At 57.8% G+C, this 54817-nt stretch carries 57 protein-coding genes and 2 pseudogenes (2 of these 59 only partly in view); 27 read left to right on the top strand and 32 right to left on the bottom strand.

The window, feature by feature from the left end; translation table 11 throughout:
• Both AC1DWM_RS10185 and AC1DWM_RS10180 read right to left on the bottom strand, forming a co-directional pair.
• On the bottom strand, positions 1-269 hold the 5' end (the start) of the coding sequence (locus AC1DWM_RS10185; RefSeq protein WP_223519170.1) for a 3-deoxy-7-phosphoheptulonate synthase. It extends 808 nt beyond the left edge of the window; 269 of the gene's 1077 nt are visible here — the first part of the coding sequence; the start codon lies at positions 267-269; its stop codon lies off the left edge, out of view.
• A gap of 118 nt (positions 270-387) precedes the next feature.
• Complete coding sequence (locus AC1DWM_RS10180; RefSeq protein ID WP_223519172.1) at positions 388-831, bottom strand: PilZ domain-containing protein; 444 nt, start codon at positions 829-831, stop codon at positions 388-390.
• On the opposite strand from AC1DWM_RS10180, the gene AC1DWM_RS10175 reads away from it, so the two are divergent.
• The 5 genes from AC1DWM_RS10175 (at position 830) to cysB (ending at position 4787) form a co-directional block, all read left to right on the top strand.
• Positions 830-1216: a thioredoxin family protein gene (locus tag AC1DWM_RS10175; protein WP_223519174.1), complete on the top strand. Its 387-nt coding sequence runs from the start codon at positions 830-832 to the stop codon at positions 1214-1216. The two genes, AC1DWM_RS10180 and AC1DWM_RS10175, sit on opposite strands and share 2 nt — an antisense overlap.
• Entirely contained in the window at positions 1213-2169 is a 957-nt protein-coding gene (locus tag AC1DWM_RS10170) for a putative 2-dehydropantoate 2-reductase (RefSeq protein ID WP_477795128.1), read from the top strand. Before AC1DWM_RS10175 ends, AC1DWM_RS10170 begins: the two co-directional genes overlap by 4 nt.
• A 25-nt stretch (positions 2170-2194) precedes the next feature.
• The gene (locus tag AC1DWM_RS10165; protein ID WP_477795127.1) at positions 2195-3100 is read left to right on the top strand and encodes a 5'-nucleotidase; all 906 of its coding nucleotides are present in this window, start codon (positions 2195-2197) and stop codon (positions 3098-3100) included.
• A 95-nt stretch (positions 3101-3195) separates the two neighbouring features.
• The gene (locus tag AC1DWM_RS10160) at positions 3196-3699 is read left to right on the top strand and encodes a universal stress protein (RefSeq protein WP_223519180.1); all 504 of its coding nucleotides are present in this window, start codon (positions 3196-3198) and stop codon (positions 3697-3699) included.
• A 113-nt stretch (positions 3700-3812) separates the two neighbouring features.
• Positions 3813-4787 (top strand): HTH-type transcriptional regulator CysB, encoded by a 975-nt coding sequence (gene cysB / locus AC1DWM_RS10155; RefSeq protein ID WP_007943628.1) that lies wholly within the window; start codon positions 3813-3815, stop codon positions 4785-4787.
• Between the two features lie 15 nt (positions 4788-4802).
• Here cysB and AC1DWM_RS10150 read toward each other — a convergent pair whose 3' ends face one another.
• Both AC1DWM_RS10150 and AC1DWM_RS10145 read right to left on the bottom strand, forming a co-directional pair.
• The gene (locus AC1DWM_RS10150; protein WP_223519182.1) at positions 4803-5285 is read right to left on the bottom strand and encodes a GreA/GreB family elongation factor; all 483 of its coding nucleotides are present in this window, start codon (positions 5283-5285) and stop codon (positions 4803-4805) included.
• Positions 5286-5287: 2 nt separating this feature from the next.
• Positions 5288-5701 (bottom strand): hypothetical protein, encoded by a 414-nt coding sequence (locus tag AC1DWM_RS10145; RefSeq protein ID WP_223519184.1) that lies wholly within the window; start codon positions 5699-5701, stop codon positions 5288-5290.
• 124 nt (positions 5702-5825) lie between these two features.
• Here AC1DWM_RS10145 and earP point away from each other — a divergent pair, with 124 nt between their 5' ends.
• Both earP and AC1DWM_RS10135 read left to right on the top strand, forming a co-directional pair.
• Positions 5826-6968: an elongation factor P maturation arginine rhamnosyltransferase EarP gene (earP, locus tag AC1DWM_RS10140; RefSeq protein WP_477795126.1), complete on the top strand. Its 1143-nt coding sequence runs from the start codon at positions 5826-5828 to the stop codon at positions 6966-6968.
• A gap of 48 nt (positions 6969-7016) precedes the next feature.
• On the top strand, positions 7017-7586 hold the full coding sequence (locus tag AC1DWM_RS10135) for an elongation factor P (RefSeq protein ID WP_007943632.1): 570 nt from the start codon (positions 7017-7019) through the stop codon (positions 7584-7586).
• A 193-nt stretch (positions 7587-7779) separates the two neighbouring features.
• Here AC1DWM_RS10135 and AC1DWM_RS10130 read toward each other — a convergent pair whose 3' ends face one another.
• From AC1DWM_RS10130 to AC1DWM_RS10120, 3 genes and pseudogenes are all read right to left on the bottom strand, one after another.
• On the bottom strand, positions 7780-8199 hold the full coding sequence (locus tag AC1DWM_RS10130) for an organic hydroperoxide resistance protein (protein ID WP_223519188.1): 420 nt from the start codon (positions 8197-8199) through the stop codon (positions 7780-7782).
• Positions 8200-8549: 350 nt separating this feature from the next.
• On the bottom strand, positions 8550-9011 hold the full coding sequence (locus AC1DWM_RS10125) for a MarR family winged helix-turn-helix transcriptional regulator (protein ID WP_223519190.1): 462 nt from the start codon (positions 9009-9011) through the stop codon (positions 8550-8552).
• Positions 9012-9080: 69 nt separating this feature from the next.
• Positions 9081-9530, bottom strand: a pseudogene (locus AC1DWM_RS10120) (LysR substrate-binding domain-containing protein); the annotation flags it as partial.
• Between the two features lie 61 nt (positions 9531-9591).
• Between AC1DWM_RS10120 and AC1DWM_RS10115 the strand changes: the two are divergent.
• Complete coding sequence (locus AC1DWM_RS10115; RefSeq protein WP_223519192.1) at positions 9592-10341, top strand: sulfite exporter TauE/SafE family protein; 750 nt, start codon at positions 9592-9594, stop codon at positions 10339-10341.
• Here the strand turns inward: AC1DWM_RS10115 and AC1DWM_RS10110 are convergent.
• Positions 10331-11185, bottom strand: a complete 855-nt coding sequence (locus tag AC1DWM_RS10110) for a LysR substrate-binding domain-containing protein (protein ID WP_223519194.1) — start codon at positions 11183-11185, stop codon at positions 10331-10333. The genes AC1DWM_RS10115 and AC1DWM_RS10110 overlap by 11 nt on opposite strands.
• Before the next feature lie 96 nt (positions 11186-11281).
• Here AC1DWM_RS10110 and AC1DWM_RS10105 point away from each other — a divergent pair, with 96 nt between their 5' ends.
• The gene (locus tag AC1DWM_RS10105; protein WP_223519196.1) at positions 11282-11497 is read left to right on the top strand and encodes a DUF1127 domain-containing protein; all 216 of its coding nucleotides are present in this window, start codon (positions 11282-11284) and stop codon (positions 11495-11497) included.
• Between the two features lie 64 nt (positions 11498-11561).
• Positions 11562-12790, top strand: a pseudogene (locus AC1DWM_RS10100) (winged helix-turn-helix domain-containing protein).
• A 106-nt stretch (positions 12791-12896) separates the two neighbouring features.
• Here AC1DWM_RS10100 and AC1DWM_RS10095 read toward each other — a convergent pair.
• Positions 12897-14243 carry a class II 3-deoxy-7-phosphoheptulonate synthase gene (locus AC1DWM_RS10095; protein WP_223519200.1) on the bottom strand — a complete coding sequence of 449 codons (1347 nt, stop codon included), beginning with the start codon at positions 14241-14243 and terminating at the stop codon, positions 12897-12899.
• 166 nt (positions 14244-14409) lie between these two features.
• On the opposite strand from AC1DWM_RS10095, the gene AC1DWM_RS10090 reads away from it, so the two are divergent.
• Complete coding sequence (locus AC1DWM_RS10090; RefSeq protein WP_477795125.1) at positions 14410-15165, top strand: spermidine synthase; 756 nt, start codon at positions 14410-14412, stop codon at positions 15163-15165.
• Positions 15166-15276: 111 nt separating this feature from the next.
• On the opposite strand, the gene AC1DWM_RS10085 is transcribed toward AC1DWM_RS10090, so the two are convergent.
• Positions 15277-16068, bottom strand: coding sequence for a crotonase/enoyl-CoA hydratase family protein (locus tag AC1DWM_RS10085; RefSeq protein ID WP_452625516.1), 792 nt, complete (start codon positions 16066-16068; stop codon positions 15277-15279).
• Between the two features lie 421 nt (positions 16069-16489).
• Here AC1DWM_RS10085 and AC1DWM_RS10080 point away from each other — a divergent pair, with 421 nt between their 5' ends.
• Positions 16490-18163 carry a DEAD/DEAH box helicase gene (locus AC1DWM_RS10080; protein ID WP_223519206.1) on the top strand — a complete coding sequence of 558 codons (1674 nt, stop codon included), beginning with the start codon at positions 16490-16492 and terminating at the stop codon, positions 18161-18163.
• A 187-nt stretch (positions 18164-18350) separates the two neighbouring features.
• Here the strand turns inward: AC1DWM_RS10080 and AC1DWM_RS10075 are convergent, their stop codons facing one another.
• The gene (locus tag AC1DWM_RS10075) at positions 18351-19118 is read right to left on the bottom strand and encodes a DODA-type extradiol aromatic ring-opening family dioxygenase (protein ID WP_223519208.1); all 768 of its coding nucleotides are present in this window, start codon (positions 19116-19118) and stop codon (positions 18351-18353) included.
• Positions 19119-19221: 103 nt separating this feature from the next.
• Between AC1DWM_RS10075 and AC1DWM_RS10070 the strand changes: the two genes are divergently transcribed.
• Positions 19222-19878 carry a thiopurine S-methyltransferase gene (locus AC1DWM_RS10070; protein ID WP_223519210.1) on the top strand — a complete coding sequence of 219 codons (657 nt, stop codon included), beginning with the start codon at positions 19222-19224 and terminating at the stop codon, positions 19876-19878.
• Positions 19879-20062: 184 nt separating this feature from the next.
• Here AC1DWM_RS10070 and htpX read toward each other — a convergent pair whose 3' ends face one another.
• Both htpX and AC1DWM_RS10060 read right to left on the bottom strand, forming a co-directional pair.
• Positions 20063-20953, bottom strand: coding sequence for a protease HtpX (htpX, locus tag AC1DWM_RS10065; RefSeq protein ID WP_027925729.1), 891 nt, complete (start codon positions 20951-20953; stop codon positions 20063-20065).
• 318 nt (positions 20954-21271) lie between these two features.
• Complete coding sequence (locus AC1DWM_RS10060) at positions 21272-22483, bottom strand: pyridoxal phosphate-dependent aminotransferase (protein ID WP_007943708.1); 1212 nt, start codon at positions 22481-22483, stop codon at positions 21272-21274.
• A gap of 226 nt (positions 22484-22709) precedes the next feature.
• On the opposite strand from AC1DWM_RS10060, the gene msrB reads away from it, so the two are divergent.
• The 3 genes from msrB (at position 22710) to AC1DWM_RS10045 (ending at position 24228) form a co-directional block, all read left to right on the top strand.
• The gene (msrB, locus tag AC1DWM_RS10055) at positions 22710-23105 is read left to right on the top strand and encodes a peptide-methionine (R)-S-oxide reductase MsrB (protein ID WP_223519212.1); all 396 of its coding nucleotides are present in this window, start codon (positions 22710-22712) and stop codon (positions 23103-23105) included.
• Positions 23106-23284: 179 nt separating this feature from the next.
• Positions 23285-23770: a glutathione peroxidase gene (locus AC1DWM_RS10050; protein ID WP_223519214.1), complete on the top strand. Its 486-nt coding sequence runs from the start codon at positions 23285-23287 to the stop codon at positions 23768-23770.
• On the top strand, positions 23767-24228 hold the full coding sequence (locus AC1DWM_RS10045; protein ID WP_223519217.1) for a MarR family winged helix-turn-helix transcriptional regulator: 462 nt from the start codon (positions 23767-23769) through the stop codon (positions 24226-24228). Before AC1DWM_RS10050 ends, AC1DWM_RS10045 begins: the two co-directional genes overlap by 4 nt.
• Here AC1DWM_RS10045 and AC1DWM_RS10040 read toward each other — a convergent pair.
• Positions 24212-26533 (bottom strand): hybrid sensor histidine kinase/response regulator, encoded by a 2322-nt coding sequence (locus tag AC1DWM_RS10040; RefSeq protein ID WP_477795124.1) that lies wholly within the window; start codon positions 26531-26533, stop codon positions 24212-24214. The genes AC1DWM_RS10045 and AC1DWM_RS10040 overlap by 17 nt on opposite strands.
• A gap of 166 nt (positions 26534-26699) precedes the next feature.
• Between AC1DWM_RS10040 and AC1DWM_RS10035 the strand changes: the two genes are divergently transcribed.
• Positions 26700-27590, top strand: a complete 891-nt coding sequence (locus AC1DWM_RS10035; RefSeq protein ID WP_223519359.1) for an ATP-binding protein — start codon at positions 26700-26702, stop codon at positions 27588-27590.
• Positions 27587-28069: a GAF domain-containing protein gene (locus AC1DWM_RS10030; RefSeq protein WP_477795123.1), complete on the top strand. Its 483-nt coding sequence runs from the start codon at positions 27587-27589 to the stop codon at positions 28067-28069. The genes AC1DWM_RS10035 and AC1DWM_RS10030 overlap by 4 nt, the downstream gene beginning before the upstream one ends.
• Here the strand turns inward: AC1DWM_RS10030 and AC1DWM_RS10025 are convergent, their stop codons facing one another.
• From AC1DWM_RS10025 to AC1DWM_RS09990, 8 genes are all read right to left on the bottom strand, one after another.
• Positions 28070-31018, bottom strand: a complete 2949-nt coding sequence (locus AC1DWM_RS10025) for an HD-GYP domain-containing protein (RefSeq protein ID WP_477795122.1) — start codon at positions 31016-31018, stop codon at positions 28070-28072.
• A gap of 49 nt (positions 31019-31067) precedes the next feature.
• A complete protein-coding gene (locus AC1DWM_RS10020; RefSeq protein WP_477795121.1) occupies positions 31068-34712 on the bottom strand; it encodes a transporter substrate-binding domain-containing protein in 3645 nt (1214 codons plus the stop codon).
• Between the two features lie 8 nt (positions 34713-34720).
• A complete protein-coding gene (locus AC1DWM_RS10015) occupies positions 34721-35347 on the bottom strand; it encodes a response regulator transcription factor (RefSeq protein ID WP_027925739.1) in 627 nt (208 codons plus the stop codon).
• A 245-nt stretch (positions 35348-35592) separates the two neighbouring features.
• Positions 35593-35997, bottom strand: coding sequence for a response regulator (locus tag AC1DWM_RS10010; RefSeq protein ID WP_223519228.1), 405 nt, complete (start codon positions 35995-35997; stop codon positions 35593-35595).
• A 161-nt stretch (positions 35998-36158) separates the two neighbouring features.
• On the bottom strand, positions 36159-37490 hold the full coding sequence (locus tag AC1DWM_RS10005) for a deoxyguanosinetriphosphate triphosphohydrolase (protein WP_477795120.1): 1332 nt from the start codon (positions 37488-37490) through the stop codon (positions 36159-36161).
• Between the two features lie 221 nt (positions 37491-37711).
• Complete coding sequence (locus AC1DWM_RS10000) at positions 37712-38053, bottom strand: hypothetical protein (RefSeq protein ID WP_223519231.1); 342 nt, start codon at positions 38051-38053, stop codon at positions 37712-37714.
• Complete coding sequence (locus tag AC1DWM_RS09995; protein WP_223519233.1) at positions 38050-38439, bottom strand: phage holin family protein; 390 nt, start codon at positions 38437-38439, stop codon at positions 38050-38052. The genes AC1DWM_RS10000 and AC1DWM_RS09995 overlap by 4 nt, the downstream gene beginning before the upstream one ends.
• 1 nt (position 38440) lies before the next feature.
• Entirely contained in the window at positions 38441-38755 is a 315-nt protein-coding gene (locus tag AC1DWM_RS09990) for an ElaB/YgaM/YqjD family protein (RefSeq protein WP_140670943.1), read from the bottom strand.
• A 303-nt stretch (positions 38756-39058) separates the two neighbouring features.
• Between AC1DWM_RS09990 and AC1DWM_RS09985 the strand changes: the two genes are divergently transcribed.
• The gene (locus AC1DWM_RS09985) at positions 39059-40267 is read left to right on the top strand and encodes an ammonium transporter (protein WP_477795119.1); all 1209 of its coding nucleotides are present in this window, start codon (positions 39059-39061) and stop codon (positions 40265-40267) included.
• Position 40268: 1 nt separating this feature from the next.
• Here AC1DWM_RS09985 and AC1DWM_RS09980 read toward each other — a convergent pair whose 3' ends face one another.
• Positions 40269-41981, bottom strand: a complete 1713-nt coding sequence (locus tag AC1DWM_RS09980; protein WP_477795118.1) for a cation:proton antiporter — start codon at positions 41979-41981, stop codon at positions 40269-40271.
• A gap of 208 nt (positions 41982-42189) precedes the next feature.
• Between AC1DWM_RS09980 and AC1DWM_RS09975 the strand changes: the two genes are divergently transcribed.
• From AC1DWM_RS09975 to AC1DWM_RS09965, 3 genes are all read left to right on the top strand, one after another.
• A complete protein-coding gene (locus tag AC1DWM_RS09975) occupies positions 42190-42426 on the top strand; it encodes a glutaredoxin family protein (RefSeq protein WP_452625530.1) in 237 nt (78 codons plus the stop codon).
• 169 nt (positions 42427-42595) lie between these two features.
• Positions 42596-42913, top strand: coding sequence for a transcriptional regulator (locus AC1DWM_RS09970; protein ID WP_223519241.1), 318 nt, complete (start codon positions 42596-42598; stop codon positions 42911-42913).
• A gap of 71 nt (positions 42914-42984) precedes the next feature.
• Positions 42985-43875 carry a pseudouridine synthase gene (locus AC1DWM_RS09965; protein WP_477795117.1) on the top strand — a complete coding sequence of 297 codons (891 nt, stop codon included), beginning with the start codon at positions 42985-42987 and terminating at the stop codon, positions 43873-43875.
• Between the two features lie 66 nt (positions 43876-43941).
• On the opposite strand, the gene AC1DWM_RS09960 is transcribed toward AC1DWM_RS09965, so the two are convergent.
• Both AC1DWM_RS09960 and mobA read right to left on the bottom strand, forming a co-directional pair.
• Positions 43942-44163, bottom strand: coding sequence for a YgdI/YgdR family lipoprotein (locus AC1DWM_RS09960; protein ID WP_223519245.1), 222 nt, complete (start codon positions 44161-44163; stop codon positions 43942-43944).
• Between the two features lie 71 nt (positions 44164-44234).
• Positions 44235-44840, bottom strand: coding sequence for a molybdenum cofactor guanylyltransferase MobA (gene mobA, locus AC1DWM_RS09955; protein ID WP_223519247.1), 606 nt, complete (start codon positions 44838-44840; stop codon positions 44235-44237).
• A gap of 81 nt (positions 44841-44921) precedes the next feature.
• Between mobA and moaB the strand changes: the two genes are divergently transcribed.
• On the top strand, positions 44922-45461 hold the full coding sequence (gene moaB, locus AC1DWM_RS09950; protein ID WP_223519249.1) for a molybdenum cofactor biosynthesis protein B: 540 nt from the start codon (positions 44922-44924) through the stop codon (positions 45459-45461).
• Positions 45445-46671, top strand: coding sequence for a molybdopterin molybdotransferase MoeA (locus AC1DWM_RS09945; protein ID WP_477795116.1), 1227 nt, complete (start codon positions 45445-45447; stop codon positions 46669-46671). Before moaB ends, AC1DWM_RS09945 begins: the two co-directional genes overlap by 17 nt.
• Before the next feature lie 63 nt (positions 46672-46734).
• On the opposite strand, the gene AC1DWM_RS09940 is transcribed toward AC1DWM_RS09945, so the two are convergent.
• Positions 46735-47043 carry a hypothetical protein gene (locus tag AC1DWM_RS09940; protein WP_223519253.1) on the bottom strand — a complete coding sequence of 103 codons (309 nt, stop codon included), beginning with the start codon at positions 47041-47043 and terminating at the stop codon, positions 46735-46737.
• Between the two features lie 322 nt (positions 47044-47365).
• On the opposite strand from AC1DWM_RS09940, the gene yegS reads away from it, so the two are divergent.
• Complete coding sequence (gene yegS / locus AC1DWM_RS09935) at positions 47366-48283, top strand: lipid kinase YegS (protein WP_223519255.1); 918 nt, start codon at positions 47366-47368, stop codon at positions 48281-48283.
• Here the strand turns inward: yegS and AC1DWM_RS09930 are convergent.
• The 3 genes from AC1DWM_RS09930 to AC1DWM_RS09920 all read right to left on the bottom strand — a co-directional run bounded on the left by AC1DWM_RS09930 (position 48267) and on the right by AC1DWM_RS09920 (position 50698).
• Positions 48267-48926: a response regulator gene (locus AC1DWM_RS09930; RefSeq protein WP_223519257.1), complete on the bottom strand. Its 660-nt coding sequence runs from the start codon at positions 48924-48926 to the stop codon at positions 48267-48269. The genes yegS and AC1DWM_RS09930 overlap by 17 nt on opposite strands.
• The gene (locus AC1DWM_RS09925) at positions 48923-49816 is read right to left on the bottom strand and encodes a sensor histidine kinase (RefSeq protein ID WP_477795141.1); all 894 of its coding nucleotides are present in this window, start codon (positions 49814-49816) and stop codon (positions 48923-48925) included. Before AC1DWM_RS09925 ends, AC1DWM_RS09930 begins: the two co-directional genes overlap by 4 nt.
• A gap of 411 nt (positions 49817-50227) precedes the next feature.
• On the bottom strand, positions 50228-50698 hold the full coding sequence (locus AC1DWM_RS09920) for a hypothetical protein (protein ID WP_223519259.1): 471 nt from the start codon (positions 50696-50698) through the stop codon (positions 50228-50230).
• A 463-nt stretch (positions 50699-51161) separates the two neighbouring features.
• On the opposite strand from AC1DWM_RS09920, the gene AC1DWM_RS09915 reads away from it, so the two are divergent.
• On the top strand, positions 51162-52097 hold the full coding sequence (locus tag AC1DWM_RS09915) for a chemotaxis protein CheV (protein WP_223519261.1): 936 nt from the start codon (positions 51162-51164) through the stop codon (positions 52095-52097).
• A 92-nt stretch (positions 52098-52189) separates the two neighbouring features.
• A complete protein-coding gene (locus AC1DWM_RS09910; protein ID WP_477795115.1) occupies positions 52190-52996 on the top strand; it encodes an MOSC domain-containing protein in 807 nt (268 codons plus the stop codon).
• Positions 52997-53065: 69 nt separating this feature from the next.
• Here AC1DWM_RS09910 and ppnP read toward each other — a convergent pair whose 3' ends face one another.
• The 3 genes from ppnP to AC1DWM_RS09895 form a co-directional block, all read right to left on the bottom strand.
• Positions 53066-53350, bottom strand: a complete 285-nt coding sequence (gene ppnP, locus AC1DWM_RS09905; protein WP_007940055.1) for a pyrimidine/purine nucleoside phosphorylase — start codon at positions 53348-53350, stop codon at positions 53066-53068.
• A gap of 68 nt (positions 53351-53418) precedes the next feature.
• On the bottom strand, positions 53419-53961 hold the full coding sequence (locus tag AC1DWM_RS09900; protein ID WP_223519264.1) for a 3'-5' exonuclease: 543 nt from the start codon (positions 53959-53961) through the stop codon (positions 53419-53421).
• Positions 53962-54032: 71 nt separating this feature from the next.
• Positions 54033-54817 carry the 3' end of an acetyl/propionyl/methylcrotonyl-CoA carboxylase subunit alpha gene (locus AC1DWM_RS09895; RefSeq protein WP_477795114.1) on the bottom strand. It continues 1177 nt past the right edge of the window, so only the last 785 of its 1962 coding nucleotides appear in the window; the start codon falls outside the window, past its right edge — the gene reads right to left on this strand; it ends in the stop codon at positions 54033-54035.

The raw sequence follows: 54817 nt of genomic DNA, 5'->3' as shown, positions 1-54817 counted from the left end.
AGATACAGGGTATCGGACACTTCGGCGGCGAGTGCCTTCAGGCGATCGGCGTATTCGTGGGCAGCCTTGATGTCGTGGATCGAGCAAGGCCCGATGACGACGAACAGGCGGTGGTCGGTGCCATCCAGGATATTGCGAATGACTTCGCGGCCTTTGGTGACGGTGCGCAGGGCGGCGTCGCTCAGAGGGATATCACGCTTGAGCTGATCAGGAGTGATCAGTGTCTCGTTGGAGGCGACGTTTAGGTCGTTGATCGGTAAATCAGCCATCGTTTACTCGTCAGGTCACGGGTGCCGGCCGCCAGCGAACCCGCGCGGCGGAGCACAGCAAATTAAGCGCGTCGGGGAGCCGAACCTTAGCGCGTTATCCGCCTGCTCGACAATGGGTTTAATCCAGCACCGGCTGTGCAAATGCCTTATGAACGGTGTCGTGAGAGAACTCGTCGGCATGCTCTTGTACCCATTCGAGGGCCAGTGCCTGAATATCCTGCAAGTCTTCGTGCGCGTCATGCAGGCGACAGTAGCGTTCGATCTGGCACACCTGCTCGCCCATCCGGGCACTGAACAGCATCTGCTCGTCCACAAAGGCAATGCCCACCAGATAGCCGCGTTTGCGCCGCAAGCACCAGGCCACATAGCCCAGATAACGCATGTCGGGGTTCAAGGTCGGCATGCGCACTTCCAGCGCCGTACCATGGCGCCAGGCCCGGTGATAATTGCAAGCCATGCCCCCGAGGCTGATAGTGTGCAAGCGCTGGCGCGAAATGCACTCATGTTTGAGTAACGTCATTTCGACGGGCACATCATCAGGATGAGGAATAAAACGTCCCATGAACACGTACTCCCTGTGTCGGCCATCTGACATTGTTTCCCGAAGTATAGTGGTCGAATTGGAACTGACCGACTTCGATGCCGACCAACGGCTACTGGCAATGAGCGGCGTATCCCTGGTGATTTTCACCAGTGTCGGCTGTGCCAGTTGCCGATTTGCCCGTGAACAGTTGCCCAGGCTCGATCTGACGGTTGATCGACTGTGCTGGATCGATGCCGGGAGCAATGGCGGGGTGGTCGAGCGATATCAGGTTTTTCATTTGCCGGCGCTGTTTGTGGTGCGCGACGGTGAGTTTTTCGGGGTACTACAATCGCGTCTGACCGGCACCGAACTCAATGATGCGGTCGGTCGGGCGCTGATGAGAACAGCAGAGGAGTTGCCATGATGGGGGCAGTCACCAAGCCGACAATCGGTGTAATTGGAACCGGCGCTATCGGCGGGTTCTACGGGATGATGCTGGCGCGTGCCGGCTTCGATGTGCACTTCTTGCTGCGCAGTGAGTTTTCAGCGGTGGCCGAGCGCGGGTTGCAACTCGACAGCGCGGTGCATGGTGCGCTGACGTTGAATCCGGTTCAGGCCTATTCGTCGGCCGAAGACATGCCGCCCTGCGACTGGTTGTTGGTGGGCGCTAAAACCACCAGTAACGCGGATCTGGCGCCCGCCATCATTCAGGCGGCCGCACCGAATGCCAAGGTGCTGGTACTGCAAAATGGCCTGGACGTTGAAGACAGTCTGCGCGAGTTGCTCCCCGGCTCGCTGCATCTGCTGGGCGGGCTGTGTTTTATTTGCGTCCATCGCACCGGTCCCGGGGAAATTACCCATCAGGCGCTCGGTGCAGTCAACATCGGCTACCACAGTGGCCCCGCTGCTGATGAGCAGGCGCGCATGGCAATTGTCGAGGAGGGCGCCGGGTTATTTCACAGCGCCGGTATCGATTCGCAGGCCATGCCGGATCTGCATCAGGCGCGCTGGCAAAAACTGGTCTGGAATATTCCTTACAACGGCCTGTCGGTTCTGCTGGGAGCAAGCACCACGCCATTGATGGCCGATGCCGACAGTCGGGAACTGATCAAGGCCTTGATGGCCGAAGTGGTTCAGGGGGCGACCGCCTGTGGTCACGACATACCGGCCGGTTATGCCGATCATCTGTTCATGGTGACCGAAAGAATGCCGGACTACTGGCCGAGCATGTATCACGATTTCCTGCACAAGCGACCGCTGGAACTGGCCGCGATTTATGCGCGGCCCTTGGCGGCGGCCAAAGCGGCGGGGTGCGAATTGCCGCTGATTGAAGCGTTGTATCGCAGTTTGGGGTTCATCGATCGACGCAACAGGTGAGCCGATCTACCTGAGGGGGAAGGGCATGGCAAAGACTATCGACGACAAACTGGTGCTGGCGATTTCTTCGCGAGCACTGTTCGACCTGAGCGAAAGCCACAAGGTTTATCTGTCGAGCGGCGTCGAAGCCTACCGGCAATATCAGATCGAGCACGAAGACGAAATCCTCGAACCCGGTGACGCTTTCCCTCTGGTGGAGAAACTCCTGAACCTCAACACCCGCCTCGGTCGAGCGCGGGTCGAGGTGATCCTGGTGTCGCGCAACAGCGCCGACACCGGCCTGCGGGTGTTTAACTCGATTCACCACTATGGGCTGGCGATTTCCCGCGCGGCGTTTGTCGGCGGACGCAGCCCCTATCCGTATCTCAAGGCCTTTGGCTGTGACCTGTTTCTGTCGACGCATGCCGAAGATGTGCGCAGTGCACTGGACGCCGGTTTCGCGGCGGCGACCATTTTGTCGGGCGGTGCGAGCCGCGCAGCCAGTGATGAATTGCGGATTGCCTTCGACGGTGATGCGGTGCTGTTTTCCGACGAATCGGAGCGGGTCTACCAGTCCGGTGGCCTGGAAGCGTTTCAGGCCAGCGAGCGTGAGTCCGCCCGCGAACCGCTGCGCGGAGGGCCGTTCAAGGGCTTCCTGGCCGCCCTCAACCTGTTGCAGCGTGAATTTCCCGACGACGACTGCCCTATCCGCACGGCGTTGGTGACGGCGCGTTCAGCACCGGCTCATGAGCGAGTGATTCGTACGTTGCGCGAATGGGATATTCGTCTGGACGAATCGCTGTTTCTCGGTGGCCTGACCAAATCCGCATTTCTCGAAGCGTTTGCCGCCGACGTGTTTTTCGACGATCAGGCCGGCCATTGCGAGTTGACCCGCGAAGTCGTCGCCACCGGCCACGTACCGCACGGCATAAGCAACGAGCAAAAGGTTTAAGCCAGCGGTTCAATACGTTACGCAAAGCGTCGTACTCGCCAAGGCACTGCTAAGCTGAATCAAATCTCCGCCATGTTGGCTTGCGAGGAGATCCTATGATTCAGTCGATGCTGTATGCCACTGACCTTGGCCTATATGCACCGTTGGTGATGCAGCACGCCTTGGCCCTGGCGCGGACATTCAATGCAGACTTGTATGTGGTGCACGCGGTTGAGCCCATGGGGTTGTTTGCCGAATCGGTGCTTCAGAGCTACCTGGATGAGCAGGCGTTGAACGAGTTTCACAGTCAGGGCCTGAGTACTGTGATTGCCAATATCGAGCAGCGGGTGCTCGACAGCTTTCGTGAAGAGTTGGGGGATGAAGGGGAGCAGGACTTGGCGCGGATTCAAGCGGTGAGGGTGCTTCAGGGCGATCCGTCGCAGGTGATTCTCGACCAGGCGGAGAAACTCTCTGTCGATTTGCTGATCGTAGGGAGTCATAGCCACGGTGCCGGCGCGGAAACGCCTCTGGGCAGGACCGCAGCACGCGTGTTGCAGCTGTCTCGGGTGCCGGTCTATCTGGTGCCGCTGGTGGAGCGGCGCCGGCAGGGTGATCGCTAGAAAACGAATACTGGCAATTCGACAAAAAAGTTCTAGATTTATTCTTCAAACCATTAATATAGTTATATACCGTCGCTGATGCCCGTGGCGTCTACCTGCTTTGAGGGATTCATATGAAGCTTCAACAATTGCGCTACATCTGGGAAGTGGCGCACCACGACCTCAACGTTTCCGCTACTGCACAAAGCCTTTACACCTCGCAACCGGGTATCAGTAAGCAGATCCGTCTGCTGGAAGACGAATTGGGGGTCGAGGTTTTCGCCCGCAGCGGCAAGCACCTGACCCGCGTCACCCCGGCCGGCGAGCGCATCATCACCACCGCCGGCGAGATTCTGCGCAAGGTTGAAAGCATCAAGCAGATCGCCCAGGAATTCTCCAACGAGAAAAAGGGCACCCTGTCGATCGCCACCACTCACACTCAGGCGCGTTATGCGTTGCCACCGGTGATCAGCAATTTCATCAAGCAATATCCGGACGTTGCCCTGCACATGCACCAAGGCTCGCCGATGCAGATCGCTGAAATGGCCGCTGACGGCACCGTGGATTTCGCCATTGCCACTGAAGCGCTGGAGTTGTTCGGCGACCTGGTGATGATGCCGTGCTACCGCTGGAACCGCTGCGTAGTCGTGCCTCAAGGCCACCCGCTGACCAAACTGTCGACGCTGACCCTCGAAGCCCTGGCCGAATACCCGATCGTGACTTATGTGTTCGGTTTCACCGGCCGTTCGAAGCTCGACGAAGCGTTCAGCCATCGCGGTCTGACGCCCAAAGTGGTGTTCACCGCCGCCGACGCCGACGTGATCAAAACCTACGTTCGTCTGGGCCTGGGCGTGGGCATCGTGGCGAAAATGGCGGTCGACGCCAAACTCGATAGCGATCTGGTGGTGCTCGATGCCAGCGAGCTGTTCGAGTCCAGCATTACCAAAATCGGTTTCCGTCGCGGCACCTTCCTGCGTGGTTTCATGTGCGACTTCATCGAGAAGTTTGCCCCGCACCTGACCCGCGAAGTCATGGCCAAAGCCATTCAGTGCCACAACAAGCAGGAACTGGAAGAGCTGTTCGACGGCGTCGAACTGCCGGTCCATTAATCAGGTGTCCTTGTTCTAGACCACCTCGGTAACAGAAAACTGTTGCCGAGCGCCCGCCACCAGAATCTCCACTTCATCCCCTTCGAACTTGCCCAGCAGGCTTTTGCCCAGCGGCGAGCGGGGGGTGATGACAGTAATCCATTGCCCCACCAGATCGACCTTCAGGCCGGCCGCATCGGGGGCCAGAAACAGCCATTGCTCGCGGCCCTTTTCGTCTTCCAGGCCGAGCAATGCACCGACTTCAATGCCGCGCTGATCGTCATAAGGACGCAAAGTCAGATTCTGGCACAGCGTCAGTGACTGCCTGATCTCTTCCACTCGCCTGGCCTGTCCGGCCGCCAGATAGGAGGCCTCCAGCCCCAGGGTGTCGTACTTGTTTTCGGCGATGTTCTCTTCGTGGGTCGCGGTTTCGTAAGCGGTTTGCGCGGCACGCTCGGCGATGTCGAGATCGACCCGCAGCTTGTCGAGAATCAGTTGGTGGACCGTCTGTTTGTTCATGATCAATCGCAGAATTGCAGGACATTGGCGCGGCTTTTTTCGCTCGGTGCCGTTTGGTCCTGCTGCAACCAGAACTGRCATTTTGGATTGGACAGATTGCGGCTGCTGCTACGGGCTTGATCCATTCGTACCTGCTGCTCGTTCTTGCGCAGGTTCTCTTCGTACTGTCCGAATATCGGGCTCTGCGCTGGAATATCCGGCTGCGGCTGTTCAACCACCACCGGCGGCTTGGCCAGTTGCTCCACGGCAGCCGCCAGCGGTGCCAATTGCTCTTTGAAAAGCAGCGCAGAGGCGAGCCAGCAGGTCAGCGCGATAACGAGAAATCCCAGCCATAAACCGAGGGCAATGCTGCCGGTCAGTTGCAGGGCATTGAGCTGGATCGGCAACGAGCGGCGCGGCTTGGGACGGTAGGGCATGGCTGCCTCCTGGCGGATGGTCACGGGTGAATGGCGATTGTCGCACGAAGATTAATCGCCGTCGGCTCTTCTGCACGAGGTAATTTATGCGGACAATCGGCGCCTTTGCCAACGGGAACCTGGAATGCCTGAACTGAAAACCCGCTGGGATATTTTTTGCACCGTGGTCGACAACTTTGGCGACATCGGCGTGACCTGGCGCCTGGCTCGACAACTGGTGGCCGAGCACCCCATCGACGTACGTTTGTGGGTCGATGACCTGCGCGCCTTCGAGCGTCTGTGTCCCGAGATCGATATCCATGCCGCGCAGCAATGGCATGCCGGTGTTGAAGTGCGCCAATGGCCAGCCGAGTGGTTGGCTACCGACGCGGCGGATGTGGTCATTGCCGCGTTCGCCTGTCAGTTGCCGAGTGCCTACATGGACGCCATGGCCGGGCGGGTAAAGCCGCCGCTGTGGATGAACCTCGATTACCTGAGCGCCGAAGACTGGGTAATCGGTTGCCACGGTTTGCCGTCGGTCAAATACAAAACGGTGCAGAAGTATTTCTTCTTCCCGGGATTCCAGCCGGGCACCGGAGGTCTGATGCGTGAAAGTGGACTGCTTGAACGCCGTCGGCAGTTTCAGCAAAGTCCCGAGGTACAACGAGCGTTCCTTCAAGGATTGGGCATTGATCGTGCCGCGAATGCGCAATTGATCTCGCTGTTTGCCTATGAGAATGCCGGGTTGTCGAGTTGGCTGGATGTGCTGGCCGCCGATTCAACGCCTACGCATTTACTGGTGCCCGAAGGGCGGATTCTCGGCGATGTCGAACGCTGGCTCGGCGTTGAAGGATTAGCCGGGGGGGCGCTGCATGTCTGTGACGGCTTGACCGTCCAGGTGCTGCCGTTCGTCAGACAGGATCAATACGATCAGTTGCTCTGGTGCTGCGATTTCAACGCCGTGCGCGGTGAAGATTCATTTGTTCGTGCCCAATGGGCGGGCCGGCCAATGCTCTGGCACATCTATCAGCAGGAGGAAGACATCCATCTGGACAAGCTCGATGCGTTCCTCGCGCTGTACACAAAAGGCCTGTCCGAGCCTGCCAGCCAGGCGATCAACGGTCTTTGGCGCGCGTGGAATGCGGGTCATGATATGTCTGACCACTGGCGCACGGCCCGCAAACACTGGCCAGAGCTGCAAAAACACGCCGAGGCGTGGTGTCTGGAACAAGCCTTGCAGGCCGATCTTGCCGCGGCGCTGGTACAGTTTTATGTAAATTGGATATGATACGCGGCCTAGATTTTTGTAAATCCCATCCAAATTCGGATATTCGCAATGAAAACTGGTAAAGAACTGAAACCCGGTACCGTGATCCGTCTCGAAAACGATCCTTGGCTGGTTCAGAAAGCTGAATTCACCAAGTCGGGTCGTAACAGCGCGATCATGAAGACCAAGCTGAAAAACCTGCTGACCGGTTACAAGACCGAGATCGTTTACAGCGCCGACGACAAACTGGACGACGTAATCCTCGACCGCAAAGAAGCGACCCTGTCCTTCATCAGCGGCGACACCTACACGTTCATGGACACCACTGACTACACCATGTACGAGCTGAACGCTGAAGACATCGAAGCTGTTCTGCCTTTCGTTGAAGAAGGCATGACCGATGTTTGCGAAGCGATCTTCTTCGAAGAGCGTCTGGTATCCGTAGAACTGCCGACCACCATCGTGCGTCAGGTTGACTACACCGAAGGTTCCGCTCGCGGCGACACTTCCGGCAAGGTGATGAAGCCTGCCAAACTGAAGAACGGTACCGAACTGTCGGTAGCTGACTTCATCGAAATCGGCGACATGATCGAGATCGATACCCGCGAAGGCGGTTCCTACAAAGGCCGTGCTAAATAAGCACCGCCTGAGTAATGAAAAAGCCCGACCATTGAGTCGGGCTTTTTTGTGCCTGCAAAAAATCTACACGAACTCTGTAGGAGCACGGCTTGCCGGCGATGGCGTATCCGAGGCCGCTATCGCCGGCAAGCCGTGCTCCTACAGTGGGCGGTGTTACTTCAGGTGTTGCTTGAGCTCTTTGCACCGCTGGCCGTCAGACTGTGACGTGCAGGCGCACATCGACGTTGCCACGGGTGGCGTTGGAGTACGGGCAGACCTGGTGGGCGGCGTCGACCAGGGTTTGCGCATCGGCTTGTTCAAGGCCTGGCAGGCTGATGTGCAGGTCGATGTCCAGACCAAAACCGCCAGGGATTTGGCCGATGCCGACATGAGCAGTGATCGAGGCGTCGTTGGGAATGGTGCGTTTGGTCTGGCTGGCGACGAATTTCAGGGCGCCGATGAAGCAGGCAGAGTAGCCGGCTGCGAACAGCTGCTCAGGGTTGGTCGCTGCACCGCCCGCACCACCGAGTTCTTTCGGGGTGGCGAGTTTGACGTCGAGGATGTTGTCACTGGAAACAGCACGACCATCACGGCCGCCAGTGGAGGTTGCGATTGCGGTGTAGAGAGTTTGCATGGTGTGAGCCTCGTTCGGGTTTTGGTTTTTTGCGCTAAATGTTTGCGCGCTAAGTAAGTGCGAGATGAATGTATCGTGCAAGTATTTAGCTCGCAAGATAAATTTTTGAAAAATTTTGCCTCGAATTGTGGTGAGCGAGGTGAAGGGCTGAGCTAGAGCTGTCGAGGCGGGATTTTCAATAGTGAAAATTTTTCGCGGGAGGGGCGAACGAGGCTGGAAGGGGCAGCACAAAACCAATGTGGGAGTGAGCCTGCTCGCGATAGCGGTGTGTCAGTCAACCATTTTTCAGACTGTCACAACGCTATCGCGAGCAGGCTCGCTCCCACAGGTGATCTAGGTTGATTTGAAGATCAGAGACTATCTTGCAGATTGCTACGCAGCACTTGCAGTTCCGCTTGCAGTTTGTTCAATCGCTCCACCGTCATCCCGCTGGCACCGAGGATGCACTGCGGAATGTTGCGGGCCTTGTCCCGCAAGGCGCGGCCCTGTTCGGTGAGTTCGACGATCACCACTCGTTCGTCTTCGCGGCTGCGGGTGCGGCTGAGCAGACCTTCGACTTCCAGGCGTTTGAGCAGCGGGGTCAGTGAGCCGGGATCGGTCAGCAGTCGCGTGCTGATTTCACCGACGGTCAGACCATCGCGCTCCCACAGCACCATCATCGCCAGGTATTGCGGATAGGTCAGGCCCAGCGCTTGCAGCAGCGGTTTATAGACCTTGGTCATCAGCAGCGAAGTCGAGTGCAGGGCGAAGCAGGCCTGATTATCCAGCAGCAGGTGTTCGCAGTTATCCAGGGTGTCGCGTTCGGTGGTCATTTCAAAAGCCTTGATCGGTAATCCTCAGAATCTAGCGGGCGAATCTTTAATGCGCCAGATAATTCTGGACTAGTGGCGATCCAGGGTGTTTTGCAGCGCCAGATCCCACGGCGGGACAGGGCTGAAGCGTGTCTTCAGGTATTCCAGCAACAAGCGGCTGCGCGAGTTGGGCTGTTGCGCCAGTCGCAAGGCATAGATGCCGGCGGTTTCCGGTGTTGGCAGGCCGTTTTCGCAAAACAGCGGCAGCAGTTCTCCTCGCAGAAGGTATTCGCTCGCCAGCCAGGTCGGCAGGTGGGCGATACCCAGCCCGGCCAAAGCGCCACAAACCAGCGCTTCGGCATTGTTGGCGCTCATGYGGATCCGCGCCGGGCGGTGCAAATGCATCTGGCCATCGCGTTCGAAGCGCCAGGCGAAGGGCGGGGCCAGGCCATCCCAATCGAGGCCGTCGTGATCGACTAGCTGCGCCGGCTCGGTCGGTACGCCGCGGCGTTGCAAATAGTCCGGGATGGCGCAGGCAAGTGCGTTTCCGCGCCATCGCCGCCTGCGTAGGATGAACACCCTGACAAAAGGGAAATCGCCTGTGATCGAGTTCGTGATGTACCTGGTATTTGGCGTGGCTCTGGGCACCCTGGGCGGGTTGTTCGGCATCGGCGGCGGCTTGATCGCGATTCCACTGCTGGGCGTACTGTTCGGGCTCGATCAGCAAATCGCCCAAGGTACGGCGCTGGTTATGGTGGTGCCTAACGTTATGCTGGCGCTGTGGCGCTATCACCAGCGCAATCGCATTGAGTTGCGCCACGCGTTGCCCTTGGCGTCGATGGGCTTCTGCTTTGCCTGGATCGGATCGATCTGGGCGGTCGGCATCGACGCGCAAACCATGCGAATCGGCTTTGTCGCGTTTCTGGTGGCCCTGTCGGCCTACAACCTGGTGCGCATGTTTATCGCCAACACACCGGCCTCTGCGCAGATGCATTACGCATGGCCATGGCTGGGTGTGCTCGGAGCGGCCTCCGGGACCATGGGCGGTTTGTTTGGTGTGGGCGGGGCCGTGGTGGCGACACCGGTGTTGACCAGTGTGTTTGGCACCAGCCAAGTGGTGGCCCAAGGGTTGTCGCTGGCGCTGGCGTTACCCAGCACGGGCGTCACCCTGGTGACTTACGCGGTGCACCATCAGGTGGACTGGCTGATTGGAGTGCCATTGGCCATTGGCGGATTGATGAGCATCAGTTGGGGGGTGAAGATCGCCCACGCCCTGCCGGAGCGACTGCTGCGCGGGTTGTTCTGCGGCTTTCTGGTGTTCTGCGCGGTGATGCTCGCGTTTAAAGCTTGAAGCCTTCGACGATGTGCTCGGCCAGGCACTCGGTGATCGGTGACGGGTTGTGCAGGTTGCGCACGAGCATGATGCAGGCTTCCGGCAACTGCGGCAGGCCTTCGGCGTCACCGAGGATGCGCATGTCCGGGGTGATCAGGCTTTCCAGTTGCGCGGTCACCGCCAACCCGGCGCTGACCACGGCCATCAACGCCGACAGGCTCGAACTGTTGTAGGCAATGCGGTAGTCGCGGCCCAGCGCATCCAGCGCATTGCACGCCCACAACCGGCAGAAACAATCACTGTTGAACATCGCCAGAGGCAACGGCGTCTGCTCATGGGCGCTGTAGCATTGCGCCTCGGCCCAGACAAAACGTTCCTTGCGCAGCAACTGGCCAATCTCGGTGCCGGGCTCGCGGGTGACGATGGACAGGTCGAGATCCTGACGTTGCAGCAATTGTTTTGATGATTCGCAGTGAACTTCGATCTGGATCAGTGGATAGCTCTTGGCGAAGCGCGACAAAATCCCCGGCAGAAAACGCATCACGTAATCGTCCGGCGTACCGATGCGCACGGTGCCGACCATGTGCGGCTCACGCAGCGTGTTGAAAACTTCGCTGTGGAGTTTGAGGATGCGCCGCGCATACCCCAGCAAAACCTGGCCTTCGGCGGTCAGTTTGACCTGTCGCCCATCGCGTTCGAACAACTGGCGCTGCAACACGTCCTCTTCCAGACGTTTCATCTGCATGCTCACCGCCGACTGCGTGCGATTGACCAATTCACCGGCACGGGTAAAACCGCCCTGGTCGGCGATGGCGACAAAGGTACGCAGCACATCCGTATCGATACTGGGGAAAGCCGACATCCATCAATCTCCGAGATGGTTACCATCAGAAACATTCGTTGGATTGATCTTATCGCTGGGGCGAGACTTGGGCCATCCCCAACGGAGGACAACAAGATGAAAGGTCATAACGAGCATGTAACGGAACAAAAATTTTCAACCCACGTGGTATCTGATCTGCTGCACAAGTTTAGTCGCTGGTACGAACTTCATCGTGAGCGCGAGCTGCTGGCGAGTTTGAGCGATGAAGCACTGAAGGACATCGGCATGAGTCGCGCCGATGTTGAACATGAATCGGTCAGACCGTTCTGGGATGATCCGATGCATAAATGATGAGGCCATTGCTACACAAACCCCTCTTTGGTGAGGTAGGTTGCGAGCAGACACGGAGGTATTCATGCCCGCAACGTTGTCCTTTTCCAATAAACAGGCTCGACGTCTGGCACTGGCTGCCCAAGGGTTCAACGGGCGCCAGTCGCCAGCGGCGATCAAACCGGTTCAACTCAACCGGCTGATCGAACGGCTGGGCATTTTGCAGATCGATTCGGTCAATGCGTTGGTGCGTTCGCACTACCTTCCCTTGTTTTCCCGCCTCGGTAACTACTCCTCTGATTTGCTCGACCAGGCCGCCTGGAGTCAGGGCCGGCGTCGCACTCTGTTTGAATATTGGGGCACGAAGCGTCGTTGCTGCCGTTGTCGATGTATCCCCTGATGCGCTGGCGCATGCAGCGCGCGAGTCGCGGCGAAGACATCTATCAGCAACTGGCGCGTTTCGGACGCGAACAGCAGGACACGATTCGCCGGGTGCTGGCGTCGGTCGAAGAACTCGGCGCGCTGGGTGCCGGGAGTCTATCGACCCGTGAGGAGCGGGCCGGGCCGTGGTGGGACTGGAGCGCGGAAAAGCATGCTTTGGAATGGTTGTTTGCCGCCGGTGAAGTGACGGTGGCGGGGCGCAGGGGGTTCGAACGACTTTATGATTTGCCGGAGCGGGTAATTCCTTCGGCCATTTTGCAGCAACCCTTGCTCAGTGAGGCCGAGGCACAACGCGGGTTGTTATTGCACGCGGCGATGGCGTTGGGTGTCGGCACGGAAAAGGATTTGCGGGACTATTTTCGCTTGAGCCCGGCAGACAGTCGTCCGCGTCTGGCTGAACTGGTCGAGGCGGGGGAGTTGCTGACCTGCGAAGTGCAATGCTGGCGGCAACCGGCGTATTGCCTGCCCGAGCCGAAAGTACCGCGCAAGGTCGAGGCCAGTGCGTTGCTTTCACCGTTTGATTCGCTGGTGTGGGAACGCAGTCGTACCGAGCGCCTGTTCGATTTCCGCTATCGGCTGGAGATTTACACACCGCAGGACAAGCGGGTTTTCGGCTATTACGTGTTGCCGTTTTTGCACAACGAACGGATTGCCGCGCGGGTGGATCTGCGGGCGGAAAGAGCGTTGGGGCGGTTGGCGGTGCACGCGGTACATGAGGAAGAGCCGGGGCTGGATGACGAAGGGATGCAGGCTTTGGCGGTCAATTTGCGGCGGATGGCGGATTGGTTGGGGCTTGAGCAGGTGCAGTTGAATTGCCCGAGAGCGAGTGCGGCGAGATTGCGGGTGGCGTTGGTGCAGTTCAGTGGTGTTTAAGATGACGCCATCGCGAGCAAGCTTTGCTCCTACGGATTGAGGTCGTTCAGGCGAACAACACACAACCTGTAGGAGCAAGGCTTGCCCGCGATGGGCTCAACGCGATTTAGCGCCGAACCTGCTTCAGGGTTTCAGCAATCAAAAACGCCAATTCCAGCGACTGATCAGCATTCATCCGCGGATCGCAATGGGTGTGATACCGGTCCGACAATCCGTCTTCAGTAATCGGCCGCGCCCCACCAATGCATTCGGTCACATTCTGCCCGGTCATCTCGATATGGATACCGCCGGCATAACTGCCTTCCGCCTGGTGAACCTGGAAGAACTGCTTCACCTCGCCAAGGATCTGCGCGAAGTCGCGGGTCTTGTAGCCGCTGCTGGCCTTGATGGTGTTGCCGTGCATCGGGTCGGAACTCCAGAGCACTTGCTTGCCTTCGCTTTGTACGGCGCGAATCAATGCCGGCAGGTGATCGCCGACCTTGTTGGCGCCCATGCGCGCAATCAGGTTCAGGCGACCCGGATCGTTGTCCGGGTTCAGCACGTCGATCAGACGAATCAGGTCTTCAGGGTTCATGCTCGGACCGACCTTGACCCCGATCGGGTTATTCACCCCGCGCAGGAATTCGACGTGTGCGCCATCGAGTTGACGGGTGCGGTCGCCGATCCACAGCATGTGCGCCGAGCAATCGTAGTAATCGTTGGTCAGGCTGTCGCGCCGCACGAAGGCTTCTTCGTAGTTCAGCAGCAGTGCTTCGTGGGCGGTGAAGAAGCTGGTCTCGCGCAGTTGCGGTGAGCTGTCCATGCCGCAGGCGCGCATGAACGCCAGGGTTTCATCGATGCGGTTGGCCAAGTGGCTGTATTTTTCTGCCAGTGCCGAGTTGGCGATGAAGTCCAGGTTCCACTTGTGCACCTGATGCAGGTCGGCAAACCCGCCTTGAGCGAATGCGCGCAGTAAGTTCAGGGTCGCGGTGGACTGGTGGTAGGACTGCAGCAGGCGTTCCGGGTCCGGCACGCGGCTTTTTTCGTCGAAACCGATGCCGTTGACGATGTCGCCACGGTAGGCGGGCAGGGTCACGCCGTCGATGGTTTCGTCATTGGCTGAGCGCGGTTTGGCGAACTGACCGGCCATGCGCCCGACCTTGACCACCGGGCAACCGGCGGCGAATGTCATGACGATGGCCATTTGCAGCAGGACTTTAAACGTGTCACGAATTTTCGCGGCGGAGAACTCGGCAAAGCTCTCGGCGCAATCGCCACCTTGCAACAGAAACGCGCGCCCTTGGGTCACTTCGGCAAACTGACGGCGCAACTCCCGGGCCTCACCGGCAAACACCAACGGCGGATAACTGGCCAGGGTTTGCTCGACCTGCTGCAAATGCGCGGCGTCGGGGTAGTGGGGTTGTTGCTGGATCGGCAGGGCGCGCCAGCTGTCAGGGCTCCAGGGTTGGCTCATCACGTTCTCTAGTGTTTTACGCTCGGACGGTTATGTTATCAGCAATTAGTGCGTGACCTGTTCCCGTCGCTTCGCGGACAATCGCGCCTTTGCCGCGCCCGCTCGCGGTTTTATTGCGCTGCTGTTTATTTATCACATGCCGGCGCGGCAACGATCAGGAGACGAAATGACTGAGGAGCGCGTCGAGCATCTGCTCGCCGAGGTACAGGATGAGTTCGGCGTGATACGCGTGCTGGAAGTGGCCGATTACCGTTTTCTGGAGTTCGGCGATGCAATCGAGCAAAGCTGCGTCTTTACCGCTGATCCGAGCTGGCTCGAGTACGACTATACCCGGGCGATGCTGATCGGTGCGCTGTGTCACGAGCAGCCGGAAAGCGCGCTGTTTCTGGGGCTTGGCGCGGGCACGCTGACCCAGGCGTGTCTCAAGTTTTTGCCGCTTGAAGACGTCGAGGCGATTGAATTGCGCCCCGACGTGCCACGTCTGGCCATCGAATACCTCGGGCTGGATGACGATCCCCGGCTGTACATCCGCGTCGGTGATGCGCTGGAGCTACTCGATACCGCTGAGCCGGCGGACCTGATCTTCGTCGACCTTTATACCGATGTCGGGCCGGGTGTCGGGCATCTGGCCTGGAGCTTTCTGGAAAACTGTCAGAAACGCCTGAATCCGGGTGGCTGGCTGGTGATCAACCAATGGGCCACCGATGATGGCAAACCATTGGGTGCCGCGTTGTTGCGTGGGCTTTATCACCGGCATTACTGGGAGTTGCCGGTGAAGGAGGGCAATGTGATTCTGATCGTGCCGTCGGGGCTGGATCAGGAACTGGATATGGACGGGCTTGTTGCTCGGGCTGAAGGGCTGGCACCGCAATTGGGGTATTCGTTGCAGTCGTTGATCAAGGCGATTCGCCCGGCGACTTGATGTGTTGTCTTTAATGGCCTCTTCGCGGGCAAGCCTTGCTCCTACAAGGGTTACGCACAACCTGTAGGAGCAAGGCTTGCCCGCGAAGAGGTCCTCAAAGCCAACACAAAACTAAAGCCCTTTGAAGATGCCCGGCCGTTTTTCGACCATCGACCGCACCCCCTCCTTGGCATCCTCACTCGCCATCAACTTCTTCACCAGTGGCGGCAACGCCTGCGCCGCTGCGGTTTCCCCTTCATAACGTGCCTGACGCGCAGACATCAGCGTCGCCTGCACGCCAAGCGGCGCCTGGCTGGCAATCCGTTCGGCCAATTCAATTGCCCGTGGCAGCAGATCCTCGCTGGCCATGACTTCCTGCACCAATCCCAGATGCAACGCATCATGCGCATCGAACTCGTCACCGGTCAGCAGCCAACGCATCGCATTGCCCCAGCCAGCCACCTGGTGCAGACGCAATGTCGCGCCGCCGAACGGGAAAATACCGCGCTGCACTTCTTTCTGGGCGAATCGGGTATTGCTGGCGCACAGGTTGATGTCGGCGGCCAGCATCAATTCGATGCCGATGGTCAGGCAGTAGCCCTGCGCGGCCACAATCACCGGTTTGCTGACTCGGGGGCCGGCAAAAACACCCCACGGATCGCAGCCCCCCGGCGGTGCTTGCCAGCCTTCGGCCAATGCCGCGCTGGCGCTGACCAGGTCGAGCCCAGCGGTGAAATGTTCGCCATGGCCGAACACCACTGCGACCCGCGCGTCGATGTCAGCCTCGAACTCGCCATAGGCCAGACTCAGTTCGTTGAGCAGCTCAAGGTCGAAGGCATTGCGCTTGGCCACCCGGTCTAGGCCGATCATCAGGACATGACCGTGTCGTTCGCGGGTGACACGACTGCAAGCGGGCTGATTCATGGAGCAAATCCTCGGGCGGGAAGGGGGTGTCAGACCGCAGGACTACCTGATAACGATGAACCGTTTTAGCGCCATCGCCAGCAGGGCCGGGCCTTTGAAAAATAGACCGTTGCACGATTATCCGCAAAGCCTGTGACACAACGGTGTATCCGTCAGTTTTCCGACAAATAATGCTCCCTTTTTGGGCGAATTCCGGTATAGTGCGCGCCGGCCTTTAACCGGGCCGCGTTTAGGTAGCGCAATTCCCCGAAGTCAGCTTCGGCTGCACGTCCGCACAGCGGACTCTCCCTTGACGAATCTTTTTCATTCATTCGTTTTCGCAAATCCCCGCCGACAAAGCAGCCAGGGCGACTCTTGAGTCTTACACGGCATGCGCAGCTTTGGAGCATGGGTCTTTGCGGATGCACTTAGAGGCAGACCCATGACCCAGGAAACCGGCGGCTTCGCCGCTTTTAATCTTAATCCGAATATTCTTGCAGCCGTCATTGCGACTGGCTACGAAGAGCCTTCGGCTATTCAGCAGCAATCGATCCCGATCATCATGGCCGGCCAAGACATGATTGGCCAGGCGCAAACCGGTACCGGTAAAACCGCCGCGTTCGCCTTGCCTATCCTGCATTGCATCGATCCTGCCAAGCGCGAGCCGCAAGCCCTGATCCTGGCGCCAACCCGTGAGTTGGCGCTGCAAGTAGCAACCGCTTTCGAAACCTACGCCAAGCAAATGCCGGGCGTTACCGTTGTGGCCGTTTACGGCGGCGCCCCTATGGGTCCACAACTGAAAGCAATCCGTAATGGCGCACAGATCGTTGTCGCCACTCCGGGCCGTCTGTGCGACCACCTGCGTCGTGACGAAAAAGTCCTGTCGACCGTGAACCACCTGGTTCTCGACGAAGCGGACGAAATGCTCAAACTGGGTTTCATGGACGACCTCGAAGTTATCTTCAAGGCCTTGCCTGCAACCCGTCAGACCGTATTGTTCTCGGCCACCCTGCCGCAGTCGATCCGTGCCATTGCCGAACGCCATCTGCGCGATCCGCAACACGTGAAGATCCAGACCAAGACTCAGACCGTTACCGCGATCGAACAGGCTCACCTGTTGGTTCACGCTGACCAGAAGACCTCGGCTGTATTGAGCCTGCTGGAAGTGGAAGATTTCGACGCCCTGATCATGTTCGTGCGCACCAAGCAAGCGACCCTGGACCTGGCCAGTGCCCTGGAAGCCAAAGGCTACAAAGCTGCTGCGCTGAACGGTGACATTGCTCAGAACCAGCGTGAGCGCGTTATCGACTCCCTCAAGGATGGCCGTCTGGACATCGTTGTGGCGACCGACGTTGCCGCTCGTGGTCTGGACGTTCCGCGCATCACTCACGTGTTCAACGTTGACATGCCGTACGATCCGGAATCCTACGTTCACCGTATCGGCCGTACCGGCCGTGCCGGTCGCGAAGGTCGTGCATTGCTGCTGGTGACTCCGCGTGAGCGCCGCATGCTGCAAGTGATCGAGCGTGTAACGGGTCAAAAAGTTGCCGAAGTTCGCCTGCCGGACGCTCAGGCTGTTCTCGATGCCCGCATCAAGAAACTGACCAACAGCTTGTCGCCGCTGGTTGCCGATGCCGAATCGACTCACGGTGATCTGCTGGATCGTCTGACTGCCGATATCGGTTGCACCCCGCGTGCACTGGCCGCTGCTCTGCTGCGCAAGGCAACCAACGCTCAGGCGCTGACCCTGGCCGCGATCGAGAAAGAACGTCCATTGGTGCCGAACAACGCACCGCGTGGCGATCGTCCAGAGCGTACCGGTGATCGTCCGGACCGTGGTGATCGTGAGCGTCGTGCTCCGGTTCCATTGGCCGAAGGTCGTGCTCGTTGCCGTACCGCGCTGGGTGCGCGTGATGGTATCGCTGCCAAGAACCTGCTGGGCGCCATCCTGAACGAAGGTGGTCTGGCTCGTGAAGCCATCGGTCGCATCCAGGTGCGCGACAGCTTCAGCCTCGTCGAGTTGCCGGAAGATGGTCTGGAGAAGCTCCTGACCAAACTGAAGGACACTCGCGTTGCCGGTAAGCAGTTGAAGCTGCGTCGCTATCGCGAAGATTAATCCGCTCTTGAGCTGATTGATTGCGCATAAAAAATCCCCGACTGGTTCGGGGATTTTTTTTGCCTGCTTATTGGTGCTGGGCTTTCGAGCGGAGTCGCGCCCATCGCGAGCAGGCTCGCTCCCACCTTGAAGTGCGTTTCCCTGTGGGAGCGAGCCTGCTCGCGAAGGGGGCAACTCGGTCTACCGGTCAGCCAAAGCGATAAATGTCCATACCCAGCGCACCCATGGTGAAACCCTGGTGGGCAATGCTGAACTCACCCCCAGCCCCGCGAGCAAAGTACAACGGCAACAAATGCTCATCACTTGGGTGATTGCGCACGGCATTCGGCGCTTGCTGACGATAATCGTGCAGCGCCGCTCCGTCGTTGGCCGCGAGTTTCTCGATCATCCAGTCGCGGAAAGATTTGGCCCACGGCTCGACGCTTTCCGGGCCCGCGTGCCAATCCAGTTCACGCAGGTTGTGCGTGATGCTGCCAGAGCCGATCAACAGCACGCCGTGCTCACGCAGGCTGGCCAAGGCATGGCCGACGCGGGTTTGCAGGGCAGGGCCGCCACGCGTGGGCAGCGAGACTTGCACAACGGGGATATCGGCTTGCGGATACATCAACGTCAAAGGCACCCAGACACCGTGGTCGAACGGGCGCTTGGCATCGATGCGTGCTGGCAGATCGGCGGCCTTCAGTAATTCGACAACCTCCGCCGCCAATTGGGGATTGCCGGGTGCCGGGTATTGAACGTCGAACAGCGCCTGTGGAAAGCCACCGAAGTCGTGCCAGGTTTCCGGCTGGGGATTGCCGCTGACCAGCAGCTCATTGCTTTCCCAATGCGCAGATACAATCACGATGGCTTTTGGTTTCGGCAGTTCGGCGGCCAATCGAGCGAGAGCCGGCCCGCTGGCCCCCGGTTCCAGTGCCAGCATGGGGGAGCCATGGGATATGTACAGGCTGGGGAACATGAAAGAGCTCCTGAGGGGTAAGATGGCGTCATCTTCAGTCAGATCATTGATCTAAATCTAATATAAGTTTTAGGGTCTTTTGATCGAATTTTCGGGATTAATTATGCAGCCGGAGTTTTGGCACAAACGATGGGCGTCGAATCAGATCGGCTTTCATCTGCCGGAGGTGAATCCTCATCTGCAGCGTTTCTGGCCACAATTGGGTCTGGAAGACGGCGCGCGCGTACTGGTGCCGCTGTGTGGAAAGAGTCTGGATTTGTTGTGGCTTGCACGCGAAGGCCATGAGGTATTGGGCGTTGAGCTCTCGGAAAAGGCCATTGAGGATTTCTTCAATGAGCATCAGTTTGATCCTGACGTCAGTGAGCAAGGGCCTTTCAAGGTTTACCGCGCGGGTTCTATCGAGTTGTGGTGTGGTGATTTTTTCGAATTGACGGCCGGTGATGTCGCCGACTGCAGCGCACTGTACGACCGCGCCGCGTTGATTGCCTTGCCACCGAAAATGCGTGAGCAGTACGCCGCGCACCTGACGCGGATTTTGCCGAAGGAGTCGCTGGGGTTGTTGATTACCCTGGACTACGACCAGACGCAAATGGACGGCCCGCCGTTTGCTGTGCTGGATGACGAAGTAAAGCGGTTGTTCGGTGGATCGTGGGCACTGAAGATCCTGGAAGATCAGGATGTTCTGAGTGCGAGCGGGAAATTCCTGGAGGCGGGTGTCACTCGGCTTGAGGAGCGGGTGTATCGGGTTTCCAGCAGTTAAATTTCGCTGAGTTTGCTGGCCCCTTCGCGAGCAGGCTCGCTCCCACATTGGAATGCATTCCCCTGTGGGAGCGAGCCGGCTCCGGGCGGCGTTCCGACGATGAGGGCCGGAAGAACACTGAATCAATGCAGTAAATAAAAAAAGGCCCGCATCACTGCGGGCCTTCTTTTTTATTGCTGAACAATCAGCGCTGAAGTCGATGCAGCGCGTTGATACGCTCTTCCAGCGGTGGGTGGCTCATGAACATCCGGGCGAACCCTTGCTTGATGCCACCGTTGATGCCAAAGGCGTTCAGGGTGTCCGGCATGTGCACCGGTAGGCCCTGTTCGGCACGCAGGCGTTGCAATGCGCCGATCATCGCGGCAGTACCGGCCAGGCGTGCACCGGCTTCGTCGGCACGGAATTCACGCTTGCGCGAGAACCACATGACGATGGAGCTGGCCAGAATGCCCAGGACCAGTTCGGCGAAGATGGTTGCCACGTAGTAGGCAATACCCTGGCCTTCTTCGTTCTTGAAGATCACCTTGTCGACAAAGTTGCCGATGATCCGTGCGAAGAACATCACAAAGGTGTTCACCACGCCTTGAATCAACGCCAGGGTGACCATGTCGCCATTGGCCACGTGGCCAATTTCGTGAGCCAAAACGGCTTTCACTTCATCTGGCGAGAAACGCTCCAACAAGCCTTGGCTGACCGCGACCAGTGCGTCGTTCTTGTTCCAGCCTGTGGCGAACGCGTTCGCCTCGTAGGCCGGGAAGATCCCGACTTCAGGCATCTTGATCCCTGCTTCCCGGGACAATTGCTCGACGGTTTGCAGCAGCCATTGCTCGTGACGGGTACGCGGCTGGGTGATGATCTGGGTGCTGGTGCTCATCTTCGCCATCCACTTGGAGATGAACAGCGAGAACAGCGAACCGGCAAAACCAAAGACCGCACAGAAAATCAGCAGCTGATTGAGGTTCAGATCAACCCCGTTGGCCGCCATGAACCCGTTGAAGCCGAAAAGGCTCAAGGTGATGCTGGCAATCAGCACGACCGCCAGGTTAGTGGCCAAAAACAGCAGGATGCGCATCATGGTTGTAGAAATCTCCTTTTGCTAAAGATGTAGCGTACTGCGGGGTATATAAGGTGATGTATCGGGCTATTCAACCGGGTGACTATTTCAAACTGTTTCCTACGGCAACAGTGTAGTCGCTTGCAGGGCATTTCCGACGCTGGCATGGGACGGGTTTGACAGGCACAGCGCTGGGCAAGCCCCTGTGGTTGTTAGGCGCGAGCACCCAACAAGTGATCAGGCATGGCGTGAAACAAGGGTGTACGGCAGGGCGCAAAGATATGTTGCTGAATTAATCGCCGTGCGACTTTTTCAAAAAGTCGCACGGTGAGATACCCCTTACTGGCGGTAGGACTTGAGGAAGTTGCCGATCCGGCCAACGGCCATTTCCAGATCATCCACGCGCGGCAGGGTCACCACGCGGAAGTGGTCCGGCCAAGGCCAGTTGAAGGCGGTGCCCTGAACAACCAGCAGCTTCTCGGAGAGCAGCAGGTCGAGCACGAACTTTTCATCGTTGTGGATCGGGCAGACTTTCGGGTCGATTCGCGGGAACGCATACAGTGCGCCCATCGGCTTGACGCAGCTCACGCCCGGAATGTCGTTGAGCAGTTCCCAGGTGCGATTGCGCTGTTCCAGCAAGCGACCTTGGGGCAGGACCAGGTCATTGATGCTCTGATAGCCGCCCAGTGCGGTCTGGATCGCGTGCTGGCTCGGCACGTTGGCACACAGGCGCATGTTGGCCAGCATGTCGATGCCTTCGATGTAGCTCTGCGCGTGATGTTTCGGGCCGGAGATGGCGATCCAGCCAGAACGGAAGCCCGCCACGCGATAGGACTTGGACAGACCGTTGAAGGTCAGGCACAGCAGGTCCGGGGCCAGGGAAGCGGTGCAGATGTGCACGGCGTCGTCGTACAGGATCTTGTCGTAGATCTCGTCGGAGAACACCACCAGGTTGTGCTGACGGGCCAGTTCCAGCATTCCCAGCAACACTTCCTTTGAATACACCGCGCCGGTCGGGTTGTTCGGGTTGATGATCACCAGGGCCTTGGTGTTCGGGGTGATCTTGGCCTTGATGTCGGCCAGGTCCGGCCACCAGTTGGCTTGCTCATCGCACAGGTAATGCACCGGGTTGCCGCCCGACAGGCTGACTGCGGCCGTCCACAGCGGATAGTCCGGGGCCGGCACCAGCACTTCGTCGCCATTGTTGAGCAGGGCCTGCATCGACATCACGATCAGCTCGGAAACGCCGTTACCCAGGTAGATGTCTTCGATGCCGACGCCTTCAACCTGCTTCTGCTGGTAGTACTGCATCACGGCCTTGCGCGCGCTGAACAGGCCTTTGGAATCGCTATAGCCCTGGGCGGTCGGCAAATTGCGGATCACGTCCTGGAGGATTTCGTCCGGCGCTTCGAAACCAAAAGGCGCCGGGTTGCCGATGTTCAGCTTGAGGATGCGATGGCCTTCCTCTTCCAGGCGTTTGGCGTGCTTGAGCACTGGGCCGCGAATGTCGTAGCAGACGTTGGCGAGCTTGTTCGATTTGCTGACCTGCATGGCGATGTGATCCCGAAAATGAACGATCCAGGCGGTGTATGAACTACCGTACTGGGAATCCTGCGTATTCACACAGGCCTGACGCCTTGAAATGCAGCACCCATAAATCCGTTTGAATGCGCGTGGTCTGGCTGCCAGACTGGCGTTTGACGAGGCGCAATCATACGTGCCGCCCGATCCGTGGAAAAGGTACAGATCGGGCTTTTTCAGCTGCTGAGGTGTGATGATGGAAAAGTTGGAAAAAACCCTGGAAGAATGGAAGGCGATGCTCGACCCGGAGCAGTACAACGTGTGCCGCCTCAAAGGCACCGAGCGACCGTTTTCCGGTAAATACAACGGCACCAAGACTGACGGTGTTTACCATTGCATCTGCTGCAACGAACCGCTATTCGATTCAAAAACCAAATTTGACTCCGGCTGCGGCTGGCCGAGCTTCTACGCACCGATCGGCGACAGTGCGATGGTCGAGATCCGTGACGTCAGCCACGGCATGATCCGCACTGAAGTGGTCTGCGCCAAATGTGATGCACACCTTGGGCACGTGTTCCCGGATGGCCCGCCACCCACCGGTCTGCGTTATTGCATCAACTCGGTGTGTCTGGACCTGGTGCCGCGCGAATAATGTGAGCCCTGTAGGAGCACGGCTTGCCGGCGATGTCGATCTCAAGGACGCCATCGCCGGCAAGCCGTGCTCCTACAGGGATTGTCGTGCCCCCAATCAGTCAGATTGATTTATTAAATTGCACACAATTCAATTGCTCGCTATGTTTGGCCTATCTCCTTTCATTAAGAGTCCAAGTCATGAGCGACAACCTGCTGAGCATCCCGTGCACCACCATCAAGGGTGAACAAAAGACCCTGGCTGATTTCGCCGGCAAAGCCGTGCTGGTGGTCAATACCGCGAGCGAGTGCGGCTTCACCCCGCAATACAAGGGTCTGGAAGAGTTGTGGCAAACCTACAAGGACCAAGGGCTGGTGGTCCTCGGCTTTCCGTGCAATCAGTTCGGCAAACAGGAACCCGGCAACGAAGACGCCATTTCCGAATTCTGCGAATTGAACTTCGGTGTCAGCTTCCCGCTGTTCAAGAAGATCGAAGTCAACGGTGCCGACGCCCATCCATTGTTCGTTCAGTTGAAAAAACGTGCACCGGGTGTACTGGGTTCGCAGGGCATCAAGTGGAACTTCACCAAGTTCCTGATTGGCAAGGACGGTCAGTTGGTCAAGCGCTTCGCCCCGGCGACCAAGCCTCAGGACCTGAGCCGCGAGATCGAAGCCCTGCTCAAATGAACACCATGTCCGTCGATTCCCTGAAGCTTGACAGTCAGCTCTGCTTCAAGCTGTACGCCGCTTCCCGGGCAGTGATTCGTGCCTACAAACCGATGCTCGACCAACTCGGCCTGACCTACCCGCAATACCTGGCCATGCTGGTGTTGTGGGAATGGCAGGAGGCGGCCCCCGAGCAGCCAACGGTCAAGGCGTTGGGCGAACGCCTGGCGCTGGATTCCGGCACCTTGACGCCATTGCTCAAGCGACTTGAGCAATTGCAGTTGGTGCAGCGTCAGCGTTCGGCTCGCGATGAGCGTGAAGTGCACCTTAGCCTGTCACCGTCCGGTAAGGCGTTGCGTGATCAGGTCGGCCCGCTCAAGACTCGCCTGTTGTGCGACAGCGGGGTGGATCTGGATCGTCTGAATGATCTGCGTGATGGCCTTGATCAGTTGTTAGGGCAGATCAAAGCGCTGTCGTAGTCGCAACCCACACGTCAAGCAAGGCGGCCAGTTCTTCGCGGCGCAAGGGCTTGACCAAGTAGTCGTTCATGCCCGCCGCGCGGCAGCGTTCGCGTTCCTCGGACATCGCGTTGGCGGTCAGCGCGACGATGGGTAGCTGCGGCCAGCGCCCGCTGCGACGAATTTGCCGACTCGCTTCGTAGCCGTCCATGACGGGCATGTTGCAGTCCATCAACACCAGATCGAAGTCAGTGTGCTCAAGCTGATCCAGCGCTTCGGCACCGTGGGCGGCGACGATGACTTCACAGCCGAGTTTTCCCAGCATGCCCTTGGCCACCATTTGATTGACCGGGTTGTCCTCGACCAGCAATACGCGGCCACGCCGCTGGTGAGGCACGACTTCGACCCGCGCTCCGTTGATCATTGTGGTTTCCGGCTGCAAGACTCGCCGCAAGTTCTGGTATAGCGCATTGCGCGCCAGCGGTCGTGCCTGTTGCTGCAAGGGCGCGAGGGCGCTCGCCTGTTCGCTGGGCATGAAGTTGCCATAAGCGGTTACCAGCAGAATCGGTGCAGCGAGGGTGGGGCGCAGACCAAACAGGCATTCGGGGCAGTCGGTGATCAAGACATCAGGCTCAAGGCCAATCAACGAGTCATCCATGGAGCGCTGTTGATAGTCGAGCCCCCACGCGGGTAACAGGGTTTTCAACAGTTCTGCAAGCCCGCTACTGGCGGCGGTAATCGCAACGACCTTGCCGGACAGCGGTGCCGGGGACATGGCGCTGGTGTGGGCGGGCAGCGGCAGGTCGGCGCAGAACTGGCTGCCGAAACCGGCTTGCGAGCTGATCGTCAGACGTCCCTGCATGGCTTCGCAGAGGTTATAGGTGAGGGCCAGGCCCAGCCCCGTACCGCCAAACTGCCGGGTAATACCGGCACCGGCCTGGGTAAACGGCTGGAAGATCTTGACCTGGGCATCCTGGGCGATCCCGATACCGGTATCGCAGACCTCGATTCTGACGCCCTCTGCGAACGTAGACAGACGTAAGTCGACCCGACCGAAGCGGGTGAATTTGAGCGCATTGGACAACAGATTACTGACGATCTGCCGCACTCGGGTCGGGTCCCCCAGCACCTGCGCCGGAAATTGCGGATCGATCAGGCACGTCAGCTCCACGCTCGGCGCCGCATTCTGGGACAACAGGTTGGCGGTGTCTTCGACCAACGAGCCAAGGTCGAAGGGAATGTGCTCGAGTTCAAGCTGACCGGCATCGAATTTCGACAGGTCGAGAATATCGTTGAGCAGTTCGACCAGCACTTTGCCTGAGTCATGAGCGATCGACAGCTGTTGCTGCTGCTCGGCAGTGAGCGGGCCGTCCAGTGACAGCGCGATCATCCCTAACAGGCCGTTGAGGGGCGTGCGTATTTCATGGCTCATGTTGGCCACAAACACTGAGCGTGCTTCGGCCATATCGATGGCGGTGGTGCGTGCGATTTCCAGCTCCCGATTGGATTGGCTGAGCCTGGCATTGGTTGCCTTGAGCTCAGCGGTACGCGTCGAAACGATGCTTTCCAGTTGACTGAGGTAGTCGGTCAGGCGGTTTTCGGCGTTGCGTCGTTGATGGATTTCGGTGGCGGTGTTTTCGAATTGTTCGTTGGCGGCTTTGACCAGCACGCCGATTTCATCGTTTTCATGCCCCGGCGGGCATTCAACTCTGGGTGGCTCCACGCTACGCGGATCGCGGCCACTGAGTTCGCGAATGACCTGCACCAAGGGTTTGGTCAGCATCACGTAGAACAGCGCGAGCAGAATGCCTGTCAGGATCAGGCTTCGAGCGAAGCCGTTGAGCAGCGTCACTTCGGCCCGGCGCAGGAAGCGGCTACCGAAGGCGTAGGTATCGACTTCCAGTTGCAAGGTCCCGAGGGATTCGTTTGGCAGGTGATCGAGAAAGAGGCGGTCTTCGAAGTGCCGATGGGCGCCGAACAGGAAGTCGCTGATCACTCGATAACCGCTTTGCGTACCTGAACGCTTGACGCTGGCCAGCACGGTATTACGGTTATCGGTCAGTTTAGCGCTGATGATCGCCGGTGAGCGCAGCAGGCCCAGGGTCAGTTCCTGGGCGAGTTCGGCGTCGATGTTGTAGGCGATGCGCGAGGCGGGATTATGGCTGATTTCCAGCAAAGACCGTATTTCGCGGTTGATGGAGGCGTCTTCGCTGGCATAATCGATGCTTATTTGCAGCAGGCTGAGCAGCGTGCCCAGAATGAAACCGACCAGCACAGTCAGCTTGGCTTGCTTGTATGACAGCCGGTGGGTGAATTTGATATCCATGGGGTGTTGAACCACTTCCGTTTTTTTTCGCTGCTCAAGCATAGTCGATCATGCAGGGATACCGATGTTCTCGCGAACCCTTGAGCAAGGGTTGAGCCGGGCACCGAACGCTGTGTATTCGTCGCTGTATCGCCATCATCACTGTGAACGTGCCCGAGGAGAAGACGTGGACGCTCGATTGAATGCTTTTCTTGAACGCGCCGATGCTGTTTTGGCCCGTATCGAGCCGCTGCTGCCCGCACCTCGACAAACCATCGACTGGAACCAATGCCTGGCCGCGCGCTGGCAGCGCGAGGGGCGCAGCGGTTTTCTGTTGCCCCTGCACGTCAGCCTCGACATGCGTCTGTCCGACCTGATCGGTGTCGACCGGCAACTGGAGCAGTTGGGGCGCAATACCCAACAGTTCATCGACGGCATGCCGGCCAACCACGCTTTGCTCTGGGGCTCGCGCGGTACCGGTAAATCGTCGCTGGTGCGTGCCTTGCTCGCCGAACATGCCCACGCCGGTTTGCGCCTGATTGAGATCGAGCGCGATCACCTGGCGGACCTGCCGCGAGTGGTCGAGCAAATCGGCAAGTTGCCGCAGCGCTTCGTGTTGTTCTGCGATGACCTGTCGTTCGAGTCGGGCGAGGGCGATTATCGCGTACTTAAGAGCGTACTCGATGGCTCCCTTGAACAGGCACCGGATAACGTTCTGCTTTACGCCACCTCCAACCGTCGTCACCTGGTGCCGGAAAAGGAAAGCGATAACGAAAACTGGAAAAGAGTCGACGGCGAACTGCACCCCAGCGAGGCGGTGGAAGACAAGATCGCGCTGTCGGACCGCTTCGGTTTGTGGCTGTCGTTTTATCCGTTTACTCAGGAACATTTCCTCAACGTAGTCGAACACTGGATCGGTCAACTGGCCGATAAAGCCGGGCTTGAGTGGCAGCGTAACGAAGAGTTGGACATCCTCGCGGTGCGTTGGGCCACGGGCCGAGGCAATCGCAATGGCCGTTGCGCCTATCAATTTGCCCGCTATTGGGTCGGGCTCAAGCTGTTGGAGCACAAAGCATGATTGATTTACAGAAGAGCGGCCAAGGCCTGGATGGTTACGGCATGTTGTGGGCGCAGCTGGAATCGTTGCTGGCGGATGAGCGTGATTTTATCGCCAATGCTGCACAGTTCTCGGCATTCCTGTTCAACCAGCTCGATGACCTGAACTGGGCCGGTTTCTACCTCAATCGTAACGAAGAACTGGTGCTCGGTCCTTTCCAGGGGCAAATCGCCTGCGTGCGGATTCCATTTGGTCGCGGCGTGTGCGGGACGGCTGCGTCGACCTTGCAGACTCAATTGGTTGAAGACGTGCATGCATTTCCCGGGCATATCGCCTGCGACAGCGCATCGAACAGCGAACTGGTTGTTCCGTTGGTCAAGGACGGTCGATTGGTCGGTGTGCTGGACCTCGACAGCCCAAGACTGGCGCGTTTTAGCGCTGAAGATCAGGCCGGTATCGAGCAGCTGGCGGTGATTTTTCTGCGCCTGACCGATTGCTGATCATGCACTCAAGCCTGCCCTGACCAACAGGCTTGACCGGTCAACAACGTCAATCTGCTGAGGATCGAGGAATCGTTCTGCGTACTGCAAATATATGTGTGCGTTGATGAACAGCCCGAACAACTCCGGGTCGATGTGGGCGTCACGGCACATGTTGGCCATGATGCCCAAGGCCTCGCTCAAGGTTTTGGCCTTCTTGTAGGGGCGATCGGCAGCGGTCAGCGCTTCGAAAATATCGGCAATCGCCATCATGCGTGCCGGCAGGCTCATTTCTTCACGCTTCAACTGTTTGGGATAACCGGTGCCGTCCATTTTCTCGTGATGGCCGCCGGCGATTTCCGCGACGTTGTTGAGGTGCTCGGGAAAGGGCAGGCGGCTGAGCATCAGGATCGTCTGCACCATGTGGTGATTGATGATGTAACGCTCTTCGCGAGTCAGCGTGCCTCGGGTAATGCTCAGGTTGTAGAGTTCGCCACGGTTGTACTTGTAGTGCGGTACTTCGAGCTTGAATCCCCACGGATTGCCATCCGGGATCAGTTCGCTTTCGGCACGTTCGAACAGGTGCTCGGGTTTGTCCGCGAGCAACGGCTCGCTGACGGGCAGCGTCGGCGCCGGCGTTCGTTCCTGGCGGCGGTTCTCTTCCCATGAAACCCCGAGCCGATCATCCAGGGTTCGGGTCCAGGTACGTTGAGCAATGCCGCGCAAACGTTGCAGGTCGGCTTCGGCCATGGCTTCACCGCCCAGATTGCAGTGGGCGATGAACACAAAATCATCGTCCAGTCCCGCCAGAATGGCATTGCGCAATTCGGCCAGGTGATGCTCGTCACCCCCTTGGGCAATGGCCTGCCAATAATTGATCCAGGCATCGCGCTTGAGCACTTCGAAACGCATGCGGATTTCGTGGATGCGGTCGTTCAGGGTTTCAAGTTTGGTGGCCTTGTCGACCACATACTCAGGGGTGGTGACCTTGCCACAGTCGTGCAGCCATGCCGCGATGTGCAGGGCTTCCCACTCATCTTCCGTAGGCTGATAGCCGCTGAAGGCCGGCTCCTGACTGGCGGCAGCAGCCTGAGCGAGCATCAGCGTCAACGCCGGCACCCGCTGACAATGCCCGCCGGTGTAAGGACTTTTGGCATCGATCGCCCCAGCCAGCAGTTGTATGAAAGAGTCCAGCAACTGTTTCTGTCTGGCTTGCAGGCGCTGGCTTTCAATACTCACCGCCGCCGCGCCTGACACCGCCTGGAGAAACGCAATGCGGTCCGGGCGAAGCTTTTCCAGGTCGTGTTGTGTGCCGCTGTCGGCCAGCAAGAGGATCAGCAGGCCGACGGTTTCGTTATGCCGGTTGTGTAACCGGATACCGATCAAATGAACCCGTGGGCTTTCCAGCGCAAGCACCACCTTTTGCAGGTCGGCGGCGTTTTCGAAGTTCAGGCTGGTGACGACATTGTCGGCGTTCGACAACTGCTGCATCCACTGAGGGCTCTGCGGGTTCTGGAGTTCGTGGCCGTGAATCCCGAATGCAGGTAATGCCTCGGCGGTCTCGTTGATAACCAGGCCGTGAGGCTCCATGCGGTCGCTATCCTGTTCGCGCAGGTAAATCAGACCCGCCTGAGCCTGCCCGATTTTCACGGTTTCGAACAACACCCGTTGCAGTAACGGGGCGAAACGGGTCTCGGCACTCAGGCTGTCGGTGATCTGGAAAAAGCTCGCCAGGGTGTCCTTCATGCGCGCCATCGACACGCTCAGTTGGTCGACTTCCAGCACGGGTGAGCGTTGGCTGACAGGAAAGTTGAAATTGAAACTGCGGATCGCGTCGGCTTCCTGCACCAGTGAACGCAGAGGCTTGACCAGAACTCTGGAGGTGAGCCACCCCAGCGGCAGGCACAGCAGCAACGTTGCCAGAGTGATCACTGCGCCTTGCCAGCGCATGCGATAGGCATCGACGAGCAATTCATCTTCCGGCACCAACAGCGCCAGCTGTAATCCTTCAGGCCCGCCTTCCTTCATGCTGCTGCGGGCCACAATCCATTGGCGACCCGCGGTATCCAGGCGATTACCTTCTGGCGGACGGGTGAGCAGGGCACCGAGTGCCGGATTCAAATCGGCTGCCTTGATCAAGCGTACGGTCTGGTCGTCGACGATCAGCCTGTTGCTGTCGGGATAGGCAACGGCATTGCCTTCGCCATCGAACAGCACGATTTCTGTGTGCGGGGTCACCACATGTTTGGCCAGCGTCGCCGACAGTTCGGCGAGGGTGAGGTCGGCGCCCATCACTGCGTTCGCGCCGCTGCGCCGGGCCAGGGTGGTGCCAACATCGTGAGTGGAGAAAAATACATAGGGTTCGGTGGTGATCTGGTCCTCATCGCTGCGAGCGCTGCTAAACCAGGCGCGTGTGCGCGGATCGAAGGTTTCGTCGGGGGTATCCTGGCGGTCGATGAGGGCCAGGTTCTGATCAAAAAACAAAGACTGGGACCGCACCTTTCCACCGCCGGCCGGGTGTTCGATGCTCCAGACTTGATAGGCCGCCGTGTCCGGGGCATTGGTGAGAGCTTTCACGGCCGGGATGCGCAGAGGACGCACCATGAAAAAGTCGCCATTGCTGTAACCCAGATACAGCGAGGCCAGGTTGGGATTGTCTTTGAGCGACTGGCTAAAGGGTTTCAGCAGCGCGAGCCGTTGCTCCAGCGCCGACGCTTCGGTCGCCGGGTTGTCCACTAGCAAGCTCAACAGGTGGCGGATCGGTACATAGGTGGCTTGCAGATCCAGCCGGACATCCTGCTCGATCCGGTTGAAGAGTTTTTCGCTGCTGGACAGGATGATCTGCGTGGTTTGCCGGTAATTGAAAATGCCCAACACCACGCCCGTTAGCAGCAGCAAGAAGGTAAACATCACGCTGATATGGACGTGTAACGGAAATCGGCGTTGATCGGAGCGCAGTGAGCTTGGCATTACGGGTCTCTCCATGAGGGTGAACACACTGCTCAACGCTCAAGCATAGTTAATGCTCCATCGTTCTGCTTTTGTCGTTATGCCCTATTTGTTGTTGCAAGGCTTGCTCCAGTTCGAGCATGGCGCGCTCGATGGCTTTAGTGCAGTTGGCTACGGTTTCGGGGTGGAACACTTCATGGCAGGCGATTTCGAGCGCTTCACAGCTGTCGATCAATCGACACGCGTGGACGATTCGGGCCGCCCCCTTGATTTTGTGAGCGAAGTCGAGGAAAGACTGGCGGTCCTTGCACTGGGACAGCGCCCGCAATTGCTCACGGTCCAGACGATTGCTTTTCAGCAGTTCGGACAACAAGCGGTGATCCAGCTTCGGATTACCGCCGGTCAGCAGTTGCAGCCCTTCGAGGCTGAACGCCGGGTCGCGGGCGATCGGCTTGATACGTTCAATCCACTGCCTCAAGGCCGTCAAACTGAGGGGTTTGAACAGGCAGTCGTCCATCCCTGCCTGTTTGCAGCGTTGTATTTCTTCCGGCTGTGCATTGGCGGTAAAACCCAACAAGGTGCAGACCGCGCGCGGCTGTTGCTGTTCGTATTGACGAATTAGCCGGGCCAATTCGTAGCCGTTCATGATCGGCATGTTGCAATCAACAATGACCAGATCGAACTGTCCGTGCTTCCATGCCGCGAATCCGGCCTCGCCCTCTGCTGCTGCGCTATAGCGATGCCCCAAAAACTCCAGTTGCTGACACATGAGCAAGCGATTGGCCGGATGATCGTCGACCACCAGGACGTTCAATGGGGTTGAGGTAGGCTGAATAGACGCTTCGACGGTTTTCGGCATCAGCTCTGGCGGCAATGTTGCCAGATGCAGCAATATTTCGACTTGAGTGCCGGCACCGGGCTGGCTACGCAATTGCAGGCTGCCGCCCATCATCTCGCACAGCGTGCGACTGATCACCAGACCCAGCCCAGCGCCCCCTCGGGTCGACTGCGCACTATGGGTCGCCTGAGCGAATGGCTCGAACAAACGCTGTTGATCCTGCTCGCTGATCCCCATTCCGCTGTCCTTGACCTGCACGCGCAGCAAGACCCGCTCGGGCTCGTCAGTGGCCTGTGACTCAACCACAATCAGGACCTGACCCTGTTCGGTAAACTTGATGGCGTTGCTGACCAGATTGGACAACACCTGCTTGAAGCGCATCGGGTCTAACAGGACATCGGTTGGCGGATGGGCAGGACTGAAGTCCAGCAACAGGCGCAGGTTTTTCTGCCGGGCGAGCCCGTCGAAGATCCTGACCACCGATGCCACCGTTTCACCCAGGTTGACGCGCTCCGGATTCAGACTCAGATGCCCGGATTCGATGCGCGCAATATCGAGAATGTCCCCGATCAGTTCCAGCAGGTCTTTCGCCGAGTTGTATGCGACGTCAATGGCGGGGCGGTCCGGATGAGCCGGCTCGATACGTTTGAGGGTCAGTTCCAGCATGCCGATGATTGCATTCATCGGGGTGCGGATCTCATGGCTCATGGTCGCCAGAAAAGTGCTTTTGGCTCTGTTCGCTTCATCGGCGCGTTCCTTGGCCGCTCGAAGATCTTCGAACAGTTGTCGCCGCTCGCTGATGTCGATCCAGCCGCCAATGATGCCCTGCACTTCACCGCTCGAGTCCCGGTAAGGTAGAACCCAGTGATAAATCGTCAGCTTGCGACTGCCGATTTGCAGGGTGCGGTCGAGAATCAACGGTGTACCTTCACTCACGACGCGCTGATAGTCAGCCTGATATTCCTGAGCCTCGAACGCATTGCTCATACTGCCCTGAATGACACTTTTGCCGATGACGTCTTCGTATTTCGTACTGAAGGCTTCCAGGTAACTGTCGTTGCAGCTTTGCAGCAATCCCTGTCGATCACGCACGTAGATTGGATGAGGCGTGCCATTGACCAGTGATCTCATGAACTCAAGTTGATCATTCAGCGCGAGCTCGGCCGCCTGACGCTGTTTTATCTGGCGACGCATGTAAGCGTTCCAGGCAACAGAAATCAGCAGTAGCACACCAACACCAATCACCACTTGATAGAACACCCGGTGATAGCTGCGCCAGGTGTTTTGCGTAGTCGACGAGTATCCCCGCCAGCGGCTGTTGATAATGCCCAGCTCCTGCGGGGTAATGCTCAGCAATGCCTTGTCGAGGATGGCGCTCAGTTCTTTGGCATCACGTCCTGTTGCCAGGGAGAACGCAGCCTGCTGCGTGCCAAGGGTGGAACTGATCTGAAGGGGCTGCTCGAAGATTCTGGATGAGATGAAGTAGTTGGCGATCACCAGCGAGTTTACGGCGCCTTCAGCCTGCCCCTCTGCAACTGACTGCACGGCACTGAAGGTGTCTGGGGTTTCGATCAGATTGACGTGCGGGAACTCGCGATGCAGGTAATCCACCATCGGATTGCCTTGGGCAATCGTCAGGCGCTTGCCCGAAAATTGCGTGAGGTCGGTCGGGGTGTCGGCCACTTTGCGTGTCAGCAGGACAAAGGAGTTTTCCAGGTAGGGGCGGCTGAAGTTCAGCAGCGTTTCACGTTGTGCGCTGGGCAGCAGGGCGGCAATCAAGTCGGCCTGATGATGACTGATTCGCTCGATCATCTCGTCATCGCTTCGGCTGCGATGGATCTCGAAGCGCAAGCCGGTGCGCAACCTGATCAACTCGAGCAGGTCGGCGGTAACACCTCGAAAGTTGCCTTCATCGTCGAAAAACGTCAGCGGCGCAAACGCCTCATTGACCACCACGCGAACCACTGGATGTTGCGCCAGCCAGCGTTCTTCGCGACCGGTAAGTTGCAGCTTGTGATCGGTGAGCAGGATGTCACTGCCTGCACTCCAGCGTTTGGCGATGTTTTCTCGCTCGCTGGTGGGAGTGGCATTCAGAGTCGCGTTGATGATCCCAAGTAGTTCCGGGTTGTTCTGGTGCACGGCAAAACTGAATCCGTGGACTTCGTGTTTACCGAAGTTGGCCATCCGGACGTTGTTCAGGTAACCCTTGTTAATCAGGTAATGGGTTGAAATGGTGTCACCGAGAAAGACATCAGCCTGGTCGAACGCGACAGCGTTGATTGCATTCTGGTAAGAGGGGAAGGTTGAGATAATTGCCTTTGGATACAGGGATTGGACTTCTTCCATCGGCAAGTAGTGGTACACCATGCTCAACCGCAACCCGGCCAGGCCATCGTTCAGGGATCGGGTTTCTCCTTCTCGTGTCACCAGAACCGGTTGGTCCGCAGCGTAAGGTGTGGAAAGCACAATGTCGGCGTTGCGTGCCTCAAACCCATTGGCACTGCCAAGCATATCGACCTCACCGTTTTCCAGCGCTTCGATCGCGTTTTCTCGGGACGCGTAGCGCTGAACCTTGATGGGCAGGCCGGTGACCTTGCCAAGGATGCCCGCGTAATCGGCAGTGAAACCTTCATAGTCGCTGCCGCTGTTGGTCAGGTCGAAAGGCGGGTAATCGGGGGCTGAAGTGCCCAGAGTCAGTTCACGTTTGTTGTTGAGCCATTGCCGTTGTGATTTATCCAGTTGGACTTCCATGTGACCGGCCATTGAGCGACTGAGCAGGGTGTAATGCTCGCTGGCGGAGTGTGTCGCAGACACTGAGGTGCTCAGACATAAGCCTGCAGTTATCAGTATTAGATAATCCTTTATACGACTGGGCATCCGGGCTCTCACACTAAGGCGTTACGTTTTGCCATATCGATGAGTTCAACCAGTGATTTGGCTTTGAGTTTTTGCATCAAGCGCTTTTTATAGGTGCTGACAGTCTTGTTACTGAGGAACATGCCCTTGGCAATTTCCTTGTTGGTACGGCCTTGTGCAAACAGTTGCAATACCATCAACTCCCGGTCGTTGACTGACTTGAAGAGCTCCAGGTCGGCGTATCGCGTGTCATCGCTACGGACAGGATTCAACGCCTGACTGGGGAAGTAGTTGTAGCCTGAGAGCACCGCCTTGATGGCACTCACCAGTTCACTGAGGTCTTCCTGTTTGCATACATAACCCGACGCGCCGGACTGCATGCAGCGAATACCGAACAATGTCGGGCACTGAGCCGTTAATACCAGGGTTTTTAACGGGGTACACATGGCGTTGAAACGGGAGAGAACTTCCAGTCCGTCCAGTTTGGGAATGCTGATGTCGAGAATGACCAGGTCCGGCATGCATTCTCGAACCATCTGCATGGCGTCGACCCCATTATCAGTTTCGCCGACGACTTTATAACCCTCATGTTCGAGCAACATTCGGACGGCAAGACGGATAACGGGGTGATCGTCGACAATAAAAACGGAGTTCATAATCAGATCCCATGCGAGCTCAAATAAAGCGCGCACCATAGCTCAGATAGTTGAGGGGGCGCATGAACCGACAGGCAGATAGCAGTGATATAGGAAAAGTCCTACAGTCGAAGAGGAATCGGACTACGGTCCAACTAGGTTTTGAATGAGGATCAATAAAAGTGTTGTATTAAGTGTTGGGGTGATTGTGGTGTTTATTTTAAATGGGTTGTTTGTGTGCTAAGTGTATTTTTAGTAGTGGGTTTTTATAGCGAGGCCCGGGTCAACAGGTTTCTAAAGTCTGATTGTTTCAAGGGTTTAATCAAGTAGCCCAGCAAAGGTAGATTGTACTCATCGGCCGTTTTTTTAAGTTTGTCCAGTTCGCCGGGTGTCAGGCTACTCAGGAGTATCGCCTGCTTGATCATTCCCCGGCGGCTGGCGAGTTCGATCAAGTCGAGGCCTGTGAGGTCAGGCAGACATTGATCACACAGGAGAATGTCGAAGGGGTGCGAAGACTCAAGCATCTGGTGCAAAGCGCTCTCTGCACTGTCCGTAGCGGTGAGTTGGGTGAAGCCATAACTCTCAAGCAGGTATTGGGTCGCTTTAAGCTGAAAGGGATGATCTTCCACCAGCAAGATGCGCCAATTGTGTTTGGACCTGACATTTTTCATGCTTGATCTGTCGATCAGAGTGGAAGGTGATTATTGCGCGAGCAGGGAGAGCAATCGATCAGTCGGCTCTGCACAAGGTGTAGGGCGATTCTGTTGGTGCTGAAGTGCGAATGAATATCGAACCGCTCCTCAGACGATCTGAACAGCGGGTCGATGGGCATTTATCCGCGGTTTGAACGACCGGTCATTTCCAGGGCCATTTCACTGGCGTAGCTGTCAGTCATGCCGGCGATGAAGTCGATCATGCGCAGGAATGAAGTGTGCAAAGGACCGCGAGGATCGGGCGCATTGTTGCCCAGCAGGTCGAGGATGCGGCGACTTTTGAACGACGGCGTTCGACCGTTGTGTTGTTCCAGTGCCGCCCCGCAGAAAGCGTTCAGAAGAATCTCCAGCGTGGTGTAGGCGCCGATTTCATGCAGCGTCTTGCGTTTGTCCTGGAAGATTTTTTTTCTGGCCATGTCTTTGGCGTTCAAGACGCAGCGCTTGGCCGGGCCATGCATGTGCTCCACCAAATCGCCGGGTAGCGTGCCGGCCAGCAAGGCATCCTGTTGTTCGACGAAGGCGCGAGCAGCGGCATTGGTCAGATGCTCGATGGCTTTTCCTCGCAGAATTGCCAGCTTGCGTCGACGCGAATCCAATGGGCCCAGTTGGCGATAGGTTTGCGGAAGATCGTCGCCCACAAGGTTGAGCAGCAAAGACTCGACTTCGGCGTACTCCAGCAACTCCATTTCCAGGCCGTCTTCCAGGTCGATCAGTGCGTAGCAGATGTCATCGGCGGCTTCCATCAGATACACCAATGGATGGCGTGCCCAGCGCTCCTCCTCCAGTTGTGGCAGGCCGAGTTTATGGGCGATCTGCTCCAGCAACGGCAGTTCGCTCTGATAACAGCCGAACTTGTGCTTCTTGTAGCCCAGTGAGTCAGCGTGTTTTGCCGTCCAGGGATACTTCAGATACGTACCCAGTGTGGCGTACGTCAACCGCGTACCACCGTCGAACTGGTGATACTCCAATTGAGTGAGGACGCGGAAACCTTGGGCGTTGCCTTCGAAGTTCAGAAAATCATTACGTTCGACTTCGCTCATGTCATCCAGCCAGCCACGGCCCGCGGCCTGCTGGAACCAGTGACGGATGGCGTCTTCGCCGGAGTGACCGAAGGGTGGATTGCCGATGTCATGGGCCAGGCAGGCCGACTGCACCACCATCCCCAGATCACTCGGATCGCACCATTCGGGCAGGGCGCTGCGAATGGTTTCACCGACACGCATGCCCAACGAGCGGCCGACACAGCTGACTTCCAGCGAGTGGGTCAGGCGCGTGTGGATGTGATCGTTGCTGGTGACCGGATGGACTTGGGTCTTGCGTCCCAGCCGGCGAAAAGCGCCTGAGAAAATAATGCGGTCATGGTCTTTATGGAAAGGGCTGCGACCGAGTTCTTCCGGGCTGTGCAGAGGTTTTCCGAGGCGTTCGCGGGTAAGCAGGGTTTGCCAATCCAAGGCGGGTCTCTCCGTCAGGTGACTGATCCCTTAGCCTAGAGCCCGGCGGCGTCGATGTCGATGAGCAGCAGTCGCTCACCATTGTCGAAAAACTGCCCGGTGGTGAGACAAGTCTTGTTTTTGGACTCGCCTGGTCACCGGGTGGGCACACAGGATTGAACCCCTCGATAAAAGAGGTTCATCCCGGTGGTGTGGCTAGAATGCAGCCAGAGAGTGGCTATTTAGTCTTTACGCGAATTGCTTTGCAGGACCAGCTTGATCAGGGGCCCGAGGCTGGTGCCCAGACGAACCAGGCGAGTGAGGCTGCTGACGCCGCCGTTTCTGGTACTTTTTCCGGTCAAAAATCCCAACAGGGTAACCGCCGCCACGCCCCAGAGCGGGGCATGCTTGATGCCAAAGCTGCTCTGGAAGTCTTGCGACATCCCGCGTATCCGCTGCAAGGGCAGCAGCAGTTCCCTGGATTCGTGGCGAATTTCCTGACGGTGCATTTCCATGCGCAGGCGAATCAGCGCCTTGCGCATTTCCGTACGCGAGCTGTTGTGCGGCAGTTCAGGCAGGCTCATGGCAGCAGGCGCTCCCGATCATTGGCCAATTCTTCCAGGGTGCCATGGAAGGGCGAAGACTCATCGAAGATCGCCGCTTTCAAACGGAACGCACAGAATATGGAGGCAAGGGCATAGAACACACAGAGCCCGATGATGGCGGGCAGGCGATAGGTGTCCCAAAACACAATCATCACCAGAGCCGACAACCCCACCAATAGCAGCAATGCAAAGACCAGCGCCAGGCCTGCAAACAACAGCAGGCTTACGGTGCGAGCCTTTTGCTCCTGCAACTCGATGCCAAACAGTTCGACATGGCTGTGCAACAGTCCGAGAAAAGCGGCCCCCAGGCGCCGCGATGAAGCGCTTGTGCCCGTCGCAGACGAGCTGGATTCGCCGATAGACATATCAGCGCCGAGAAGCTAACAGGCCAATGAGGAAACCCACCCCGGCGGCAATCCCGACCGATTGCCATGGGTTGGCCTGAACGTAATCCTCGGTAGCGGTAACGGCGGCCTGACCGCGCTCGCGTAACGAGTCTTCGGTCAGCTTCAAGGTTTCCCGGGCACGCAACAGGCTGTCGTGGATCTGGTTGCGCAGCTCATCAGCCTGATCGCCGGCGAGGGTGGCAGTGTGTTCCAGCAACCGTTCGGTGTCGCTGACCAGTGTTTGAAAGTCGTTCATCAGGATTTCTTGAGCAGTCTTTGCCTTGATGCTGGCCATGGGTGGATCTCCGTAGTGGCTTCTGATGGGTTCGAGTATGAGCCTTGCGTGAAGGTTCAGTACAAATGACTGGTACAACTTTTGCTATGTCGTGGTGCGTTCCCGGCGCCGCTGCGCTGTTGCCGGGCATGAAATCAGGAAAACCGCTACTCAAACAATTAAAACTCGCGCGAAGGTTTCGATCTTTTGCGCCAAAGCGGTTCACGGGGATCAACGGTTCGATCCGGATAAGCCGCAACTTGGTGCGTACATCGCCTGCGCGAACCGCTTTGGTGCTTTTTCAGCCTTAAGGTCTGCCAATCCATGGAAAATCTGCAAAGTGCTGTGGACAGTCTGGTCCACAGCTCCAACACACTGTTCATCCTTATTGGTGCAGTCATGGTGTTGGCCATGCACGCCGGTTTCGCTTTTCTTGAGGTCGGCACGGTTCGGCAAAAGAACCAGGTTAACGCCTTGTCGAAGATTCTCAGCGACTTCGCCATTTCGACTTTGGCCTACTTCTTTATAGGCTATTGGATTTCCTATGGGGTCACCTTTCTGCAACCGGCGGCGGTGATCAACGCCGACCATGGTTACGGGCTGGTGAAGTTCTTCTTTCTGCTGACCTTTGCAGCGGCCATTCCGGCGATCATTTCCGGCGGCATCGCCGAGCGCGCCAGATTTGTCCCGCAGTTGTGCGCGACCGCGCTGATTGTGGCGTTCATCTATCCCTTTTTCGAAGGGATGATCTGGAACGGCAATTATGGTTTGCAAGCGTGGTTGCTGGCGCGATTCGGTGCCGGCTTCCATGATTTTGCAGGCTCGGTAGTGGTCCATGCCATGGGCGGCTGGTTGGCACTCGCGGCGGTATTGTTGCTCGGGCCACGACAAGGGCGCTATCGCGACGGTCGCCTGGTGGCGTTTGCACCATCGAGCATTCCCTTTCTCGCGTTGGGCTCGTGGATTCTGATAGTGGGCTGGTTTGGCTTCAACGTCATGAGTGCCCAGACCTTGCAAGGCGTGAGCGGGTTGGTGGCGGTGAACTCGCTGATGGCCATGGTCGGTGGAACCATGGCGGCGCTTATCGTCGGGCGCAATGACCCAGGCTTTTTGCACAACGGCCCACTGGCCGGACTTGTGGCCATCTGCGCCGGTTCCGACCTGATGCACCCCGTGGGCGCTCTGCTGACCGGCGCCATTGCCGGGGCACTTTTCGTCTGGTGCTTTACCGCGGCGCAGGGCAAATGGCATATCGACGATGTGCTGGGTGTGTGGCCTTTGCACGGTCTGTGTGGCGTGTGGGGCGGAATTGCCTGCGGGATTTTTGGCCAGACGGCCTTGGGCGGCTTGGGTGGGGTGAGTTTGGTCAGTCAGTTGATCGGTACTTCTCTGGGTGTGGTTGTGGCGCTGGCCGGTGGTTTTGCGGTGTATGGAGCGATCAAGGCGTTCCATGGGCTGCGCCTGAGTCAGGAAGAGGAGTATTACGGCGCGGACTTGTCGGTACACAAGATCGGCGCCGTCAGTCAGGACTGAATCACTTCTCTGCATCTTCGGCCCCGGGATAAAAGTCGTGCAACATCCGGTAGCGATCATGTCGTATCTGATCAGCCCGCTCCTGTACCTGATGGGCGGGCAGTCCCAGCATGATCAGTGCATGGGAGGCGAGCATCAGGCTGGACTCCAGCAGTTCCGGTACGACTTCGCTGGCGCCGGCCTCTTTCAATTCGGTTAACTGGCTGTCGTCCCGGGTACGGACCAGAATCGGCACACTCGAATTGACCCTGCGTGCCTCCTTGAGTATCTCCAGCGCGATGTCGGTCTGGTCCACCGCGATCACCAACAGTTTGGCGCGGGCCAGTCCTACGGCAACCAGTAATTCACCTCGACGCGAGTCTCCGTAATGTACGCAGCTTTCGCTGACGGCCGCTTCCTCGACCCTTACCGAATCGTGGTCCAGTGCAATGTAAGGTTGCTGCTGTTGGCGTAGACAGCGCCCGATCGACTGACCAACGCGCCCGTAACCACAGATGACGACATGCTTGTCGAGATCGGCGTTAAGCGCGCTGATTTCTTCGAGTTGTGCTTCCTTGTTGGACTTGCGATGCAGGTGCTTTGCGATAGACGGGGTTGCGCGCAGCATCAGTGGCGTGACCAGCATCGAACAGAACGTAGCGGCCAGCAGCAGGCTGCCGAGTTGCGCGGGTATCAGATCGCTTTGTTGCATCTGCGCTATCAGTGCAAAGCAGAACTCACCCCCCTGGGCCAGTGCGAGGCCGCTGCGCCAGGCGGTTTCGCCATCGCTGCCACGCCATTTGACCAGCAGCGCCACCACGGTGCCCTTGATCAGTAGCAATCCCAGTGTCAGGCCAAGGATCAGCAGGGCGTGGCTGGCGAACAAATTCAAGTCGATCAGCATGCCGATGCTGACGAAGAACACCCCGAGCAGAATGTCGCGAAACGGGCGGATATCGGCCTCGACCTGATGCCGGTAATGACTTTCGCCCAAAAGCATGCCAGCGAGAAACGCGCCCAAGGCGGGGGAAAGACCCAGTAGGTGAGTCAGCCAGGCCGTCAGCAAAACAATCACCAGCGCCAGCAGTACGAACAGTTCGGCAGAGCGGGCGGCGGCGACTTCATGGAACAATCTTGGTAATAGCCAGCGGCTGACCAGCAGTAGACCGACGAACAACACCACGGTCTTCACCAGTGTCAGAGGCAGCGCCCAATACCAGGCCTGATCACTGTTGCCGGCGAATACGGGTACCAGGGTCAACAGCAATACTGCCACTACGTCCTGAAACAGCAATACGGCGATGGCATTCTGGCCATGACTACTGAAAATCTCGCCAAGGCTGGTCAGCTCCTTGCTGACAATGGCGGTGGATGACAGCGCCAGTCCCGCACCCAGTAACAGCGCGGCGGTCACCGGCATCCCGAACATCATCAGCAAAGCACCCAGCAGCAGTCCGCTTGCAAGCACTTGCAAACTGCCAAGACCAAACACTACCCGGCGTAGTGCGATCATTTTCGTCAGGGAGAACTCAAGACCGAGCGAAAACAGCAGGAACACCACGCCTAACTCGGCAAGGTAGGGCAGCCCTTCGCTTTGTTTCACCCAGTTGAAGGCGGTCGGGCCAACCATTAGCCCCACGCACAGATAACCCAGGACCGGGGGCAATCGCAGACGCTGGAACAGCGCGATGACCACCAGTGAAGAAACGAGAATAATCAAGAGATTGGCAAACACAAAACACTCCGCTGATAGACGCTGGCTACTCAAGCGTAGAAGCAAAAAAAACGTGAGCATTGCTTAAATGGCACAAGCGGCGACTGATTTGCATCAGGGTTATACCGCCCGCCCTTGCGATTCATCCTCCAGGGCAGAAGATGCAATGGCTCGACGGTTTTTCGGGGCAGGCCTAGAATAGTCACTTAATTTTTTCGGTTGAGCGCTCATGCTTCCTGAATGTCAGCTGTTCGGCACCCTGGGGTGCCATCTCTGTGAAGTGGCCGAAGCCATGCTGATGCCCTTTGTCGAACACGGTCTGCTGGTCGAACTGGTAGATATCGCTGACGATGAAACCTGGTTCGCAGCCTACAGTCTGCGTATTCCTGTCTTGCGAAGAATCGATACCGGCGCTGAGCTGGGTTGGCCGTTCGATTCCGACGAGGTGGTGGCGTTCTTGCGTTAAGCGGTATTTCTGGTGGCGGTGATGCCGCCTGTCGAACTTTGCGATGGATCCCCTTGGCTTAATCGCTGCTCTTCGGATACTGTATGCGCATACAGCCATCGTGGTGCTGCCTCGTTATCCCGGGTTTTCGGGTTTGCGCAGGCAGTTCCGGGCGTGAGAGGGATGAATCGTGGTCAATGTCGAACAATTGAAAAACAGCGTGAACCGGATGTCGATCGATGTTGTGCGCGAGGCTGTCCTCGAGTTACGTCTGGACGGTCTGGTGACGGAGGGAAAAACACCCTTCAACAAACTGCATTTCAATACCTGTTTCGCCGAAATCGAAGCGTTGTTCCAGCGGGCGGGTTACCACCGGCAACTCGATGTCGTGGGCTATCAGGGGTTGTTGTACGCGCTTTACGATCCCGCTCGCTGGGAAGCCGTCGATGTACTGCGCTGGCTCAAGGAGTTCACTGACGCGGCGGCGCGCACACAGATTCCGGCATGAGGATTCTCTGCTAGGTTCGACTCGGCCACTGTTGGATAATGCCGACCTGTATTGAGGGTCAGAACTTTCGTATGTCGACTTCATCTTTTTCCGCTGCACACAACCAGGCCAGCACGCTCTACTTGCCGCCAGGTTCGTGGCAGACCGTTATCGATTGCCTGTGTGAACACTTCAGCGCTATTGGTCGTGAACAATGGCTGGACAGAGTGGCTCGCGGTCGGGTGCTCGACCGGCACGGAATGCCGATCGCGGTCGATCTGCCTTACAAGGAAGGCCTGCGGATTCATTATTTCCGTGAGGTGCCGGACGAAAAGCCGCTTCCGGTAGTCGAGTCGATCCTCTATGCCGACGAGCATCTGGTGGTTGCAGACAAGCCGCATTTTCTGCCGGTGACGCCGGCAGGCGAGTATGTGGAACAAACGCTGCTGCGAAGGTTGATCCGTCGACTGGATAACCCACATCTGGTGCCGCTGCATCGCATTGACCGGCATACGGCAGGGTTGGTTCTGTTTTCCGCCAACCCGCAGAGCCGTTCAGCGTATCAGTCGTTATTTCCGACACGACAGATTGAAAAGCGCTACGAGGCAATTGCCGCTGCATTGCCTGAACGGGCCTTTCCTTTGGTACATAAAAGCCGACTCATCGATGGCGAACCGTTTTTCCGCATGCAGGAAGGTCCGGGTGTCAGCAATACCGAGACAGCAGTCGAGGTTCGGGAAAAGAACGGAGACCTCTGGCGATATGCGCTTTACCCGGTGACGGGCAAGAAACATCAATTGCGCGTGCACATGACAGCGCTGGGCGCGAGTATTTGCAATGATCCGTTCTACCCGCAGGTGCTCAAGGACGTTGAAGATGACTACGCCAACCCGCTGAAACTGCTCGCTCAGGGCTTGCGGTTTGTGGATCCGGTCACCGGCCAGGAAAGGGTGTTTGAAAGCACCATCACCTTGCAGTGGTGAAAAATCCCGGTCACGAAAAAGCCCGCATCAAGCGGGCTTTGTCGCATCTGGCAGGTGCAGTAACAATTACAACTCTTTAACGGTGCGAACCTGATCCTTGTTGATGCGAGTTTCCTTGCCATCCAGCTGTTCGAATTCGTAGAAGCCCGACTTTTCATCATACGATGGAGTGTCGATGGCCTGGATTTCGCGACCGTCATTCAAGGTGATCACTGACGGCGATGCACAGCCCGCCAAGGTCGCTAGGCCCACTGCGAGCATAAAAGTGGCGAGGGTCCGTTGAGTCATGAGCGTGTCTCCGAATAAGAATTCTTTGGTTGCTGGGCTTGAGACGTATACAACGCACGCAAGTTCCTTGCCTAGTGTCGTTCTGACTCGGAGTGTGCGCTTAACAGTTCCGGGGTATTGAGGTTGGCCAGTCGCGGGTCGTTGTCTACACATTGTAGTGCGGTGGCCTCCAGTTTGCGCATGAGGCGTCCCGGGCTGCGTTCACCTTCATTCCATGCCGTGTCGAACGCCGAGCAGAGTGCGACAGGGATAATGCACAGCAACGGTTCCCAGTGTGCGCCCTGGCGCAGCATCAACGGTTTGTCCGGATGCTGGCGGGCGGTTTCGCGCATGCTGTGGAGCAGGGCGGCATTGATGCGAGGTACGTCGCAGGGCAGCACCAGCAGAAGAGGATGGCGGGCCGCCTTGAGGCCGGCGCGAATACCCGCCAAGGGTCCAGGGAAATCGCCTTCGTCGTCATGGACCATTTGATCGGCGTAAGGCGCGTATTTGTCCAGGTTCCTGTTGCACGAAATAATCAGGTCATCGCTCAGATCGCGGGTCTTGCGATACAGGTGCGCGATCAGCGGCTCGCCGTGCCATTCCAGCAAACCCTTGTCCTGACCGCCCATGCGTTGGCCACGACCGCCAGCCAGGAGCAAAATGGAGCAAGGCGGCAATGGTGAGTCAGGGGGCATGGCAGGTCTCCATGGGGGCGCTGAAAAAGTGAAGCGCTGTGATATAACACCGAGCTGTTTTTCCTACAACTGGACGAGCCTATGAAAGCCAAGGCTGATGTACCTTTCGCGCCGCTTAATATCGCGGTGCTGACGGTCAGCGATACCCGAACCCTGGAAACCGATACGTCAGGACAGGTTTTTGTCGACGGTTTGAGCGCCGCCGGTCATAACCTGGCCGCTCGGGTTTTGCTTAAAGATGATCTCTACAAAATTCGCGCGCAAGTCGCCAACTGGATTGCCGATGAGGTGGTGCAGGTGGTGCTGATCACTGGCGGTACCGGGTTCACCGGACGGGACAGCACGCCAGAGGCGGTAAGTTGCCTGCTGGACAAACAAGTTGATGGTTTTGGTGAGTTGTTCCGGCAGATTTCTGTTGCCGATATTGGCACTTCGACCGTGCAGTCCCGGGCGCTGGCCGGTTTGGCCAACGGTACGCTGGTCTGTTGCTTGCCGGGTTCGACCAACGCCGTGCGCACCGGCTGGGATGGCATTCTTGCCGAACAGCTGGATGCGCGCCATCGCCCCTGCAATTTCGTGGCTCATCTGAAGCAGGCGGCACCCTGTGAATCCCGCGGGTAAGCCGGGTAAAACCGGAAGCCTGATGCCTGTCGAGGTGGCGCTGGCGCGTCTGCTGGACATGGCAGAAGCCTCGCCCATCCGCGAGCGTGAACGCTTGCCGGTGGCGCAGGTTCAGGGGCGCGTGCTCGCCGATGACTTGGTTTCGAACCTTGATCTGCCACCTTGGCCGAACAGTGCCATGGACGGCTACGCCTTGCGTGTCGCTGACTGGACGGGAGAACCGTTGGTGGTCAGTCAGAAGATATTTGCCGGTCAGGCGCCCGAACCGTTAAAGCCCGGTACCTGCGCCCGAATCTTTACCGGTGCGCCTGTGCCAGCAGGCGCCGACTGTGTCGAGATGCAGGAAAATGCCGAGGTTCAGGCGGATGAGCGAGTACGGTTCCTCGAATCCATGAATCCGGGTCAAAACATCCGGCCACAAGGTCAGGAAACCACGGTTGGCGAGCTTGTCTTGTCGGCCGGCACACGGCTTGGGCCTATCGAGCAGGGCTTGGCGGCATCGCTGGGATGCGCTGAGCTGGACGTGATTCGCAAGGTTCGTGTTGCGGTTCTCTCAACCGGAGATGAATTGGTTGAACCGGGCCAGGCCCTCGGCCCAGGACAGATCTACAACAGCAATCGCGTATTGCTGTGCAGTTGGTTGCAACGCCTGGGCTGTGAAGTCATCGATGCCGGTATTCTTCCTGATGATTTGGYGACCACCCGTGCCCGCCTCGGCGAGTTGAAGGATGTTGATCTGATCCTCTCCACGGGTGGGGTGTCTGTAGGAGAAGCCGATTTCCTGGGCATGGCCTTGCGCGAAGAGGGCGAGCTCACGCTGTGGAAACTCGCCATCAAACCGGGCAAGCCGCTGACATTCGGGCATTTTCGTGGCGTACCTGTGATTGGATTGCCCGGCAACCCGGCGTCGACACTGGTCACTTTTGCTTTGTTGGCAAAGCCCTATCTCCTGCGCCGTCAAGGTGTAAAAGAGGTCGAGCCGCTGAAGTTTCAGGTGCCGGCCGGGTTCGTCTGGCCTAAGGCTGGTAACCGACGAGAGTACTTGCGTGGTCGTCTGGAGAATGGCCGGGCGATCATTTACAAGAATCAGAGCTCAGGTGTACTTCGCAGTGCAGCCTGGGCTGATGGCCTGGTTGAGGTGTTGGAAGATCGCACGTTGATCGAGGGTGAATATGTAGTTTTCATTCCTCTGAGCGAAGTCTTGAGCTGATCTCGCGATGTCTCTTTGCCGCAAGCCCGGTAAATTTGCCGGGTCTTGCGTGTATGACTAACGCTAACGAAGCAGAAGTGTCACGACCTGGTCGAAGCGGCTATTGGCAACCCAGCCCAACAGCCCGAGGACTACAGCGGTTCCGCCCGCCGAGTAAGCCAGTCTGTGCTTGATGGACTTGACGTCATTGCGCACTTCATCCATGTCTCTTCGGATGTATTTCAGATGGGTCTCCAGTTCAATGACGCGAGGTTCCATATCAACTCCTGAAGCGGGTTTTGCGTTGTTGTTGAATTCAGCCTGATGATTGGCGCGACTTTCTGCGAACGGCGTTACCGGGCTGAGCGGCAACTTGATGTCATGAGTTTGCATGGAGAAAACCGCTCCTTGCGTCAATGCCGTTTGGGTAGCCGAAACCCGTATTGCGTGCGTTTTTTGTAGCCCTTGAACGGGGTTTACTCATTGCTTGCACATCCCTGTGTCTTTGCTGTTGATGACAGATAACCGCTGACATCAAGGTGTACCAATCGCCCCGGTTGGTCAATTGAGCCGATTCCTCACATATCGTAAGAAAACTTCCCGCCCTGTAGGACCGCAAACCTGCACGCCTCGAAAAATCTCAACGCCTTGCGACCTTTATAGGGGGCAGTGAGGTCAACATCTCCTGAATGAATTCCAATCAGGAGCTACGACAATGAGTGAGCGCAAGGCGCTGTTGATTCTGCATGGCAAGCAGGCACTCAACGAGGAGGTCCGCGCGGCCATCGAAGGTAAGCGCAAGCAGGGTTGGGATCTGGCGGTCCGACTGACTTGGGAGGCGGGGGACGCGCAGCGGTGGGTGGAAGAAGCGTTGAGCGCAGGCTATACGCAACTGATTGCCGGCGGCGGTGATGGCACATTACGCGATGTTGCCGAGGCCATAGCCGCGCACCCGAATCAGGCCAGCCTGGTCTTGATGCCATTGGGCACTGCCAATGATTTTGCTCGCGCAGCGGGTGTGCCTCTAATACCGGCTCTGGCCCTGGACCTTCTGGAGGCTGCGCCGCACGCTATCGATCTGGGGGACGTTGGAGGGCAGGTCTTTCTGAATATGGCCACTGGCGGTTTCGGCAGTCAGGTCACAGCCAATACGTCGGAAGACTTGAAAAAAATCCTTGGTGGTGCCGCGTATCTGTTTACTGGTCTGTCACGTTTCAGCGAGTTGCACGCGGCATATGGCGAGTTGCATGGGCCGGACTTTTATTGGCGCGGAGAGCTATTGGCACTGGGTATCGGCAATGGTCGGCAGGCGGGAGGTGGGCATGTGCTATGCCCGGAGGCGCTGATTGACGATGGTCTGCTGGACATCAGTATTTTACCGGCCCCTCAGGAAGTGGTCGGAACCTTGAAAACCCTGCTTGCCGATGGTTTTGGCATCGACAACATGTTTGTGCGCGCCCGTTTGCCCTGGGTCGAAATCAAGGTTTCGGAAGGTCTGCACATCAACCTTGATGGCGAGCCTCTGGAGGGCGATAGCCTGCGTTTTTCTGCGCGTGCCGCGGCATTGCGTGTGCATTTGCCGGAGAACTCACCGCTGTTGAGTGCAGCGCTGTCAGTTAATCGTCCAGACTGATGATTTGTTCGCGTACGGCAAACAGGACCAGACCGGCCACGTCGTAGATCTGCAGGCGTTTCATGATCTGCGAGCGGTGGGTTTCAACGGTCTTGATGCTAAGGCCCAGGCCATTGGCGATTTCCCGGGTGGATTTTCCACGAACAATCAGTCGCAAGATTTCCAGTTGCCGTGCCGTCAGGTTATGTGAGTCGGACGTTTCCGGTTGCTGTTTCTGGTTGCGGATCAATGCCTGATTGATGACTGTGTGGGCGATGGCAGGGCTCAAGTAGCGTTCGTTATTGCGCAAGGCATCCAGGGCATGTTCCAGCTCGGTGGCCGTGGTGTCTTTGAGCAAATAACCATGGGCGCCGGACTCAAGCGCTTGCATGATGAGTGCTGGATCGGTGTGCATCGACAGGATCAGCACCTTGCTTTGCGGGCGCACCCGCTTGAGTCGCTGCATGGCTTCAAGGCCGCCGGTCACCTTCATGGAGATATCCAGCAAAATAATGTCAGGCGAAAGCTTCTCGACCATCTCGAGTAAATGCGAGCCGTCATCGGCCTCGCCAATGACCGCGTAGCCGGGAATATCCAGCACCAAAGCGCGCACGCCTGCCCTGATCAGTGAGTGGTCATCCACCAGAAGTAAGTTACAAGTCAATGTAAAACCTTATTCGTACTGGCCCGCTCAAGCGCACGGGGCGCCCAGGGGAAGAGTGCTTCGATTTGAGTGCCTTTGCCCGGTTCGCTGGTCACGGCCAAGGTCCCGCCCAACTGATCGATCCGTTCCCGCATCCCGGCCATCCCCCGCTGTCCTTCTCGACCGGGGTCAGCCGCGGGTGCGAAACCCAGGCCGTCGTCGCTGATCGATAGTGCCAGGCCTTGGGGTGTACGTTGCAGGCGGACCAGCAGATTTTTCGCTTCGGCGTGACGCAGAATGTTGGTCACTGCTTCCTGGGTAATTCGAAACGCTGCCACCGCCATTTCCTCCGGTATGCCGGTCAAGCGTTGATGGCATTCCAGGCTCCAGTGCATTGATGTATTGGCCAGGGTCTTGAGCAGATGCGCACGCAGACTGGCTTCCAGTCCGAGGCTCGCCAATTGCCTGGGATTAAGGATGGCCGAGACGTCACGAACCTTGGTCAGGGTTTCTTCCAGTGTGTCGCAGAGCACTGAGCACTGGCCTTGCATTTCTTCAGGCATCCGCCGTTTGAGCCATTCACTTTGAAGTTTTGCGGCTGTCAGCAACTGGCCAATATCGTCGTGCAATTCTCTACTGAGCCGATGGCGTTCATTTTCCTGAACTTCCAACAGTCGGTCCGCCAGCTCCTGCGGCTCAAATCTTATTGACGTTCTCGAGAGACGATGTTGCACCCAGACGCAGGCCAACGCCGCGATATTGAGCACCAGCACGCTCAGCGGAAGGGGAGCGGACAGACAGAAGACCAGTAGGCTGCCAAGGGCTGAAACGGTGCACAGCAACAACGTGAAACGTCGCGCGTTTTTCTGGGAAGGTGGCCATAGGATGACTGACTTGAGGCTGGCGTACATAGCGGATGGAGCCAATGAATGTTCGCTGCGGGCAGACCGGCCATAGGGCTGACGGGTCTCTGTCTGAAAATCTATAGTGGCTCGTCTTGAGCAGAGTACGGTGCAGTGGTGAAACTACAGCCATTGTCTGTCTGCTTTCATCCGATCACACTTGGCCAATAATTGGCGTCAACTAATGGGCGGCATAATACCACTTAAGATACCGTTGGTCGCGTTTGGTATATAGGACCATGCAGTCAGGAAATAAAGCGGTTGGACGCTAGTCCATGATGGAAAAGCATTACGGAGGGAAATGATTAGCATCGAACTGTCGTTGACAGATATGAGGTGTTCAATTGCGACATGAACGCGCTCAGTTATAGAGCGCCGTCATGGCAATAAGACTTCGCACAGCGTAGTTGTCTAACTTATTTAAGCCTGCCGTTCCGAATAGGAAACGAGCGTAAACGGTTTGGAGTTAACCGGTAACTGAAATGGACTGAGTCCGACCTGGAACGCAAAGGCTTCGATCAAGGAAGTCTGCTCAGTGTCATCCAGGCTGAGTTGACCGGTGGTTTGATCGATGAGTTCAAGTTGCCAGGCCATCAGCGTGAAGCATTCTTTCAGCGCCCCCAGTGCTTGATCGTGCAGGTCGATTTGGTTGTGGGTGTGGTTCAGCAAACCATGAATATGCAGAGAAAACTCGGACATGGCTTCCAGCGCCAAGGCATCGGCCCGGCTCGCCAATTTGAGCAGACTGCTGAGCATGCAATCGATTGCGTCTTTGTCATTGCTGATCAATTGCAGGTGGCTCAGGCACTCCTCCGATTTGGCTAGAAGGGTTTCTGCCTCGACAAGAAACTCCGGTAAACGCTGAGCCCACTGCTTGGGTTTGTTCGGCATGCTTACCTCCACAACGTCATGTCAAATGAGGGGATATCACGTATGTCGACGAGGACGTTCAACGTCCCGACGCTGTCATGCCGGCGTGAGATCGCGCTCCAGCAGGACTGAGCCCAGGCTGGGGAGCTTGATAGGGTGGAAGACCACTTTCCTGCGATCGCACACAAAAACCTGACTCCGTTCATGCAATGAGAATGGCGTCACATTAATGGCTATTGGATATCGCGAATATCAGGTTGGGCCTGATTGTTACTAGGGGAATCCCTTACACAGGGGAACCTAACGTGCGAATCGTGGTCGCGCCGCAAGGAGTGAAGCAGATGAATCACGGATGCAGTAAAGCATGATGCTAATGTGACATCAATGCTCGGTCGTGGCATTTTGTCTCAGGGTCAAGATCTGGTCATAACAGCCGATAACTCCCTTTAGTGAATTCATCAGAACAAGCTCAGGAGTCATTAAAATGGCCGGCATTCTCGATACGGTAGACCAACGCACGCAACTGGTGGGTGAGAATCGCCTGGAAATTCTCATGTTTCGCCTGGCCGGCCGGCAATTGTTCGCGATCAACGTCTTTAAAGTGCAGGAAGTGCTGCAACTGCCCAAGCTGACGCTGATGCCCCAGCGCCATCCGTTCGTCTGTGGCGTGGTCAATCTGCGTGGCCAGACGTTGCCTGTGATTGACCTGTCCCAGGCCATCGGCATGCGCCCGCTGGTGCCGAGTCCGACCAGCACGATCATCGTCACTGAGTACAACCGTTCGGTGCAGGCGTTTCTGGTCGGGGGTGTGGACCGCATCGTCAACATGAACTGGGAAGCCATTCTGCCGCCACCGACCAGCGCCGGTCGCCAGCATTACCTCACGGCGATCAGCAAGGTCGATGACCAGTTGGTGGAAATCATCGACGTCGAGAAAGTCCTGGCCGAAATCGTGCCGTACAGTGCCAAGGTCTCCCGCGAAAAACTCGACGACCCCATACTGGAACGCGCCCGGGGCCGGGAAGTGCTGCTGGTCGACGACTCCAACGTAGCCTTGTCGCAACTGCGTGACACCCTGGGTCAACTGGGCGTGAAAATGCACATTGCCAGCGACGGCCTGAAGGCGCTGAACATGCTCAAGGCCTGGGCGGATACGGGCGTGTCCATGACCGACAAACTGCTGATGGTGTTCACCGACGCAGAAATGCCGGAAATGGACGGCTATCGACTGACCACCGAAATCCGTAATGACCCGCGTCTGCGTGGTCTTTACGTGGTGCTGCACACCTCGCTGTCGGGCAGCTTCAACGACTCGATGGTGAAGAAAGTCGGCTGCGACAACTTCCTCTCCAAATTCCAGCCGGACAAACTCGTCGACGTGGTGCGCCAGCGCCTGATGCTCGACGAAGTGCCAGCCTGATCACGGGGCGGCAGGCTGGCAGTCATGTCAGCCTTTGATTCGGTGATCAAGCTCGTATAGGGTGGCCTTTTTTGCCTACCAGGGAGCTGGCCATGCTGCGTCTGAGCGCGCTTTATCGTTATCCGTTGAAATCCGGCAAGGGCGAGACCTTGCAGCAAGTCGGGCTCGACAAGCTGGGGCTGGACGGTGATCGACGCTGGATGCTGGTGGACGAGGCCAGCGGGCGCTTTCTGACCCAGCGCGCGGAGGCGTCCATGAGCCAGCTGTCGGCGTTGTGGAATGCCAAGGGCGGCTTGACCCTGAGTGCCCCGGGCCGCTCGCCGATCAACATAGACTTGCCCTCAAGCAACGCTGAACTCCGTGGCGTGACCATCTGGCGTGACACTTTGCGCGTGCCGGATGCCGGTGACGAGGCGGGTGCCTGGGTCAGTGAGTTCATTGGCAAGCCGACGCGCCTGGTGCAAGTTCCCCTTGATCGTGCGCGCATGACGGAGGCGGGTTACGGCAAGGACGACGATCAGGTGGCATTTGCCGATGGCTATCCGTTGTTGCTGATCGGCCAGGCATCCCTGGAGGACTTGTCGCAAAAGGTCGGGCGTTCATTGGACATGCTGCGCTTTCGACCGAACCTGGTGATTGAGGGCAGCGAAGCCTATGCCGAGGATGGCTGGAAGCGTATCCGCATTGGTGATGTCGAGTTCCGGGTGGTCAAGTCCTGCTCACGTTGCATTCTGACCACCATCGATCCGCAAACCGGTGAGCGCAGCGATGACCGGGAACCGCTGGCCACGTTGCAGAAGTACCGTGCCGAGGCCGACGGCGCGATGTTCGGCCAGAATCTAGTCAACGACAGCAACGGTCGTCTCGAAGTCGGGATGGCGGTGACGATCCTCGAATGAAGGCCTCTGAATGAAAAATGCCCGTGTCCAAAGACGCGGGCATTTTTTTGTCGCGGTGAACCCAGGGTTTTAGCCGCGGTATTCACACAGGTAAGCGGTGTCGACGGCCACTTTCAGCTGAAACTTGCTGTTGGCAGGCACGTTGAACTGGCTACCGGCCGCGAAGGTTTCCCAGTCGCTGCTGTCAGGCAGTTTGACGGTCAGGGCGCCGCTGACCACGTGCATGATTTCACGCTGGCTGGTACCGAATTCGTATTCGCCCGGAGCCATGACGCCGATGGTCGCAGGACCTTCAGCGGTGCCAAAGGCGATCGACTTGACGGTGCCGTCGAAGTACTCGTTGACTTTAAACATGGGCGATTCCTCGAAAAGGGCTAAAAAGGCCGGCCAGTATGCACAAGGCCTTGTGCGCCGTCACCTCTCTAGACGGGGAGAGTCAGTGGCAACAAGCGCGCGGTATTGCGCGCATCTTCCAGCGCCCGGTGTTGCTGACCGGTGAACTGCATGCCCGCCAGTTGCAAGGCGCCATTGAGCCCCAGCGGACGTTCCAGTCGTCTGGCCTTGGCAAAGCGCTGCTTGAGGTTCATGTGCGGCACCCGGCTCAGGGCACTGTCGAGTTGCAGGCGCTCCCATTCCTGAACCAACTGTTTGCGGTCGTAGTCCCCCCAACTCGCCCAACCTTCCAGTCGTGAATGATGGTGGCCCAGCCAACGCTCGAATGACGGCCAAACCTCGGTCAGGGGTTGCGCAGCATCGATATTGCCTTGGGTGATGTGAGTCAGCTCCCGGCAAAACGGTGTCAGCAAAGGCCGACGCAACGGCCGCACGAAACGCTGGAAATAGTCCAGTTCGCGACCTTTGCGGTCCACCAGGGTGGCACCGATTTCGATGATTTCCATTTCCGTTACTGGCCAGCCACCCTCATCGGTGGTGGCTTCCAGATCTATCACCAGCCAGTGATGCATTGCAGGGTTCCTGGTATCCGCGTCCTGATAGGGCTTGAGCGTAGCCAAACCCGACGGATCCGCCTAGCGGCTTATTCGACCTCCAACAAAATCTGACGATTTTTAACCTGATCACCGACCCGCACCTGCAACCGTTTAAGCACCCCGTCGATGCCCGACTTGAGTGGGTGCTCCATTTTCATCGCTTCGAGCACCACCAACAGTTGGCCTTTGCTGACCGGGCTGCCCTCGGTGACCAGCACATCGACGATGGCTCCGTCCATTGGCGCCTTGAGTGTGCCGGTACCCACGCTGGCTTGACTGCTCACTAGCGCCTGAGCCCGGTCCACCAGTTTCAAACTGCCGGGGCGGGCGAACAACCAGAGGTGCCCGTCCTCGAGGCGATAGGCATGACGCTGGTGGATGCCGTTGATCTCCAGTGTTGCCCAGCGCCCGTCGCAGCGGATGATCTTCAATTGAAGAAATTGCTCGGCCACACGAATCCTGAATGACGCGTCCGGCGAGGCGTTCAGTTCCACCGGCCAGTCCTGATCATTGAAGCCGATGCAATAGTGCAGGGGCACATTGGCATTGTTGCGCCAACCGGCCAGTGGTGCCGGGTGAGTCTGTGCCGACGCTTGATAGAACAGCACCGCAGCGATGGCCAGTTCGGCGGCACTTGGGACATGAGCCTGCAAGCACGGATCGTCAGCAAAGCAGATCGGGATGAACCCGGTGCTGAACTCGCCGCTGATGAACTGCGGGTGTTGCAGCAGACTGGCGAGCAAGCGCTGATTGCTCTGCACGCCCAGCAGCACGCTGTCTTGCACCGCCCGCAGCAACTTGCGCCGGGCTTCTTCACGGGTTGCACCGTGGG

It is taken from the genome of Pseudomonas sp. P4_C8, assembly GCF_056401975.1.
The sequence above is the reverse complement of the archived record's forward strand: the minus strand, read 5'-3'. Positions and strand labels throughout refer to the sequence as shown.

Bases quoted from the DNA above. Each gene is read 5' to 3' on its own strand.
- AC1DWM_RS10020 (WP_477795121.1), bottom strand. From the start codon at position 34,712: ATGCCCAGTCGTATAAAGGATTATCTAATACTGATAACTGCAGGCTTA.
- AC1DWM_RS10010 (WP_223519228.1), bottom strand. From the start codon at position 35,997: ATGAAAAATGTCAGGTCCAAACACAATTGGCGCATCTTGCTGGTGGAA.
- AC1DWM_RS10080 (WP_223519206.1), top strand. From the start codon at position 16,490: ATGACCCAGGAAACCGGCGGCTTCGCCGCTTTTAATCTTAATCCGAAT.
- mobA (WP_223519247.1), bottom strand. From the start codon at position 44,840: ATGCCCCCTGACTCACCATTGCCGCCTTGCTCCATTTTGCTCCTGGCT.
- AC1DWM_RS09925 (WP_477795141.1), bottom strand. From the start codon at position 49,816: ATGTACGCCAGCCTCAAGTCAGTCATCCTATGGCCACCTTCCCAGAAA.
- AC1DWM_RS10090 (WP_477795125.1), top strand. From the start codon at position 14,410: ATGACTGAGGAGCGCGTCGAGCATCTGCTCGCCGAGGTACAGGATGAG.
- AC1DWM_RS10025 (WP_477795122.1), bottom strand. From the start codon at position 31,018: ATGCCAAGCTCACTGCGCTCCGATCAACGCCGATTTCCGTTACACGTC.
- AC1DWM_RS09985 (WP_477795119.1), top strand. From the start codon at position 39,059: ATGGAAAATCTGCAAAGTGCTGTGGACAGTCTGGTCCACAGCTCCAAC.
- AC1DWM_RS10130 (WP_223519188.1), bottom strand. From the start codon at position 8,199: ATGCAAACTCTCTACACCGCAATCGCAACCTCCACTGGCGGCCGTGAT.
- AC1DWM_RS10125 (WP_223519190.1), bottom strand. From the start codon at position 9,011: ATGACCACCGAACGCGACACCCTGGATAACTGCGAACACCTGCTGCTG.
- msrB (WP_223519212.1), top strand. From the start codon at position 22,710: ATGGAAAAGTTGGAAAAAACCCTGGAAGAATGGAAGGCGATGCTCGAC.
- AC1DWM_RS09915 (WP_223519261.1), top strand. From the start codon at position 51,162: ATGGCCGGCATTCTCGATACGGTAGACCAACGCACGCAACTGGTGGGT.
- AC1DWM_RS10085 (WP_452625516.1), bottom strand. From the start codon at position 16,068: ATGAATCAGCCCGCTTGCAGTCGTGTCACCCGCGAACGACACGGTCAT.
- AC1DWM_RS10110 (WP_223519194.1), bottom strand. From the start codon at position 11,185: ATGTCGGCTTTCCCCAGTATCGATACGGATGTGCTGCGTACCTTTGTC.
- AC1DWM_RS10150 (WP_223519182.1), bottom strand. From the start codon at position 5,285: ATGAACAAACAGACGGTCCACCAACTGATTCTCGACAAGCTGCGGGTC.
- AC1DWM_RS10060 (WP_007943708.1), bottom strand. From the start codon at position 22,483: ATGCAGGTCAGCAAATCGAACAAGCTCGCCAACGTCTGCTACGACATT.
- AC1DWM_RS10135 (WP_007943632.1), top strand. From the start codon at position 7,017: ATGAAAACTGGTAAAGAACTGAAACCCGGTACCGTGATCCGTCTCGAA.
- yegS (WP_223519255.1), top strand. From the start codon at position 47,366: ATGAGTGAGCGCAAGGCGCTGTTGATTCTGCATGGCAAGCAGGCACTC.
- AC1DWM_RS10175 (WP_223519174.1), top strand. From the start codon at position 830: ATGAACACGTACTCCCTGTGTCGGCCATCTGACATTGTTTCCCGAAGT.
- AC1DWM_RS10075 (WP_223519208.1), bottom strand. From the start codon at position 19,118: ATGTTCCCCAGCCTGTACATATCCCATGGCTCCCCCATGCTGGCACTG.
- AC1DWM_RS10170 (WP_477795128.1), top strand. From the start codon at position 1,213: ATGATGGGGGCAGTCACCAAGCCGACAATCGGTGTAATTGGAACCGGC.
- AC1DWM_RS09990 (WP_140670943.1), bottom strand. From the start codon at position 38,755: ATGGCCAGCATCAAGGCAAAGACTGCTCAAGAAATCCTGATGAACGAC.
- AC1DWM_RS10160 (WP_223519180.1), top strand. From the start codon at position 3,196: ATGATTCAGTCGATGCTGTATGCCACTGACCTTGGCCTATATGCACCG.
- AC1DWM_RS10165 (WP_477795127.1), top strand. From the start codon at position 2,195: ATGGCAAAGACTATCGACGACAAACTGGTGCTGGCGATTTCTTCGCGA.
- AC1DWM_RS10070 (WP_223519210.1), top strand. From the start codon at position 19,222: ATGCAGCCGGAGTTTTGGCACAAACGATGGGCGTCGAATCAGATCGGC.
- AC1DWM_RS09920 (WP_223519259.1), bottom strand. From the start codon at position 50,698: ATGCCGAACAAACCCAAGCAGTGGGCTCAGCGTTTACCGGAGTTTCTT.
- AC1DWM_RS09910 (WP_477795115.1), top strand. From the start codon at position 52,190: ATGCTGCGTCTGAGCGCGCTTTATCGTTATCCGTTGAAATCCGGCAAG.
- AC1DWM_RS09900 (WP_223519264.1), bottom strand. From the start codon at position 53,961: ATGCATCACTGGCTGGTGATAGATCTGGAAGCCACCACCGATGAGGGT.
- earP (WP_477795126.1), top strand. From the start codon at position 5,826: ATGCCTGAACTGAAAACCCGCTGGGATATTTTTTGCACCGTGGTCGAC.
- AC1DWM_RS10045 (WP_223519217.1), top strand. From the start codon at position 23,767: ATGAACACCATGTCCGTCGATTCCCTGAAGCTTGACAGTCAGCTCTGC.
- AC1DWM_RS10180 (WP_223519172.1), bottom strand. From the start codon at position 831: ATGGGACGTTTTATTCCTCATCCTGATGATGTGCCCGTCGAAATGACG.
- AC1DWM_RS09940 (WP_223519253.1), bottom strand. From the start codon at position 47,043: ATGCAAACTCATGACATCAAGTTGCCGCTCAGCCCGGTAACGCCGTTC.
- AC1DWM_RS10030 (WP_477795123.1), top strand. From the start codon at position 27,587: ATGATTGATTTACAGAAGAGCGGCCAAGGCCTGGATGGTTACGGCATG.
- htpX (WP_027925729.1), bottom strand. From the start codon at position 20,953: ATGATGCGCATCCTGCTGTTTTTGGCCACTAACCTGGCGGTCGTGCTG.
- AC1DWM_RS10105 (WP_223519196.1), top strand. From the start codon at position 11,282: ATGAAAGGTCATAACGAGCATGTAACGGAACAAAAATTTTCAACCCAC.
- cysB (WP_007943628.1), top strand. From the start codon at position 3,813: ATGAAGCTTCAACAATTGCGCTACATCTGGGAAGTGGCGCACCACGAC.
- AC1DWM_RS10095 (WP_223519200.1), bottom strand. From the start codon at position 14,243: ATGAGCCAACCCTGGAGCCCTGACAGCTGGCGCGCCCTGCCGATCCAG.
- AC1DWM_RS09995 (WP_223519233.1), bottom strand. From the start codon at position 38,439: ATGTCTATCGGCGAATCCAGCTCGTCTGCGACGGGCACAAGCGCTTCA.
- AC1DWM_RS10050 (WP_223519214.1), top strand. From the start codon at position 23,285: ATGAGCGACAACCTGCTGAGCATCCCGTGCACCACCATCAAGGGTGAA.
- moaB (WP_223519249.1), top strand. From the start codon at position 44,922: ATGAAAGCCAAGGCTGATGTACCTTTCGCGCCGCTTAATATCGCGGTG.
- ppnP (WP_007940055.1), bottom strand. From the start codon at position 53,350: ATGTTTAAAGTCAACGAGTACTTCGACGGCACCGTCAAGTCGATCGCC.
- AC1DWM_RS09975 (WP_452625530.1), top strand. From the start codon at position 42,190: ATGCTTCCTGAATGTCAGCTGTTCGGCACCCTGGGGTGCCATCTCTGT.
- AC1DWM_RS09960 (WP_223519245.1), bottom strand. From the start codon at position 44,163: ATGACTCAACGGACCCTCGCCACTTTTATGCTCGCAGTGGGCCTAGCG.
- AC1DWM_RS10040 (WP_477795124.1), bottom strand. From the start codon at position 26,533: ATGGATATCAAATTCACCCACCGGCTGTCATACAAGCAAGCCAAGCTG.
- AC1DWM_RS10015 (WP_027925739.1), bottom strand. From the start codon at position 35,347: ATGAACTCCGTTTTTATTGTCGACGATCACCCCGTTATCCGTCTTGCC.
- AC1DWM_RS10000 (WP_223519231.1), bottom strand. From the start codon at position 38,053: ATGAGCCTGCCTGAACTGCCGCACAACAGCTCGCGTACGGAAATGCGC.
- AC1DWM_RS09965 (WP_477795117.1), top strand. From the start codon at position 42,985: ATGTCGACTTCATCTTTTTCCGCTGCACACAACCAGGCCAGCACGCTC.